This is a genomic window from Candidatus Rokuibacteriota bacterium (genome assembly GCA_016188005.1).
Taxonomy (GTDB): domain Bacteria; phylum Methylomirabilota; class Methylomirabilia; order Rokubacteriales; family CSP1-6; genus UBA12499.
In genome coordinates, this window is the sequence record JACPIQ010000007.1 from 1 (window position 1) to 57,257 (window position 57,257).

General features: G+C 71.1%; 55 protein-coding genes and 1 tRNA gene (1 of these 56 running past the window's edge). 8 read left to right on the forward strand and 48 right to left on the reverse strand.

Translation table 11 applies throughout. The annotated features are described in order from the left end of the window. A partial coding sequence (locus HYV93_01165) for a sugar ABC transporter permease (protein ID MBI2524567.1) occupies positions 1-147 on the forward strand: 147 nt, incomplete at its 5' end. After that, complete coding sequence (locus HYV93_01170) at positions 144-962, forward strand: carbohydrate ABC transporter permease (GenBank protein ID MBI2524568.1); 819 nt, start codon at positions 144-146, stop codon at positions 960-962. The genes HYV93_01165 and HYV93_01170, both read left to right, overlap by 4 nt. Before the next feature lie 57 nt (positions 963-1,019). On the opposite strand, the gene HYV93_01175 is transcribed toward HYV93_01170, so the two are convergent. From HYV93_01175 to HYV93_01195, 5 genes are read right to left on the reverse strand one after another with little or no spacing between them, the layout of a single operon-like run. Beyond that, positions 1,020-2,156 (reverse strand): response regulator, encoded by a 1,137-nt coding sequence (locus tag HYV93_01175; GenBank protein MBI2524569.1) that lies wholly within the window; start codon positions 2,154-2,156, stop codon positions 1,020-1,022. Next, entirely contained in the window at positions 2,153-2,518 is a 366-nt protein-coding gene (locus HYV93_01180; protein ID MBI2524570.1) for a response regulator, read from the reverse strand. Before HYV93_01180 ends, HYV93_01175 begins: the two co-directional genes overlap by 4 nt. Beyond that, positions 2,515-5,157, reverse strand: coding sequence for a PAS domain S-box protein (locus HYV93_01185; protein ID MBI2524571.1), 2,643 nt, complete (start codon positions 5,155-5,157; stop codon positions 2,515-2,517). The genes HYV93_01180 and HYV93_01185 overlap by 4 nt, the downstream gene beginning before the upstream one ends. Then, entirely contained in the window at positions 5,154-5,540 is a 387-nt protein-coding gene (locus HYV93_01190; protein MBI2524572.1) for a response regulator, read from the reverse strand. Before HYV93_01190 ends, HYV93_01185 begins: the two co-directional genes overlap by 4 nt. Next, positions 5,537-7,954: a GAF domain-containing protein gene (locus tag HYV93_01195; GenBank protein MBI2524573.1), complete on the reverse strand. Its 2,418-nt coding sequence runs from the start codon at positions 7,952-7,954 to the stop codon at positions 5,537-5,539. The genes HYV93_01190 and HYV93_01195 overlap by 4 nt, the downstream gene beginning before the upstream one ends. Before the next feature lie 299 nt (positions 7,955-8,253). Between HYV93_01195 and HYV93_01200 the strand changes: the two genes are divergently transcribed. From HYV93_01200 to HYV93_01220, 5 genes are all read left to right on the forward strand, one after another. After that, complete coding sequence (locus HYV93_01200) at positions 8,254-10,623, forward strand: hypothetical protein (protein MBI2524574.1); 2,370 nt, start codon at positions 8,254-8,256, stop codon at positions 10,621-10,623. Between the two features lie 230 nt (positions 10,624-10,853). Then, positions 10,854-12,509, forward strand: a complete 1,656-nt coding sequence (locus HYV93_01205) for an AMP-binding protein (GenBank protein ID MBI2524575.1) — start codon at positions 10,854-10,856, stop codon at positions 12,507-12,509. Between the two features lie 22 nt (positions 12,510-12,531). Beyond that, positions 12,532-13,968, forward strand: a complete 1,437-nt coding sequence (locus HYV93_01210) for a 4-hydroxybutyryl-CoA dehydratase (GenBank protein ID MBI2524576.1) — start codon at positions 12,532-12,534, stop codon at positions 13,966-13,968. A 42-nt stretch (positions 13,969-14,010) separates the two neighbouring features. Further along, positions 14,011-14,094, forward strand: coding sequence for a hypothetical protein (locus HYV93_01215; protein ID MBI2524577.1), 84 nt, complete (start codon positions 14,011-14,013; stop codon positions 14,092-14,094). A gap of 21 nt (positions 14,095-14,115) precedes the next feature. Continuing rightward, positions 14,116-14,379 (forward strand): HigA family addiction module antidote protein, encoded by a 264-nt coding sequence (locus HYV93_01220; protein ID MBI2524578.1) that lies wholly within the window; start codon positions 14,116-14,118, stop codon positions 14,377-14,379. A 352-nt stretch (positions 14,380-14,731) separates the two neighbouring features. Here the strand turns inward: HYV93_01220 and HYV93_01225 are convergent. Then, positions 14,732-14,808: transfer RNA gene (locus tag HYV93_01225), tRNA-Met, on the reverse strand. Between the two features lie 324 nt (positions 14,809-15,132). Between HYV93_01225 and HYV93_01230 the strand changes: the two genes are divergently transcribed. After that, positions 15,133-15,699: a UpxY family transcription antiterminator gene (locus HYV93_01230; protein MBI2524579.1), complete on the forward strand. Its 567-nt coding sequence runs from the start codon at positions 15,133-15,135 to the stop codon at positions 15,697-15,699. A 19-nt stretch (positions 15,700-15,718) separates the two neighbouring features. Here HYV93_01230 and HYV93_01235 read toward each other — a convergent pair whose 3' ends face one another. From HYV93_01235 to HYV93_01440, 42 genes are all read right to left on the reverse strand, one after another. Then, positions 15,719-16,516, reverse strand: coding sequence for a tetratricopeptide repeat protein (locus HYV93_01235; GenBank protein MBI2524580.1), 798 nt, complete (start codon positions 16,514-16,516; stop codon positions 15,719-15,721). A gap of 14 nt (positions 16,517-16,530) precedes the next feature. Continuing rightward, positions 16,531-17,049: a hypothetical protein gene (locus HYV93_01240; GenBank protein MBI2524581.1), complete on the reverse strand. Its 519-nt coding sequence runs from the start codon at positions 17,047-17,049 to the stop codon at positions 16,531-16,533. Beyond that, positions 17,050-17,955, reverse strand: a complete 906-nt coding sequence (locus HYV93_01245; protein ID MBI2524582.1) for a 4-deoxy-4-formamido-L-arabinose-phosphoundecaprenol deformylase — start codon at positions 17,953-17,955, stop codon at positions 17,050-17,052. After that, entirely contained in the window at positions 17,931-18,890 is a 960-nt protein-coding gene (locus HYV93_01250) for an NAD-dependent epimerase/dehydratase family protein (protein ID MBI2524583.1), read from the reverse strand. Before HYV93_01250 ends, HYV93_01245 begins: the two co-directional genes overlap by 25 nt. After that, a complete protein-coding gene (locus HYV93_01255) occupies positions 18,887-19,834 on the reverse strand; it encodes a formyltransferase (GenBank protein MBI2524584.1) in 948 nt (315 codons plus the stop codon). The genes HYV93_01250 and HYV93_01255 overlap by 4 nt, the downstream gene beginning before the upstream one ends. Continuing rightward, positions 19,831-20,769 carry a glycosyltransferase gene (locus tag HYV93_01260; GenBank protein ID MBI2524585.1) on the reverse strand — a complete coding sequence of 313 codons (939 nt, stop codon included), beginning with the start codon at positions 20,767-20,769 and terminating at the stop codon, positions 19,831-19,833. The genes HYV93_01255 and HYV93_01260 overlap by 4 nt, the downstream gene beginning before the upstream one ends. Further along, on the reverse strand, positions 20,759-22,018 hold the full coding sequence (locus tag HYV93_01265; protein ID MBI2524586.1) for a beta-ketoacyl-[acyl-carrier-protein] synthase family protein: 1,260 nt from the start codon (positions 22,016-22,018) through the stop codon (positions 20,759-20,761). Before HYV93_01265 ends, HYV93_01260 begins: the two co-directional genes overlap by 11 nt. 34 nt (positions 22,019-22,052) lie before the next feature. Continuing rightward, positions 22,053-22,808, reverse strand: coding sequence for an SDR family oxidoreductase (locus tag HYV93_01270; GenBank protein MBI2524587.1), 756 nt, complete (start codon positions 22,806-22,808; stop codon positions 22,053-22,055). Next, positions 22,805-23,290, reverse strand: coding sequence for a beta-hydroxyacyl-ACP dehydratase (locus HYV93_01275; protein MBI2524588.1), 486 nt, complete (start codon positions 23,288-23,290; stop codon positions 22,805-22,807). Before HYV93_01275 ends, HYV93_01270 begins: the two co-directional genes overlap by 4 nt. A 16-nt stretch (positions 23,291-23,306) precedes the next feature. After that, positions 23,307-23,915, reverse strand: a complete 609-nt coding sequence (locus HYV93_01280; GenBank protein MBI2524589.1) for a hypothetical protein — start codon at positions 23,913-23,915, stop codon at positions 23,307-23,309. 16 nt (positions 23,916-23,931) lie between these two features. Further along, on the reverse strand, positions 23,932-24,678 hold the full coding sequence (locus HYV93_01285; GenBank protein MBI2524590.1) for a 3-oxoacyl-ACP reductase FabG: 747 nt from the start codon (positions 24,676-24,678) through the stop codon (positions 23,932-23,934). Beyond that, on the reverse strand, positions 24,668-25,927 hold the full coding sequence (locus HYV93_01290; GenBank protein ID MBI2524591.1) for a hypothetical protein: 1,260 nt from the start codon (positions 25,925-25,927) through the stop codon (positions 24,668-24,670). Before HYV93_01290 ends, HYV93_01285 begins: the two co-directional genes overlap by 11 nt. Continuing rightward, a complete protein-coding gene (locus HYV93_01295; protein MBI2524592.1) occupies positions 25,924-26,361 on the reverse strand; it encodes a hypothetical protein in 438 nt (145 codons plus the stop codon). The genes HYV93_01290 and HYV93_01295 overlap by 4 nt, the downstream gene beginning before the upstream one ends. Next, complete coding sequence (locus HYV93_01300) at positions 26,361-26,726, reverse strand: 4'-phosphopantetheinyl transferase superfamily protein (protein ID MBI2524593.1); 366 nt, start codon at positions 26,724-26,726, stop codon at positions 26,361-26,363. Before HYV93_01300 ends, HYV93_01295 begins: the two co-directional genes overlap by 1 nt. A gap of 49 nt (positions 26,727-26,775) precedes the next feature. Further along, positions 26,776-29,220, reverse strand: a complete 2,445-nt coding sequence (locus HYV93_01305; GenBank protein MBI2524594.1) for an SLBB domain-containing protein — start codon at positions 29,218-29,220, stop codon at positions 26,776-26,778. A 104-nt stretch (positions 29,221-29,324) separates the two neighbouring features. After that, complete coding sequence (locus HYV93_01310; protein ID MBI2524595.1) at positions 29,325-30,068, reverse strand: DUF1571 domain-containing protein; 744 nt, start codon at positions 30,066-30,068, stop codon at positions 29,325-29,327. Next, positions 30,065-31,429: a phenylacetate--CoA ligase family protein gene (locus tag HYV93_01315; GenBank protein MBI2524596.1), complete on the reverse strand. Its 1,365-nt coding sequence runs from the start codon at positions 31,427-31,429 to the stop codon at positions 30,065-30,067. The genes HYV93_01310 and HYV93_01315 overlap by 4 nt, the downstream gene beginning before the upstream one ends. Continuing rightward, positions 31,426-32,628 (reverse strand): DegT/DnrJ/EryC1/StrS family aminotransferase, encoded by a 1,203-nt coding sequence (locus HYV93_01320; protein ID MBI2524597.1) that lies wholly within the window; start codon positions 32,626-32,628, stop codon positions 31,426-31,428. Before HYV93_01320 ends, HYV93_01315 begins: the two co-directional genes overlap by 4 nt. A gap of 157 nt (positions 32,629-32,785) precedes the next feature. Beyond that, complete coding sequence (locus HYV93_01325; protein MBI2524598.1) at positions 32,786-33,964, reverse strand: DegT/DnrJ/EryC1/StrS family aminotransferase; 1,179 nt, start codon at positions 33,962-33,964, stop codon at positions 32,786-32,788. Between the two features lie 4 nt (positions 33,965-33,968). Continuing rightward, complete coding sequence (locus HYV93_01330; GenBank protein MBI2524599.1) at positions 33,969-35,198, reverse strand: inositol-3-phosphate synthase; 1,230 nt, start codon at positions 35,196-35,198, stop codon at positions 33,969-33,971. A gap of 188 nt (positions 35,199-35,386) precedes the next feature. After that, on the reverse strand, positions 35,387-37,141 hold the full coding sequence (locus tag HYV93_01335) for a glycosyltransferase family 39 protein (GenBank protein MBI2524600.1): 1,755 nt from the start codon (positions 37,139-37,141) through the stop codon (positions 35,387-35,389). A 114-nt stretch (positions 37,142-37,255) separates the two neighbouring features. Continuing rightward, positions 37,256-38,425, reverse strand: a complete 1,170-nt coding sequence (locus tag HYV93_01340; GenBank protein MBI2524601.1) for an NAD(P)/FAD-dependent oxidoreductase — start codon at positions 38,423-38,425, stop codon at positions 37,256-37,258. An 18-nt stretch (positions 38,426-38,443) separates the two neighbouring features. Continuing rightward, a complete protein-coding gene (hisF, locus tag HYV93_01345) occupies positions 38,444-39,205 on the reverse strand; it encodes an imidazole glycerol phosphate synthase subunit HisF (GenBank protein ID MBI2524602.1) in 762 nt (253 codons plus the stop codon). An 18-nt stretch (positions 39,206-39,223) separates the two neighbouring features. Then, positions 39,224-39,817, reverse strand: a complete 594-nt coding sequence (gene hisH / locus HYV93_01350) for an imidazole glycerol phosphate synthase subunit HisH (protein MBI2524603.1) — start codon at positions 39,815-39,817, stop codon at positions 39,224-39,226. Positions 39,818-39,837: 20 nt separating this feature from the next. Continuing rightward, on the reverse strand, positions 39,838-41,010 hold the full coding sequence (locus tag HYV93_01355; GenBank protein ID MBI2524604.1) for an N-acetyl sugar amidotransferase: 1,173 nt from the start codon (positions 41,008-41,010) through the stop codon (positions 39,838-39,840). Further along, positions 41,007-41,588 carry a GNAT family N-acetyltransferase gene (locus HYV93_01360; GenBank protein MBI2524605.1) on the reverse strand — a complete coding sequence of 194 codons (582 nt, stop codon included), beginning with the start codon at positions 41,586-41,588 and terminating at the stop codon, positions 41,007-41,009. Before HYV93_01360 ends, HYV93_01355 begins: the two co-directional genes overlap by 4 nt. A gap of 23 nt (positions 41,589-41,611) precedes the next feature. Then, complete coding sequence (locus HYV93_01365) at positions 41,612-42,916, reverse strand: aminotransferase class III-fold pyridoxal phosphate-dependent enzyme (protein MBI2524606.1); 1,305 nt, start codon at positions 42,914-42,916, stop codon at positions 41,612-41,614. Beyond that, the gene (locus HYV93_01370) at positions 42,897-43,682 is read right to left on the reverse strand and encodes a glycosyltransferase family protein (protein MBI2524607.1); all 786 of its coding nucleotides are present in this window, start codon (positions 43,680-43,682) and stop codon (positions 42,897-42,899) included. Before HYV93_01370 ends, HYV93_01365 begins: the two co-directional genes overlap by 20 nt. Further along, positions 43,679-44,686, reverse strand: coding sequence for a Gfo/Idh/MocA family oxidoreductase (locus tag HYV93_01375; protein MBI2524608.1), 1,008 nt, complete (start codon positions 44,684-44,686; stop codon positions 43,679-43,681). The genes HYV93_01370 and HYV93_01375 overlap by 4 nt, the downstream gene beginning before the upstream one ends. Beyond that, entirely contained in the window at positions 44,683-45,747 is a 1,065-nt protein-coding gene (gene pseI, locus HYV93_01380) for a pseudaminic acid synthase (GenBank protein MBI2524609.1), read from the reverse strand. Before pseI ends, HYV93_01375 begins: the two co-directional genes overlap by 4 nt. A gap of 14 nt (positions 45,748-45,761) precedes the next feature. After that, positions 45,762-46,910, reverse strand: a complete 1,149-nt coding sequence (pseG, locus tag HYV93_01385) for a UDP-2,4-diacetamido-2,4,6-trideoxy-beta-L-altropyranose hydrolase (GenBank protein ID MBI2524610.1) — start codon at positions 46,908-46,910, stop codon at positions 45,762-45,764. 22 nt (positions 46,911-46,932) lie between these two features. Continuing rightward, complete coding sequence (locus HYV93_01390; GenBank protein ID MBI2524611.1) at positions 46,933-48,087, reverse strand: hypothetical protein; 1,155 nt, start codon at positions 48,085-48,087, stop codon at positions 46,933-46,935. 40 nt (positions 48,088-48,127) lie between these two features. Continuing rightward, positions 48,128-48,676, reverse strand: coding sequence for a YdcF family protein (locus HYV93_01395; GenBank protein ID MBI2524612.1), 549 nt, complete (start codon positions 48,674-48,676; stop codon positions 48,128-48,130). A gap of 124 nt (positions 48,677-48,800) precedes the next feature. Next, entirely contained in the window at positions 48,801-50,654 is a 1,854-nt protein-coding gene (locus tag HYV93_01400; GenBank protein MBI2524613.1) for a polysaccharide biosynthesis protein, read from the reverse strand. Further along, the gene (locus HYV93_01405) at positions 50,651-51,766 is read right to left on the reverse strand and encodes a DegT/DnrJ/EryC1/StrS family aminotransferase (GenBank protein ID MBI2524614.1); all 1,116 of its coding nucleotides are present in this window, start codon (positions 51,764-51,766) and stop codon (positions 50,651-50,653) included. The genes HYV93_01400 and HYV93_01405 overlap by 4 nt, the downstream gene beginning before the upstream one ends. Further along, positions 51,741-52,568 (reverse strand): class I SAM-dependent methyltransferase, encoded by an 828-nt coding sequence (locus HYV93_01410; GenBank protein MBI2524615.1) that lies wholly within the window; start codon positions 52,566-52,568, stop codon positions 51,741-51,743. The genes HYV93_01405 and HYV93_01410 overlap by 26 nt, the downstream gene beginning before the upstream one ends. A 9-nt stretch (positions 52,569-52,577) precedes the next feature. Continuing rightward, positions 52,578-53,603: an alpha-ketoacid dehydrogenase subunit beta gene (locus HYV93_01415; GenBank protein ID MBI2524616.1), complete on the reverse strand. Its 1,026-nt coding sequence runs from the start codon at positions 53,601-53,603 to the stop codon at positions 52,578-52,580. Continuing rightward, positions 53,600-54,595, reverse strand: coding sequence for a thiamine pyrophosphate-dependent dehydrogenase E1 component subunit alpha (locus tag HYV93_01420; GenBank protein MBI2524617.1), 996 nt, complete (start codon positions 54,593-54,595; stop codon positions 53,600-53,602). Before HYV93_01420 ends, HYV93_01415 begins: the two co-directional genes overlap by 4 nt. 25 nt (positions 54,596-54,620) lie before the next feature. Next, complete coding sequence (locus tag HYV93_01425; GenBank protein MBI2524618.1) at positions 54,621-55,229, reverse strand: sugar transferase; 609 nt, start codon at positions 55,227-55,229, stop codon at positions 54,621-54,623. 45 nt (positions 55,230-55,274) lie between these two features. Next, the gene (locus HYV93_01430) at positions 55,275-55,871 is read right to left on the reverse strand and encodes a sugar transferase (protein ID MBI2524619.1); all 597 of its coding nucleotides are present in this window, start codon (positions 55,869-55,871) and stop codon (positions 55,275-55,277) included. 6 nt (positions 55,872-55,877) lie between these two features. Further along, positions 55,878-57,038 (reverse strand): DegT/DnrJ/EryC1/StrS aminotransferase family protein, encoded by a 1,161-nt coding sequence (locus tag HYV93_01435; protein ID MBI2524620.1) that lies wholly within the window; start codon positions 57,036-57,038, stop codon positions 55,878-55,880. After that, positions 57,035-57,257, reverse strand: the 3' portion of a protein-coding gene (locus tag HYV93_01440) for a class I SAM-dependent methyltransferase (protein MBI2524621.1). It continues 479 nt past the right edge of the window; only the last 223 of its 702 coding nucleotides appear in the window; its start codon lies beyond the right edge, outside the window — the gene reads right to left on this strand; its stop codon occupies positions 57,035-57,037. Before HYV93_01440 ends, HYV93_01435 begins: the two co-directional genes overlap by 4 nt.

Here is a 57,257-nt window from a genome sequence, read left to right on the forward strand (position 1 = left end):
ACCCTCACGGTGTACGCGTACCGGATCCTGTTCCAGACGCTCCAGCTCGGCTTCGGCTCCGCCATCGGGGTGGTGGTCTTCGTGCTCGTCATGGCCGTGGCCTGCGTGTATCTCAGAACGCTGCGCAGAGAGCGCATGACCGCATGACCCCGCGCTCGCTCATCCGGGACGCGGCGATCTTGCTCCTGCTCGCCGCCTACGCGGTCCCGTTCTTCTGGCAGCTGCTCACCTCGTTCAAGCCCGACAGCGAGCTGCTCGTGCTGCCCCCGCTCCTCCCCTCCCGGTTGACGCTCGGCCACTATGCGGCCGTGCTGGAGCGGAGCGTGATGCCGCGCGCGGTGCTCAACAGCCTCGGCATCGCCGCGCTGACGTCGGGCCTCGCCCTGGGCCTGGGCCTCCCGGCCGCCTACGCGCTGGCGCGGCTCCCCGTCCGGGGGAAAGCCGCCCTGATGCTCGGCATCGTCGCCAGCACGGCCTTTCCCCAGATCGCCACGGTGAGCCCGCTCTATCTCCTCATGCGGGCGCTCGGGCTGCGCGATACCTGGGCCGCGCTCGTCCTCGCCGACACCTCCTTCGCCCTCCCGCTGGTGATCTGGCTCCTCACGGGGTTCATCCGGGACATCCCGGACGAGATCGAGGAAGCCGCCGCACTGGATGGCGCGAGCCGGCTGCAGATCCTCCGCCGGATGGTCCTTCCGCTGACCGCGCCCGCCATGGCCTCGGCGGCCCTGCTCACCTTTCTCTTCAGCTGGAACGAGTTCCTGTTCGCCTACACCCTCAGCGCCACCGAGGCGAGCCGCACGGTGCCGGTGGCCCTGGCGCTGTTCCCCGGTGTCTTCGAGGTGCCCTGGGGCGACATCGCCGCGGCGTCCATCCTCGCCAGCCTGCCCCCGATCCTGATCGTGGTGCTGCTGCAGCGCTATCTGGTGAGCGGCGTGCTCGCGGGGGCCCTCAGGGAGTGACCGAGGAACGCGGGGGGGCGCCGGCCGGGGAGGGCCCCCCGCCCCGGGCCACCGGCCTCAGCTCTTGATGCCGGTGACGCTGTAGGCGGCGATGGGGCGGAGGAAGCCCTTGAGCACCAGAGGCTCCACCGCCTGGGCCTCCGCGATCCCCTCGACGCCGGCGTAGACCCGCTGGTTGATCAGGATCTGCCCGCCCTGGGCCTCGCCGCAGAGCCGCGCGGCGAGGTTGGTGACGGTGCCGATGGCGCCGTAGTCCCACCGCCCCTCGAAGCCGATCGCCCCGAGGGTGGCGTACCCCTGGGCGATGCCGATGCCCAGGTGGAGATCGTAGCCCTGCTTGCGCCACTTGTCGGCCATCGCGCCGATTTCCTCGCGGATGGCCAGCGCCATGCGGAGGGCGCGCTCGCCCGGGTTGGGCACCGGCACGGGGTCGTTGAAGAAGATCATCATCCCGTCGCCCGTGAAGCGCTCCAGCGTCCCCTCGTGGGCCAGGATCAGGCGGCCGGCAGCGGCATGGTAGTCGCGCAGCACCACCATGACTTCCTCGGGCTCCGAGGACTCGGCGAACGCGGTGAACCCGCGGAGGTCGAGGAAGACCACCGTGATCTCGCGGCGGTGGCTCGTCAGCGGGTCCGCCGCGCCGCCGGCGACGATCATCTCGGCCAGCTGCGGCGAGAAGAAGCGCTTGAGCCGCCCGACCCGCTCGAGCTCGCCGAGCTGCTCGGCCACGCGCTGCTCCAGCGTCCGGTTGAACGCCGCCAGCTCCACCGCCTGGCTCTCGAGGCGGGCGCTCTGCTCCTGCACCGTGTCGTGCAGGCCCTTGATGCGCAGCATGGACTTCACCCGGGCCACCAGCGAGGCCTGGTCCACGGGCTTGGTCAGGTACTCCTCGGCGCCTGCCTCGAGCCCCGCCACGATGTCCTTCGTGTCGGCCTTCGCGGTCACCATGATGATCGGCATGAAGGGCAGAGAGGCGTCGGCCTTGAGCTGACGGCAGACCTCCACGCCATCCACCTTGGGCATCATGATGTCGAGCAGGATCAGGTCCGGGAGCTTGTCGCGGGCCGCGGCCAGCGCCTGCTCCCCATCCGCGGCCGTGATGATGTCGTAGCCCTGTCCCGTGAGGCGCGTCTGGAGGATGTCCACGTTCATGGGGTTGTCGTCGACCACCAGGATGAGCGGCGGAGTCCTCACGACAGGTACTCGCGGATCGTGGCCAGCAGCGCACGCGGGCTGAAGGGTTTGGTCACGTAGGCATCGCAGCCGGCTTCCCGGGCCTTGACGTCGTCGCCGCTGAGCGCATACGAGGTCACGGCGACGAGAGGGATCCGCCGGAGCGCCGGATTCGCCTTGATGCGCCGGGTGGCCTCGTAACCGTCCAGGCCCGGGAGCTGGATGTCCATCAAGATGAGGTCCGGCGCCTCCGTCTCGGCGAGCCGGACGCCCTCCTCTCCCGTGACGGCCTCGATCACCTGGAACCCGGCGCCCGAGAGGAGATCCCTGAGGATGAGCCGGTTGTCCTCCACGTCGTCCACCACGAGGATGCGCTGGCTCATGCCACCTGCCTGCGCCGCTCCGCCGCCACCCGGACGAGGCGCTTCCGGCGCTCGACGCGGACAGGCACGGTGAACGAGAAGGTGGAGCCGCTGCCGGGCGCGGACTCGACCCAGAGGCGCCCACCGTGCAGCGCGACGATCCGCCTGGCGATGGCGAGACCGAGGCCGGTGCCGCCCTTCTTCCGGGTCGCGGTGCCGTCCACCTGCTGGAACTCCTCGAAGATCTTCTCCTGGTCCTCGGGGGCGATGCCGGGACCGGTGTCCGTGACGGAGACACGGAACACGTCGTCGGTGACGACGACGCCGAGGGAGACCCGGCCAGTCTCGGTGAACTTGATGGCGTTGCCCACGAGGTTCAGGAGCACCTGGGTGAGGCGCCGCTCGTCGCCCGCCGCAGGCGGAAGATCGGGCGGCAGCGCCACCTCCAGCCCGAGGCTCTTCTCCTTGGCCAGCCCCTCGACCGCCTGCGCGACGCCGCGGACGAGATCCGCCATGGAGTAGTCCGCCACCGCCAGGTTGAGCTGCCCCGCCTCGATCTTGGAGAGGTCGAGCACGTCGTTGATGAGGCCCAGGAGGTGGTGCCCGCTCTTGTCCACACGCCCGAGCACGGCGCGGATCTTGTCGGGCACCGAGCCGTAGGTGTCGTCCAGGATCAGCTCCGTGTAGCCGAGGATGGCGTTCATCGGAGTGCGCAGCTCGTGGCTCATGTTGGCGAGGAACTGGGACTTGGCCCGGCTCGCCACCTCCGCCGCCTCGCGCGCCTCGCGCGCCGCCGTGAGCGCCTGCTCCAGCTCCTCGTTGGCGCGCGAGAGCTCGCCCGTTCGCCGCCTCACCAGCTCCTCGAGCCTGTCGGCAGCCAGCTTGCGCTCCGTGACGTCCACGGTCAGCCCGCGGAGCGCGGTCGGCCGGCCCGCGCTGTCGAGCACCACGTGGACGAGGTCGCGGAGCCACACCTCCCGACCGTCGGCAGTCAGGGAGCGATACTCGACCTCGTGGTCCTTGGTCGTCTCGAGCGCCCGGCGGGACACCTCGCTGACGGTGGCGCGGTCGTCGGGATGGATGCGCTTGACCCAGAACCCCCGGTCCGTGAGCCACTGGTCCACCGGGTAGCCGAGGATTCCCTCGGCCCGCTGGCTCACGAAGGTGAACGAGAGGGTGTCCGCCTCGGCCTCCCACACGATGGCGTCGAGCCCCTGGACCAGGTCGCGGAAGCGCTCCTCGGAGACCCGCCGGGCCGCTTGCAACCGCTCCTCCTCCGCCAGATCCTCGACGATCATCAGCAGCCGGGCCGCGTCGTCGGTGGCCAGCCGGATCCCCGTGAGCGTGATGCGCACCGGGCGCGTCTCCCCCCGGGACACGAGCTCGGCCGCGACGAGGGTGTCGTGGAGTGGGACCCCGGTGCGCATGACCTCGCGGGCGCGCTGCCTCAGGGCGTCCACGCGGAGGAGGTCGTCCAGCGGGCGGCCCACGACCCCGTCCAGGGTCATGCCGAGCAGGTCGAGGAGGGCGCGGTTGCCCGAGAGCACGCGCAGGTCGCCTGTCAGGAGGAGGAGCCCGGAGGGGACGGTGGCGAGGATCTTCTCGGCGTAGCCCTTCAGCGTGATGATGGCCCGCTCCTGCTGGATCTGCTCCCGCAGGAGAAGCGCTCGTTGCTGCTGGCGCCAGAGGCCGATCAGCAGGCCGCCGAGCGCGAGGAGGAGGAAGGCCGCCGCAAGCCCCGCCAGCCGGCCGGCCTGGTAGAACCCGGCGAGCGCCTCGTCCTGATCCATCTTGACCACGAGCGTCCACGGGGTGGCCGGCAGCCGCCGCGCGGCCGCGAAGGCGGAGGCCATGCGATAGTCCGTCACCTCGCCGAAGGCGGCGCTGCCCGCCGGGGCCGTGCCGGCCAGGACCGCCACCTCCTGGAGCGAGCGCTCCGTGCTCTGCCAGCCGGCCGATGCGTAGCCCAGCGGGGAGACGTACGCCGGCAGGCCGGCGCCGAACTGCGCGAGAAGCGTCTCGCCGGTGCGCGTGCCCGCCGTGGCGCTGGTCACGAGCGGGAAGAGGGAGGTGTCGGCCCGCATCCGGAACAGGACGACTCCGATGATGGCCCGCGCGGCGCTGCCGGTCCCCTGGGCATGGACCGGCACCGCGATGCCGAGGGAGGCGCGCCGGGAGCCGTCCCTCTCGATCGTGATGCGGAAGGTGTCCCCGCGCACCGCGCCCGCGGCGGCGGCGGCCTCGGAATCGGTGGTCGCGACCGACGAGTAGCGCGCGAGCGTGCGCCCCCTGGCGTCGAGCACCGCGATCGCCGAATAACCGTAAGTCTTCGCGGTCCGATCGAGCTGCGAGACCAGCTGGGCCCGCACGTCGCCACCCGTCTCCGGAGCCGCCAGGAACGCCCGGATCGCGGGGGAGCCAGCCAGGAGCTCGGCGTCTGCTCGCCGCGCGGCGAGCCAGTCCGACACGAGTCGGCCGCGGTCCTCGGCGAGCGTCGTCAGCCGCGTGCGGATCTGTGCCTCCGCGGCCCGACGCTCGGTCTCGATGTGGTACCACATGAAGCCGGCGACGGCGACCACGACCAGGAGGAAGGCCCCGGCGTAGACCCATCCGAGACGTTCCCGGTAGGACCCTCCCGCCGGCCGCGGGCGTGCCTTCATGGCGACGACACCTTCGGCTTGTCGAGGAATCCGCGGACCTTCGCCAGGAGGGCGCGCGGGCTGAAGGGCTTGGCGACGTAGTCGTCGCAGCCGGCCGCCAGCGCCTTGGCCTCGTCCCCGGCGAGGGCGTAGGACGTCACGGCGATGATCGGGATCCGGCGCAGGGCAGGGTTGGCCTTGATGCGGCGGGTGGCCTCGTGACCGTCGATGCCGGGGAGCTGGATGTCCATCAGGATGAGGTCCGGCACGTGCTGCTCGGCGAGCTGGACCGCCTCCTCGCCCGTCGCGGCCTCCAGCAGCTCGAACCCCGCGCCGTCGAGGAGGTCGTGGAGGATGCGCCGGTTCTCGTCGTGATCGTCCACCACCAGGATCCTGCCGCTCATGGCTCCGGCCTCCGACGATCTGCCGCCACCGGGACCGGCTGCTGTCGCCGCTCGAGGCGGATGGGCACGGTGAAGGAGAAGGTGGAACCGCGGCCCGGGGTGGACTCGACCGAGAGCCGCCCGCCGTGCATCTCCACGATGCGCTTGGCGATCGCGAGCCCCAGCCCGCTCCCGCCCTGCTTGCGCGTGCTCGAGCTGTCCACCTGCTGGAACTCCTCGAAGATCTTCTCCTGGTTCTCGAGAGCGATGCCGGGACCGGTGTCGGTGACGACCACGCGGAAGGCGTCGTCCTCGACGGTGACGCCGACGGCGACCCGGCCGGCCTCGGTGAACTTGATCGCGTTGCCCACCAGGTTCAGCAGCACCTGCGCGATCCGGCGCTCGTCGCCGCGGGCCGGCGGAAGATCCGGGGGGAGGGTGACGGTCAGCTCGAGGCTCTTCTCCGACGCCAGCGCCTCCGCCGCGAGGAACACCGTCTGGACCACCTCCTTGATCGAGTAGTCCGTGACGGACAGCGTGACCTGACCGGCCTCGATCTTGGAGAGGTCGAGCACGTCGTTGATGAGGCTCAGGAGGTGGCGCCCGCTCTTGTCCACCCGGTCGAGTACGCCTCGGATCTTCTCCGGTACCTCCCCGTAGGTGTTGTCCAGGATCAGCTCGGTGTAGCCGAGGATGGCGTTCATGGGGGTCCGCAGCTCGTGGCTCATGTTGGCGAGAAACTGCGACTTGGCCCGGCTGGCCGCCTCGACCTGCCGGGTCTTGTCCTCCAGCGCCCGGAAGATCTGCGCATTCGCGATGGCGACGGCCGCGTGCGACGCGAAGGTCTGGAGCAGCCCCACGACGCGCCGCGGGATGGGGCGGCCGCTCGGCTTGTTGTCGCCCGCCAGCACGCCCACGGTGACGCCGCGGGCGATCATGGGGACGGCCAGGAAGCTCCGTGTCCGGATGGCCCGCATTCCGGAATACGGGGGCCCGAGGCGGAGCTCCGGTGGGAGCGGGTTCTCCTCGTCGAAGAGCAGGGGCGCGCCCTCCTGGTACGCCTTGGACATGGCCCCGGCCTGCCCGAGAGGGATCTCGGCCCCCTCGAAGTCCTTCCACTCGTCCTCGGAGAAGCCGGCCCCGGCCAGGTTGACCAGCCGATTCGTCTCCTCGTTCACGGCCCAGACGTACACGCGGTCGATGATGCCCATCTGACTCGCCGCCTCGAGGACCCGGTGGAGCTGCTCCTTCAGGGAGAGCGGCTCCTGCATGGCGGTGGAGAGCCGATAGAGGCGCTCCATGTTCCCCGAGAGACGCTCCATCTCCATCCGCTGGCTGTGGATCTCCTGGAAGAGCCGGGCATTGTCGATGGCGATGGCGGCCTGGTGCGCGAAGGTCCCGAGCAACCCGATCTCCCTGTCGGTGAAGGGACGCACCTCCGTCCGCCGCAGCAGGATCGCCCCGACCGGCGTGCCCTCCCTCATCAACGGTGTTGCCAGCGCCGTCCGGAGCCCCAGCGCCTCGTCGAAGGCGCGCCCTTCCGGGTACTCCGAGGCCGGCGTCGCCGCCACGTCGTGGACGTGGACCGTCGCCCGGTCCGCCACGGCACGGCCGGGGACGGAGCCGCGGCCGATCCGGATCGTGGCCTCGCCGGCCTTGTGACGCGGCAGGTCGCCGTAAGCGGCCACCGCCCGGAGCGTCTCGTCGTGGACCTGGAAGACCACGGCGCCGCTGGCGCCGCAGAGGCGGGCGCCGTGGGCCGCCACGGCGTCGAGCACGGGCTGCGGGTGCGTCGGCGAGGCGCTCAGCACGTGCAGGATCTCGCTCGTGGCCGTCTGCTGTCTGAGGGCCTCGGCGAGCTCCCGGGCCTGCTGCTCGATGGTCCTGCTGGTCTGCGCGACGCGCCGCGCCTGCCGGTAGTTCACGATCCCGAACGCCGAGGTGTAGAGGAGGATCCCGGCGACGCTGAGGCCCAGCGTCAGCGGGCTCGAGGTCGGCTCGAAGCGGAACCCGATGAGCGAGCCCGTGCCGAGGGCGGCGACCACCATCACGCCGAGGGCCATGACGGAGAACCGGATGCCTGCGACGCTCAGGATGGCCACGTTGAGGGCGGTGACGAACATGGCCGTGGGCCACGGGCTGAAGGAAGCCTGCGCCGCCCAGCAGCCGATGATCAGGGCATCGCCCAGAAGGTTGGCGAACTCGCGGTTCTTGGAGCTGCCCGCGGACCGGGCGTTGAGGAAGGCGAGATGAGGCCAGAGGAGGCTCTGGGCGATGAGCAGGCCCCAGAGGAGAGGTCTGGCCCCCCGCTCGTAGAGGACCGAGGCGAGGACCATCCCGATCAGCGCGTGGCCGACGATGCGGACCCGGTAGTTGAGCGGGACGAGGGGATGGACACGGCGTGCAGACGCCGGAGTCGCGCCCGGCTCGCTCACTCCCCTCGCCCTTTACGCATCAGATCCTGCCGGAGTGTACGGGCGGGTCCTGGACGTGTCAAACAGTAGTGGGGGAGTCCACGGGCGCGGAGGCGGGGGGGGCATGCTCCGGCCCAACATGAATAAAACGCCCATCTCCCCCGTCTCGTTCGCCCGATGTTCCTGCAAGCAATCCGATGGATTCGGGAAACATCCGGAGGGCCCGCGCCGTCTTACCTACACGAGATCTCCCATCGGGGACTGGCGGCCCATGGCGCAGCGCTCCATCGGGGGCGGCCCGGGGGCGAGAGGAGTCGGTCATGAGCGCGAAACGGGTTCTCGCGACGCTGCTGGCGCTGGCGATGATGCTGCCCGCGGGGATGGCGCAATCACAGGCCCAGCCTCAAGCACCCGCTCCACCGGGCAATGAAGAGCAGCAGGGACAGGACGTCCAGACCACGCCGGCGCGCATCAGCTACATCAATGGGCAAGTCTCCTTCTGGCGGCCAGGGGCTGAGGACTGGGCGCCCGCGGCGATCAATACCCCGCTCGCCCCGGGCGATCTGCTCTACACCGGGCCCGACGGCAACGTGGAGGTGCAGATCGGGGCCCGTGCCTTCGTGCGCGCGGCCAGTGGAACCCAGCTCGGGCTCGACAACCAGGAGCCCGACTTCGTCCAGTTCAAGGTGACGGCCGGGCATGCCGCCGTCGATCTGCGCGAGCTCTCGCCCGGCCAGACCATCGAGCTCGACACCCCCAATGCCGCCCTGACGATCGAGCATACCGGCTACTACCGCGTCTCCGTGGCCGAAGACCGCAGCGCTTTCATCGCGCGGCGAGGCGGGCGGGCGAGCCTGACGCCGGCCAGCGGTGCCGCCGTGGGGCTGGAGTCCCAGCAGCAGCTGCTGGTAACAGGGACCGACGCGCCACGTGTCCAGGCGACGGCGGCCCCGGAGCTTGCCGCCTGGGACCGCTGGAACTACGAGCGCACCGGTCAGCTCGTGAGCTCGCCGAGCGCGAAGTACGTGCCCAGGGGCGTGTACGGAACGCAGGAGCTCGACCGGCACGGCAGCTGGCGCACGGTCGAGACGTACGGGACGGTGTGGGTCCCGAGAGCCGTTGCGGTCGGCTGGGCGCCTTATAGCACCGGGCGCTGGATCTGGGACCCGTTCTATGGCTGGACCTGGCTCGACGACGCCCCGTGGGGCTGGGCGCCGTATCACTATGGCCGCTGGGTCCACGTGAGCGGCTTCTGGGCGTGGACGCCAGGCCCCATCGTCGTGCGGCCGGTCTACGCGCCCGCTCTCGTCGTCTTCTTCGGCGGCCCCGTGATCCACCGGCCCGTCGCCTGGGTGGCGCTCGGCTGGGGCGAGCCCTCCATCCCGTGGTGGGGACGCCCGGGCTTCGTCGGCCGGCCCTGGTGGGGCGGCTGGGGCGGTCCCCGCGTGGTCAACAACGTGGTCATCAACCGGACGAGCGTGGTCAACGTGACCAACATCACGGTCTACCGGCACACGTCGGTGCGCAATGCCGTGGTCGGCGTGTCCGCCGAGCGCTTCGGCCGCGACCACGTCTCCCAGGCCCGCGTGGCGAGCGTCGACGTGCGCCAGCTCGAGCCCGTGCGCGGCCGGCTCTCGGTCAAGCCCGCCGCGGCGAGCCTGATGCCGGCCTCCGGCGCCGCGGTGAAGCCGCCGGAGCAGGTGGTGAAGCGGTCGGTCGTCGCCACGCGCGCCCCGCGCGATGTCTCGGCCCCGCTGCGCGCCGAGGGGCTTGCTCACCGTTCTGTGCCCGCGGCGTCAGGTCCCTCCCCCTCGGCTTCCTCCGCGACGCTCTCCGCCCAGCCGCCAGCGCCGAAGATCGTTCCCGCGCCGCCGCGCGGCCGGGCCGCTGCGAGGGGCGAGGACGGGCGTGGGCCGGCGGCGAGGGACGAGGGCTCCAGGCCGGACAAGGCAAGGAGGGAAGGGCAGGATGCCAAGCAGCCACCGGAAGCGACGCAGCCGAGAGACGGCAAGAGTACTGCCACCGAGCCGCCGCGTTCGGACCGGCAGCCCGGCGTGACAACCGCGCCCCGTACGGCGCCGCCTGCCGAGACGCGGCAACCGGAGGTCAAGCCCGGCCGGTCGACTCCGCCGCCGCTTCCCCGAGGCGAGCGCGCTGGTCCCAGGCGCGAGGAGCGGAGTGGTGAGCCGAGGGTGGAGCGTGGAAAGCCGGCGCCGCCCGCCCCGGCCCCGCCCGCGCCTGCCAAGGCACCGCCTGACCTCCGTCAGGGACGGCCCGTATCGCCGCCCGCTCAGGCACCGCCGCCGCCTCGAGGCGCGCCCCAGCAGAGCGCGCCTCAGCCCGACCGGGGTAACGACCGCAGCAAGCGTGAAGAGCCGCGGGTGGAGCGTGGAAGGCCGGCGCCGCCCGCCCCGGCCCCGCCCGCGCCCGCCCAGGCACCGCCTGACCCCCGTCAGGGACGGCCCGTACCGCCGCCCGCTCAGGCACCGCCGCCGCCTCGAGGCGCGCCGCAGCAGAGCGCGCCTCAGCCCGACCGGGGTAACGACCGCGGCAAGCGTGAAGAGCCGGGGGTGGAGCGTGGAAGGCCGGCGCCGCCCGCTCAGGCGCCGCAGCCGTCACAAGGCTCGCCTCAGTCCGACCGGGACAATGGCCGCGGAAAGCGGCAGGAGTCGAGGGCAGAGGCGCGCTAGGGCGCTCGTGAGGTCGCTCTCAGCGTCGGCCCGCATGCCTGGCAAGAAGCTCCCCGTGTGCTCGTAGCCGACCGCCGGGCTCCACAAGAAGCGTCTCCAACCCAGCGCAAGTAGTCCGTTGCGCTGACGGAGCGAGCGCCCCTTGACGGCGCGGCGCCCGACCGGGCACTATCGCTCGCGGTGGACATGGCTCCGGACGGGCGGGCGCGAGCCGAGCGTGGGGGGATGCGATGGCCGTGACGTTTGCCGAGGTGCGTCGCACCTTCCGCTGGGAGGACGCCGTGGGGCGGCTCGACTGGAATCCCGCGCGACGGCTCAACCTGGCGCACGAGGCGTGCGACCGGTGGGCACGCGAGCGGAGCCGCGTGGCCCTCGTCTGGGTCGGGGCGGGGGGCGAGTCGCGCACCTTCACCTACTTCGACCTCGCGCGGCTAGCCGGCCGCCTGGCGAATGTGCTGCGCCGGCTCGGCATCGGCCGGGGCGACCGGGTGGCCGCGCTGATGCCGCGTGTGCCCGAGGCCTACGTGGCCTCCCTCGCGGTGTGGAAGCTGGGCGCCGTCTTCGTGCCGCTCTTCACGGGGTTCGGGCCCGAGGCCCTGCGCCATCGCCTCGCCAGCAGCGGCACGCGCGCGGTGCTGACCGAGGCCCGGTACCGGGACGTGCTCGGGGCCGGACTCCACGACGATGTGCCGGTCGTCGTGGTCGCGGGCGAGCGGGGGCGAGGGCTCGTGCGCGGCGACCTGAGCTTCTGGGCGGAGGTGGACCGGGCCGACCCGGCTTGCGCCACGGTGGAGACACGGGCGGAGGAGCCGTGCACGCTGATGTTCACGTCCGGGACGACCGGGCTCCCCAAGGGGTGCGTGATCCCGCATGCCGGTCTCGTCGGCCTGATCCCCTTCGTCGACCACGTCCTGGGCCTCGGCCCCGAGGATTTGCTCTGGGCGACGGCCGATCCCGGCTGGGCCTTCGGGCTCTTCACGACCGGCGCGGTGCCCATGGCCCTCGGCCACCCGCGTCTCGTTTACGAGGGCGACTTCAACGCCCGGGCGTGGTGGCAGGTCGCCGAGCAGCATCAGGTGACTCATCTCACTGGGGCCCCGACTGCGTACCGCTCCCTCGTCGCGGCCGGCGAGGACGTCGTGGCCGGCCGCCGGCTCGCGATCCGGCGCGGGACCTCCGCGGGCGAGCCGCTCAACCCCGAGCCCATCCGCTGGCTGGCCGAGCACGGCGGCTTCGAGGTGTATGACGGCTACGGGCTGACCGAGGTGGGGATGGTGACGGGGAACCCGCGGACGGTGCCGCACACGCTCAAGCCCGGGTCGATGGGGTTCCCGCTGCCCGGGCACGAGGTCGCCCTCCTCGACGCCACGGGGCGCGAGGTCGGCGTCGAGGAGCCTGGAACTGTGGCGGTGCGACGGCACCCCTGGTTCCTGAGCTACACCTACTGGGGGATGCCGGAGGCCTGGGCCGCCCGGTGGCAGGGCGACTGGTTCGTCACCGGCGACACCGCCTGGGCGGATCGCGACGGCTACCTGTGGTTCGTGGGGCGGGAGGACGACGTCATCGTCACCTCCGGGATGAACGTCGGGCCCTTCGAGGTCGAGAGCGCGCTGGGGGCGCATCCTGCCGTGGCCGAGGCCGCGGTCGTCGGGGTGCCCGATGCCCGGCGCGGGCAGCACGTCAAGGCGTACGTGGTGCTGCGCGGGAGCGCGCGCGGGGGCCCCGAGCTGGCCGCGGATCTGCAGGTGTCCGTCCGCGAGCGCATCGGTCGGCACGCGGCCCCGCGCGAGATCGAGTTCGTCGCGTCACTGCCGCGGACGGAGAGCGGGAAGATCCAGCGCGCGCTCCTGAGGCGGCAGGCGGCGGCGTCCAGCGCCCAGGCGTAAGGGCTCGCCGAGGAGGGCGACCATGGCACTCAGGACTGCGAACGACTACCGGGCGGGGCTGCGAGACGGCCGGCGCGTGTGGGCCGCCGGCCGCCGCATCGAGGACGTGACGGCCGATCCGATGCTGCGGGTCACCGTCGACCACTCCGCCGAGGTCTTCAGTCTGGCCGAGCAGCCGGCGCTCCGGCCGCTCTTCGTGTACGACGACCCCGAGCTGGGCGAGCCGGCGAGCGCGTACTTCCGCATCCCGCGCACGGCGGCCGAGCTCAGGGCGCGGGGGGACCTGATCGAGGAGAACACGCGGCAGCAGCGCTCGACGTTCAACATCACCAAGGCGGTGGGCACGGACGTGCTCCTCGCCCTGCTCGTCGTGGCTCGTGAAGTGGACGGCGCGCTCGGCACGGGCTACCTCGACCGGGTGCGGCGCTACCGGAACGGTTGCGCGCGGCGCGACGTGACCATGGCGCTCGCCCAGACAGACGTCAAGGGCGACCGGAGCCTGCGGCCCTCGCAGCAGGCGGACCCCGACCTCTACGTCCGCGTCGTCCGACGCACGACGGACGGCATCGTCGTGCGCGGCGCCAAGGCCCACACCACGGCGGGCCCGGTGGCGGACGAGCTGATCGTCATCCCGACCCGCGCGTTCGCCGAGGAGGACCGGGACTGGGCGGTGGCGTTCTCGACGCCGCTCGCCGCGCCCGGCCTCACGATGATCTGCCGCCCCATCATCACCGAGGCGGCCTCCGCCTTCGACAACCCCGTGAGCCGGCGCAACATCGAGATCGAGTGTCTCACCGTCTTCGAGGACGTGTTCGTTCCCTGGGAGCGCGTCTTCCTGTGCGGCGAGTGGCAGTTCGCCGGCCGCCTCGCCACGGCGTTCGCCACCTTCCACCGCTACACCGCGGTGAGCTACAAGCCGCCGATCGGCGAGATGTTCTGTGGGGCCGCCGCCCTGGCCGCCGAGTACCACGGCCTCGAGCGGGCGGGCGCCATCCGCGGCAAGATGGCGCGGTTGGCCATGTACACGGCGCTCACGCGCGCGGCGCGGCTGGCCGCGGCCTCCGAGTGCCGCTTCGCCGACGGCATCGCCGTTCCCAACGGCGCCTACAGCAACGCCGGCAAGCACTACTTCGCCAGCGAGTTCCACGACGTCGTGGCGGTGCTGCAGGACGTCGCCGGCGGCCTCGTCATCACCGCGCCGACCGAGGCCGACCTGGCGAACGCCGAGACCGGCCCGCTGATCGAGAAGTACCTGGCCGGCGCCAAGGGCATCGGGGGACGGCGGCGGCTGGCCCTCATGCACCTGATCCGCGACCTGACCGCCTCCGACTTCGGCGGGTACAACATGCTGGTGACGCTGCACGGCGAAGGATCGCTCGAGGCCCAGCTCCTGGGCGCCTATCGCGACGCGGACATCGACGGCATGAAGGCTCTGGTGGCGCGCGCGCTCGCGCCGTGAGCGCGCGCCCCATCCCAGGGTGATCGCCAGGGGTTCCACGCTATCCGGATTAACGACCAGTGGAGGATCGTCTTCCGCTGGGAAGACGATGGCGTCACCAGGGTTGAGGTGACCGACTACCACTAGAAAGGTGGGCAGAGCACCCTAATGAAGCCGAGCAATCCCATCCATCCCGGCGAGATGCTCCTCGAGGAGTTCCTCCGTCCCTCGGGCGTGAGCCAGCGCCAGTTCGCGGCGAAGCTCGGATGGACGGCCGCCAAGCTCAACGAGCTCGTGAAGGGCAAGCGAGGCGTGACCGCCGATTCAGCGCTCGATCTGGCCAAGGCGCTTGGCACCTCTCCCGAGGTGTGGATGAACCTACAGATGATGTGGGACCTGCGCCGGGCCGAAGTCCGCCGCAAGGCGTCGTAGCGGGGCTTCTGCTCGGCGGACCACTATCTTCGTGCGGCGCGCCCGATAAGCTCCGCCCACTCTGGGACCTCTGCCGTGAGCCCGGCGGGCAGCGGCCAGGTGCGTCGGCCCTTCGTGCCGCGAAGGCGAGTGAGCGTGCCGACCGCTTCTCCAGCCGCTTCGGCGAGAAAGTCCTCCGCCCAGCCGAGCACCTTGTCGGTCGTTTGGCCCCGGCAACGATAGAAGGCGCCCCGCTCATGGCCCAACAGCTCGCTCGGGGCGCCGCAGACGTAACGCGGCGCAGTGGAGTCAGGATGGGGTCAAGAGACGACGAGGGGCTAGCGGCGACTGCCGCTAACCCCTCGTCGCTTCGTGGTTGCGGGGGTCGGATTTGAACCGACGACCTTTGGGTTATGAGCCCAACGAGCTACCGGGCTGCTCCACCCCGCGGTGACAGTTACGAAGTCTACTCCGTCTGGCGGTGGGCCGTCAACCCCGCATCGCGCGAGGCCCCTGAGGCCGCTGGAGCCCGAGCTGCCCCATCTCGGGAGCATTCAGGCGCCGGGGTGGAGTGGAGCGGCGGCGCCGGCGCGTGTCTCGCGCCTCACGAGCCCGCCCACTTGGCCTCACTTCACGGCTGGGCACCGGGGCCCGGATCAGCGCCTCTCCTCTCGCCATTGGGGGTTTCCCTGACAGAGTGCAGCTTGCCGGCCGAAAAAGGTCTTGGGGAAATCCTTCGCTGTGGTGCTGCCGGAACGCGGCGGGAATGCTATAGTGCAGGACGTGGTTCGAGAAACGCTCCGGAATCGAACTTCGATCACTGTCGAGAACGGAATCATCGAGTCCGATCAGGCCCCGCGCTGGTACGCTGTGCGCACGCGCTCGCGCCACGAGAAGAAGGTCCGGGATCAGCTGCTCGAGCGTCAGATCGAGACCTTCCTGCCGTTGTGGGAGCGCTGGAGCCCCTGGAAGGATCGCCTCAAGAAGATCGAGGCGCCGCTCTTCTCCGGCTACTGCTTCGCCCGCTTCGTCGTGTCCGAGCGCGTGAGGGTGCTCAGCACGCGTGGGGTCGCCGGGCTCGTTGGCACCGCGGGACACGCCGAGCCCCTTCCGGACGAGGAGGTCGAGGCCATCCGGCGTCTGGTGGCGAGCCGGTTCCGCTACGATCCGCACCCCATGCTCGAGGAAGGCATGGAGGTGGAGGTGGTCCGCGGCCCGCTGGCGGGGGTCCGCGGAACGCTCCTGCGCAAGGACCGCTCGACCCGCGTCGTGATCGCCGTGCGGCTGATCCAGCAGGCCGCGGCCGTCGAGGTGCACCCCGGAGACGTGGTCCGGGTCTGATCCGGTTCGCGCTCTCGTCTCAGCGGGCGCGGGCGCGGCGCAGCAGGACACGGGCCTCGCGCGCCTGGGCCGTGCTCGGATACTCCCGCGTCAGCCGCTCCCACGTCCGGCGCGCCCGCTCCTCCTTGCCGAGCTTCCGGTAGCAGAGCCCGATCTTGAGCAGGGTCTCCGCGGTCCGACGCCCCCTGGGGACGGCCGCCAGCAGCGTCTCGAACTCCGCCAGGGCGCCCTGGGGGTCGTTCTGGCGGTAGAGGATGTCGCCCGCCGCGAGTTGAGCGCTCTCACGGAGCGGATGGGTGGCATGGTTCGCGATCAGGTCCTGGAAGAGGAGCAGGGCCGCGTCGAGCTCTCCCGCCCGCATCCTGGATATCCCACTGTCGTACAGCTCCTGGGCGGGCTCGGTAGTGGGGGACGGGAGGGACGGGGGGGCGGGACTCACCTGGGACGGGGCAAAGCCACGCGGGACCGCGGCCTCGGCGGCGCCGGGCACGGTCATCTCGCCGACGCGGCGCTCGAGGGCCCGGAGCTGATCCTCGTGCCGCTGGGAGGCCTCCACCAGGCGGGCCAGGGCGTTCTGCAGCTCGGCGAACTCGGTGGTCATCCGGGCGATCTCTTCCGCCAGCCGGGGCGAGTCGGTGGAGCGGGAGGAGTCGGGAGAGGCCGGGGTCGCGGCTGGGGTCGGGCTGGGCTCGGACCGGGTGGGCTCGCTGCGCGGCGCGGCAGGAGGCTCGGCGCGCCCTGCGGTGGGGGCGGCGCCGCGACCGGCGAGGCCCGCGCAGCCGGAGAGGCCGGCCGTCACCAGCAGCGCAAGGGTCATGGCGGCCAGCCGCATCAGGGGGCGCCCCCGGACTCGATGGTCACGGCAGCCACGGGCCAGGCGGCCTGCTCCGCGCGGAGTTGGAGGACGAGCGGATGCTCCCGCGCCAGCGGGACGTCCAGCAACCAGGTCCAGGGACCCGGCCGCTCCACCGGCGAGTAGCCGCGCGCGATCTCTCCGCGGTCGAACACATAGCGGCGCTCCACGAAATCGAAGCGGTGCAGCTGGTGGCCCACGACGAGCACGCCCTCGCGCGTGACGCAGAGGACGTAGTCGATCAGCTCCGGGGGCTCGGCGCGCGTGAGCCTCATGGCTCTGGCCCGCGCGGGCAGCGCGCGCGCGACGGCATCGCTGAGCTGCTCCACCGTCGCGTACGGCACCGGCGCCCGTCTGAGCGCCAGGAGCTCGCTGCCGTCCCGCCGCAGGCGGAAGGACGGCGGCTCGTCCCGCGGTGGGCGCGGCGCCTGGCCGGCCGCCGTGCCGGGGATCGCCACGAGGCCGGCCAGCGCCAGCAGCCCGGCGCGCCGGGTCATTCACCCATACCCCGCGGGAAGCGCCTCAGCGGTCACCCAGCCACTGCGCCCCGGCACGGTCATGCGCACGACGGGGACGGGCGAGCGACTGTCCGCCTCGACTCGAGCCGCCTCGGCCACATCGCAGAGCCGCGCGAGCGCGACGCCCCGCCGGCCTGCCTGCGCCAGGAAGTCTCGCAGCACCCCGAGCCAGGGCCCGCCCTCGACCTCGGCGTGGAGCGTCAGGACGTTGAGCCCGGGCCGGAGGCTCCGCACGAGGGCTCCCGCCACGTCCTTCGTGCGCCCCAGCAGCTCGTCCACCGTCGCCATGGTCGTCGGGATCTGAATCGTGTCGAGCGCCCGCGGACCGACCAGGGGCCGGAAGGGAGCGAGGCCCCGCACATCGCTGCCGTAAGCGTACGCGAACTCGTCCTGGACCACCAGGGCTTCCGGCGTGGTCCGCCACCCCGGGGCGGCGCTGGCCTCGGGCGCCGCGCCGAACACGGACTGGAAGGCGCCTGCCGCGGCCTCGAGATCCGCGCGGATGCGCGCGGCAGACATCCGGTGCACGCGATCCTGCCACCCGACGTGGTCGAAGCCATGCGGGGCCACCTCGTGCCCCTCGCTGGCGATCTGTCGGAGCAGAGCCGGAGCCCCGGCGCCGACGGGGCGGGCGGGGAGCAGTGTTCCCGCCAGGACCGTGGACAGCCCGTAGAGGCGCAGCGCACGGGTGCGCCACATCTTGGCCAGGAAGCTCGGTCGCCAGGCCCGCCTGAGCGCCAGGCCCGACCGGTCCGGGCCCATGGTGACGAAGAAAGACGCGCCGAGGCGCTCCCGGCGGAACAGATCGAGCAGCCGCGGGACCCCCTCGTCGAGACCCCGGCGGGTATCGACGTCGATCCTCAGCGCGACTGTCGCTTGAACCACTCGATGGTCCGCGCGAGACCCTCCTCCAGGGGAATCTCGGCCCGCTCGCCGAGGAGCTCGCGCATCCGCCGCACCGCGGGCACCCGCCGCGGGATGTCCTCGTACCCGCGGTCGTACACGGCCTCTTTCGGGACGAAGGTCACGCAAGAGGACGAGCCGGCGAGCCGCACCATCATGGAGGCCAGGGTGGCGATGGAGACCTCCTCCTCGGAACCGATGTTGATGGCCTCGCCGACGGCCGCGGGCGCCAGCCCGGCCGCGACGGTGGCGCGCACCGCGTCGTCGACATAGGTGAACGAGCGCGTCTGGCTGCCGTCCCCGATGACGGTCAGGGGCTCCCCGCGCAGGAGCTGACCCATGAAGATCGTCACGACGCGCCCGCGGTCCATCTGGTCGAGGCGCGGGCCGTAGACGTTGAAGTAGCGCAGCACCACGACGGGGAGCCCCATGCGCCCGAACGCGAACCCCAGGTGCTCGGCCGCCGCCTTGGAGGTCGCGTAGCACCAGCGGTCGACCCGGGTGGAGCCGAGCAGCCGGTCGCCCTCCTCGTCGAAGGGCACGGCCAGGCTGCGTCCGTAGACCTCCGACGTGGAGGCGAGCACCACCTTGCGGCCGTGCCGGAACGCCGCCGCCAGCACCTCCTGGGTGCCGTTGATGTTCACCGTCAGGACCTGGTAGGGATCGCCGACGTAGTGCTCCACGCCGACCACGGCCGCCAGATGGTAGACCAGGTCGGCCCAGGCCACGAGCCCTTCGAGGATGTCGCGGTTCAGCACCGACTCGCGAATCATCCGGAAGCCGGCTTGCGTGCGGAGATGGCGCACCTTCGCGTCGGAGGCCAGGTCGAGCACCGTGACCTCGCTGCCGCGGGCCAGCCAGGCTTCGGAGAGATGCGAGCCGAGGAAGCCGGCCCCGCCGGTGATGAGCACTTTCATGGTCGCCTCTCCAGCGACTGGCCGGGGACGAGCCCCCGCCGGCCGACCCACTTCTCCGCCGGCTCCTCCGGTCCTCCGGCCTCCTGGACCCGCCGGACGAGCAAGCCGCCCCCGCCGGTGGCCACCACGATGCCCTGACCCGGCCGCACCTCCAGCAGGGTCCCCGCCGCCGCGCTCGCCGTCGCCTCGGCCAGCGCTCGGCCTTCCCACAGCAAGAGCCTGGCCGGCCCCTCGCCGGCGAAGGCGCCCGGGTAGGGATGCGTCACGGCCCTGATCATGTTGGCGATGCGCTCGGCCGGCCACTGCCACTGGACCCGGCCGTCCGCGGGGCGCCGCCGCGGCCAGAGGCTCGCCCGCGCGGCGTCCTGCGGCTGCCGCGGCGCCGTGCCGGCCAGCACCTGCGGGTACCACTCGAGGAGGAGATCGACCCCTTCTTTCACCACGCGGTCGTAGAGGCTCGGGGCCGTGTCGTCGGGCTCGATCTCGATGGGGACCTGCGCGACGATGTCCCCCGCGTCGGCCTCGGCGGTCATGTGATGCAGGGTGACGCCGGTCCGCGGCTCCCCGTTGACGAGGACCCAGTTGATCGGCGCGCGGCCGCGATAGGCGGGCAGCAGCGAGCCGTGCAGGTTGAGCGCCGCCACGCGCGGCACGCGCAGGAGGTCGGCGCCCAGCAGGCGGCGATACCAGACGCTCAGGAAGACGTCGGCCCCGAGCGCGCCCAGCGCACCGACGACCTCGGGCACGTTGGGCGAGGGCGGGGCGAGGACGGGGATCCCGGCGGCCCGGGCCACCTCGGCCACCGACTCGAACCAGTCACCCTCGGTGGGGTCGTCGGCATGCGTCACCACGGTGACCACGCGCTCACCGCGGGCGAGCAGGGCCCCGAGCGCACGCGCGCCGAAGGTGTGATAGGCGAAGAGCACCCAGCGCGCACCGCTCATTCGAGAATCTCGCTGATCACGTAGGGTGGCCTCCGGCGGACCTCCTGGTAGATGCGGCCCACGTACTCGCCGATGAGGCCGAGCGCGAGGATCTGCAGTCCCACGAAGAAGAACAGGATCGCGAAGAGCGTGAACACGCCCTCCACCTCGGGCCCGACCAGGAGGCGCCGGATGCCGAGGAAGACGGCGAAGCCGAGCCCCAGCGCCGCCACGAGCACCCCGGACAGGCTCACCGCCTGGATCGGCAGCAGCGAGAAGCCCGTGAGGAGGTCGAAGGTCAGCCGGAGGAGCCGGAAGAGGCCGTACCGGGAGCGCCGGTCCGTGCGCGGGGCGTGCGCGACGGGGATCTCCGCCACCGAGGCCGCGAGCGTGTTGGCGAGGGCCGGGATGAAGCGGGAGATCTCCTGGCACGCGAGCATGCGGTCCACGACCGGGCGCCGGTAGGCTCGCAGCATGCAGCCGTAGTCGCGCATGGGCACGCCCACGGCGGCCGACGTCAGGCGGTTGACGGCCCACGACGCGGCGCGGCGCGGCCACGGGTCCTGCCGGCTCTGCCGCCAGCCGCCCACCACCTCCGTGCCATCGGCCATGCGCGCCAGGAGCCGCGGGATCTCCTCGGGCGGATTCTGCAGGTCGGCATCGAGCGTCACCACCACGTCACCGCGCGCGCGCTTCATGCCGGCGAAGACGGCCGCGTGCTGACCGTAGTTCCGGGCGAAGCGGACCATGCGGACGGCCCGGTCCTGCTCGTGGAGCGCCCGGAGGATATCCGTCGAGCCGTCCGTGCTCCCATCATCCACGAAGACGATCTCCCAGGGCTGCCCCACCTCCTTCAGGGTCCGCACCAGGCGCTCGTGGAGATCCACGAGGGTCCGCGCCTCGTTGAAGACCGGGATCACCACCGAGACGACGGGGAGCGAGAGCTCACGGCTCATGGGCGCGTACCAGGAGGCAGTCGTTGTGGCCCCCGAACCCGAAGGAGTTGGAGATGGCCGCCCGGAGCGGGGCGGCCACGGGGGCGTTCGGGACGTAGTTGAGGGCGCAGTCGGGGTCGGGGACCTGGTAGTTGATCGTGGGCGGGGCCACCTGGTCCCGGAGCGCCAGCACCGTGGTGATCAGCTCGATGGCCCCCGCCGCCGAGATCGTGTGGCCGATCATGGACTTCGTCGAGCTGACCAGCAGCCGGTCGGCATGGGGCCCGAAGACCTGGCGGATCGCCGCGGTCTCGACGCGATCGTTCATCGGCGTGGAGGTCCCGTGGGCATTGACATAGCCCACCTCCGTCGTCTCGATCCTCGCGTCCGCGAGTGCCGCGCGCATGGCACGGACGGCTCCCTGCCCGTCCGGGGCCTCATCGGTGATCCGGTAGGCATCGCAGGTGGGGCCCCAGCCGGCCAGCTCCGCCAGCGGCTCGGCGCCCCTCGACCGGGCGTGCCCGGCCTCCTCCAGGACGAGGAAGCCGGCGCCCTCGCCCATGACGAAGCCGTCGCGGCGGGCGTCGAAAGGGCGGCTGGCCGTCTCGGGCGCCTCGTTCCGCCGCGACATCACGCCGAGGAGGCAGAAGAGCTGGACCTCGATGGGCGAGACGATGCACTCGGCGCCCCCGGCCAGCGCGACATCGATGGCGCCCCGGCGGATGGCTCGAAGGGCCTCGCCGACGGCCTGGGCCGAGGAGGTGCACGCGGTCTGGAGCGTGGCCCCCTCGCCCTCGATGCCGAACATGCCGGCCAGGCGCGCCCCAAGGTACTGCGGAAGGGTGCGGTACAGGCGGCCGCTCGCGAAGCGGCGGGCGAGCTCGCCGGCGAAGCCGCGCGGGGTCACGGGCTCGCACGGGCCGCGGCCGGCATAGGCCATGGCGCCCATCTCCCGGAGGTCCTGGCGCTCGCCGGAGGTGCCGACATAGACCCCGGCGCGTCGGCCGCGCACCGCCCCCATCGCCCCCGCCTGCTCGAGGGCTCCGCGGGCCGCCCAGACGCCCACCACTGCGCTCCTGGGTTCGAGGGGGTCGAGGCCCGCGGCCGCGCGGAGCTCCGCCAGCAGGATCGGGTCGGACAGCGAGGCGGCAATCTGGGTGGGCAGCCCCGTGGGATCGAAGTGCGTGATGCGCCGGACCCCCGAGGTGCCGGCCTGGGCCGCCTTCCAGAAGCGCTCGAGCCCCACGCCGATCGGGGTGACCACATCCATTCCGGTCACGACCACGCGCCGCACCCGTGAGCCCTCAGGCGAGAAGCGAGTAGCCACCGTCCACCACCAGGACCTGGCCCTGGATGGCCCGGGCCGCGGGGCTGGCGAGGAAGCACACCACCTCGGCGACAGCCTCGGCGGAGGTGAGGGATCCGCCCGGCGTCCGGGCGCGCACCGCCTCCAGGAGCGCTTCCCCTTCCGGGAACGCGCGCCACACGTCGGTGGCCACCGCGCCGGCGGACACGGCGTTGACCGTGATCCCGCGGGGAGCCAGCTCGACGGCCAGGTAGCGCGTGAGTGCCTCGAGAGCCGCCTTCGAGACACCGACGGCGGCGTAGCCGGGGATGACGCGCCCTGAGCCCAGGCTCGTGAGCGCCACGATCCGCCCCCCGGCGCCCATGAGGCGCGCAGCCTCCTGGGCGCAGAGCAGGAGGGGCCGCGCATTGGTGTTCATGACCCAGTCCCACTGCTTGGCCGAGAGGTCGACCGGAGCCCTCAGCACCCCCGAGGCGGCATTGCTGACGAGTACGTCGAGCCGACCGGCCACGCGGCCGATCTCCGCCCCCATGCGGCTGATCTCGTCGGGCTCCTTGAGGTCGGCCTGGATGAGGTGCGCAGCGCCGCCGCGCGCCTGCACGTCCCGCGCGGTCTTCTCGGCGGCCTCCCGGTCGACGAAGAAGTTGATGAAGACGCGCGCGCCCTCCTCGGCGAAGCGGAGGGCGATGGCGCGGCCGATGCCTCGGGCGCCGCCCGTGACCAGCACCTCGCGGCGCGCGTCCGGCGGGCTCACGGCGCCGCTCCGGCCGCCGCGGCGCCGGGCGGGGTCGCCGTCAGGACCCGGTACAGCTCTCGCAGTCGCTCGGCGCGGGACCGCGCCTCGGGATCCCCGCCGACCTCCTCGACGGCCAGCTCGAGGGTCGCCGTCGCCGCCGCCCGATCGGCCACGCGGGCGATGGCGCCGATGGTCCACCGGTCCTCGCCGGCCTCGCGCCGGGCGCAGCGCAGGCGGAGCTGGTCGCCTGGCGTCACGGCACGCCGGAAGGAGGCCGCGGACACGCGCTCGAGACGCCCGACCCGCTCGAAGCCGTGAGTCAGGGCCACGAGCAGCTGGGCGCTCTGCTCGAAGGCCTCGAGGATGAGGGCGCCGGGAAAGATGGGGCAGCCGGGAAAATGGTCGTCGAAGATGTCCTCGGAGGCGCTCACGTTCTTGAGGGTCTCGATGGCGCACCCTGGCTCCACCGCGAGGATCCGGTCGACCAGGACGAACCGCATGCCGCGGATAGCCGGCTCAGGTGCCGGTCGCGAGACGCGAAGCGGCCCTCAATTGCCCCGCCAGGTACTGGACCAGGGCCCGGACGGTGAAGCGATTCAGCACCTCGTCCACCACCACAGGAGAGTGGAGGCTCTCGAGGAGGTGAGGCATCAGCCGATCGACGGAAAGATCGCCGAACTCGAGGCCCATCCCGCCCAGCTCCGCGAGCAGCCGCTCCGCCAGCGCCGCCGCCAGACCGCGGTCGTCGCCGGGCGCCCCCGGCACGCCGTGGCGGATCGCGAGGTGATCGAGCATGGCCGGGATCGTGGCCGGCGCCACGGTCTTCAGCTCCTCGGCCTCGACCGGCGCCCCGTAGCGCTCCCGCAGCACGCGGGCCAGGATCTCGAAGCCGCGCCACTCCAGGAGCCGGGCCTGGATGAGCCGGGCCGGGACATCGACGCCGAAGGTCTGCTGGCACTTGAAGCTGATGTCGAGGAAGTCGATGGACTCGGCCCCGAGATCGCGCACCAGCGAGGCGTCGTCGATGACACCCGCCTCGTCCACGCCCAGCGACTCGACGAGGATCTTCCCGACGCTGGCCCGGATCTCCGCCGGCGTCCAGAGCTTGTTCGTATCCGGCTCCATACTCTCCCTTCCTCGCCTACCCGAGGCCGCCGTCCACCGCGATGACTTGCCCCGTCACGTAGCTCGCCTCCTCCGAGGCGAGAAAGGCCGCCACGGCTGCGACCTCGGCCGGGCTGCCCACGCGCCGCATCGGAATCAGGTCGCGGAGCCTGCCCGCGGCCATGCCGAGGAAGGGCCGGCTCATGTCGGTCTCGATCAGCCCCGGAGCGACGGCGTTGACCGTCACCCCCCGCGGCGCCAGCTCCGTCGCCAGCGCGCGGGTGAGCGCATTGACGCCTCCCTTGGAGGCGATGTAGTTGGCCTGGCCGCGGGCGCCCCGCGACACCGTGACGGTACTCACGTTGATGATCCGTCCCCAGCGCCGCTCCAGCATGGGCCGGGCAGCGGCGCGGCAGCAGTGGTACACGGCGTCCAGGTTCGTGTCGAGCACGGCCCGCCAGTCCTCGTCGGCCATCTCCACCAGGAGCCCGTCGCGGATGATCGCCGCGTTGTTGACCAGGACGTCGAGTCGCCCGCAACGGGCGAGCGCCGCCTCGATCAGCCCGCCCGCCTGGACCCGGTCGCTCACATCGGCCTGGTGGAGGAAGGCCTGGCCTCCCGCCCCCTCGATGGCGCTGAGCGTCTCCTTGGCGCGCTCGTGCTGCACCCGGTAGTTGATGCACACGGTGGCTCCGGCCCGGGCCAGGCGCTCGGCGATGGCACGCCCGATCCCGCGGGAGGCGCCGGTGACGACGGCAACCCGGCCGCTCAGGTCAGCCCGCACGCTCGGCCTCGGCAGGCGCCGACGCCTTGCCCAGCATCAGCGCCGAGCATTCGCCGAAGAAGCCCAGGGACAGAACCAGCGCGCGCTCCGGCGAGGCCGGGCGGGCGCCGTCCCCGTTCGCGACACCGGGGGGGAGCATACCGTACTCGATCGCGAGCGAACAACCCAGTAATTCCGCCGGGCTCGAGGCGGCCCCCAGATCCCCGTGAGCCCGCTTGAGCCTGACCCGTCGAGGCCCGTCAGCTCCAGTGCCGAATACCGCGGCCAGCGCGCGTTCCTCGGCCTCGTCGTGGGCCGGCGCGCCGTCGGCATGGAGCGCGATCAGGTCGGGCATGCCGCCGGCCTCCGTGAGCACCTCTTCGATCACCCCCGCCAGCCGGCGCCCGAGCGCCGCCGGATCGGCCGCCGGCGTCAGCCGTCCGTCCCCGGCCGCCGCGGCGGAGCCCAGGATCTCGCCGTGGATGGCCGCGCCGCGGTCGCGGGCCCGCTCCGCGGCCTCGAGGACGAGGAGGCCGCTCCCCTCCCCCGCCACGAACCCGGGCTGGTCGCCGGCATCGGAGGCGAGCAGGCCCGAGCCCCAGTAGCTGGCGAAGATGAGCCCCTCCAGGGGCGCGTCGGTGCCGCCACAGAGCACGACATCCAGGGCTCCTTCCGCGATCATCCGGGCGGCCTGGCCGACGGCCCGGGCCCCACCTACCGGTCCCTCGAGCAGCGCTCGGCAGGCCCCGCGGGCGTCGTGGGCGATGGCGAGGTGGCCGGCCGCGAGGTTCGGAAGCGTCTTGAGCGAGTAGTCGAGCGGATTGATCTGGTGCATGCAGAAGGCATTCGCCGCCGCCATGTCGAGGCTGCCGGCCGCCTCCGGCGACTCGGCAGCGGCCAGGTACTGCGCCATCGAGGCCAGGTCCCAGGACAGCACGTTGACGCCGAGCACCACTCCCAGGCGTTCCGGGTTCCCCGCTCCCGCCGCCAGCCCCGCCTCCTCCATCGCCAGAGCCCCGGCAAGCATGGCGAGCAGCGTGGCCCGGTTGTAGAGCTTCTGCTGCTTGCGGGGCAGCCGACCCAGATGCGGCGCCAGGAGCTCGGCCGCGATCTCGGCGCCCCGGGAAACAGGCAGGCCCAGCGCGGCCAGCCCGGCCGTCTGGCCCACGACGGCGCGGCCGGCGCAGAGCCCCTCCCAGTACTGCCCGGTGCCGACACCGAGGGGCGAGACGATGCCCCGTCCGGTGAGCACCACGGCCCGGGGCCTCACGCCTCCCTCGCGCCGGGCCAGACGGCGGTCGCGGGAGCGCTCACGCAGAGGTAGAGTAGCTGCGCGGTGGCGATCTGCTCCGTCCCCGCGTACACGGTCCCGCTGACCTCCGCCAGGGCCGTGCCATCGGCGGCGCACGAGCTGGCCACGAGCTCGGCCACGGCCCGCAGCGGCACTCCGGGCCGCGCGCAGCCGTGGAACCGCGCCTCGCGCGCCTTGAGCAGGAGCGGGAGCCGGCGCTCGCCGAGCCGGCGGAAGATCAGGTGACCGCCCGCCATCGCCAGGAGCTCCAGCACGAGGCTGTTCGGCACGCGGTCGGGACCGGCCGGACCCGACAGCGCATCGTCGCCCGGCGGGAAGGTCTTGACGATCTCTATGCGGGCCCGGGGCTCGAGCTCCAGTGCCACGATCTCGTCCGCGAAGCGGTAGCGCATCAGGACGGCACCAGGAGAACCATGGCGATGGCGTGGGACTCGGTGTGGGAGAGCGACACGGCGCCGGCAGCGAGCCCCTGGCCTACGAGTGCCTGAGCCGTCGCTCCGTGGAAGGCCAGACCCGGCGCCCCGACGGCATCACGGGTGACCTCGACGTCACGCCAGGTCATCGCCCCCGCCAGGCCTGAGCCCAGCGCCTTGAGGGCGGCCTCCTTCGCGGCCAGCCGCGCGGCAAGCCGCGGCCAGGACTTCGGGCGGGAGCGGCAGTAGTCCAGCTCGGCCTCGGTGAAGACGCCTCTCAGGACGTCCTCGCGATCCTCGAAGCGCGCGCGGAAGTCGGCCACATCCACGAGATCGACCCCCACCCGCGCTCCGACCACCGCGGCCCCGCGTCCGCCACGCCGCGCCCGACGATCAGAACAGGACGGCCAGCGCCGCGAAGGAGAGGAGCGCAGCGCCCACCGTCTGCACCACGTCGCGCACCGTCGGGAGGACGCGGATCTTCTCCTCCTGCTTCGGCGGCACGACGATGGTGTCGCCCGGCTCGATGTCGCGCAGCTTGGTGAAGCTCGACATGGCCGACCCGTCCGCCTTGACGATGTGCAGCTCTTTCTTGTCGGCCTCCTTCGTGAGGCCCCCCACGCGGTTGAGGTAGTACTCGGGGCTGGCCCCCTGGACCCAGAGCACCGAGGTGGATGTCCGCACCGCCCCCAGGACGTAGACCGAGGCCGGCGGTTCAGTGACTTCGAGGCTGTCGCCGCCCACGAGCACGATGTCGTCCGGCCCTCCCCGGAGCTTCTCGGGCGCGTCGAGCCGCACGACCATGCGCCCCACCGCCACCTTGGCCGCCAGCGCCCGGAGCGCCTCCCGCTGGGCCTCGAGCGCCTTCTGCTGCGAGGCGTTCTCGTCCTTGTCGGCGCCCACGACGGTCGTGGAGGCCGCCGCCAGGATGCGCTGCTCCTGTACGCGGACGAACTCGTCCAGGCGCTCCTTCTCGACCCTCTGGAGCGCCTCGCGGGTGAAGACCGCGCTCCTGAGATAGGCGCGGTCGGTGAAGCCCCCGGCGCGATCGAGGACCGAGCTGAGCCGCTCGCCCTCGGCGATGACGTACCGGCCGGGCCGTACCACCTGGCCGCTGAGCGTCACGTGACTCGCCGCCTTCAGCTCCGTGCGCACGGCCACCTCGTCCAGCGCCTTGAGCAGAACGTCCTGGTCCTGGTCCCCGCTCCACGCCTTCCTGAGGTTCACCGGGATGATCTCGACCGCCAGATCCGGCCGCCGGCGCGCGATCTCCACGCGCTCGGGCTGCGCCTCGGGCAGGAGCTTGTCGGCGGGCAGGAGCTGGGTGATGCGCATCATCGGCTTCAGCTCGTAGGTGCCCGGATACTTGACCGCGCCCTCGACCTTGATGGTGTTGTAGATGCGCGGGTCGCTGCGGTAGATCAGCACCAGGTCGCCGCCGTTGACCGGCGGATTGCTGGCCCGGTCCCCCTTGAGGTAGTACTGGCTCAGGTCCACGTCGACCGTCACGCGCTCGGCATTGGGCTGGGCGCGGACGAGCTGGACGCGCTTGAGGTAGCTGGAGGGCGTGATGCCGCCTGCCAGCGTGACGAGATCGGACACCCGCGCCTGGCCCCGGAGCTCGTAGATGGCCGGGCGCTTGACCTCGCCGGCGATGGCCGCCACCCCGCCCACGGTGGGGACGAACACCGTGTCGCCGGACTCGAGACGGAAGTCGCGCGTCCGGTCTCCGCGCTGGAGAAAGTCGTAGAGGTCCAGCGTCCCGACCTGATGGCCGTTCCTGAGCAGCCGCACTTCCCGGAGCGAGCCGAGCTTCGTGGGTCCCCCCGCGCTGAACAGCGCGTTGGTCAGGGTCGCCAGCGAGCTCAGCGTGTACACGCCGGGCTGGCAGACCTCGCCGACCACGTGCACCCGGAGGGTGCGGAGCCTGCCCATGGTCACGCTGGTCTGGAAGCCGCGGAAGTACCGCGAGAGCTGCTCCCGGATGAGGCGATCGGCCTGGGAGAAGGTGAGCCCCCAGACGCGCAGGTCGCCCACCTTGGGGAGCACGATGCGGCCGTTGCGGTCCACCGTGCGCACCACGGTGGCGTCCACGGGGCCCCAGACGTGGATCGTCAGGTCATCCCCGGGGCCGAGCACGTAGTCGGGGCCCACGGGGATGTCGTCCACGGGGGCGAACGTGGAGACGTCGGCGGCGAAGGTCGTGTAGCCGTACTGGCGGAGCGGCTCGACTGAGGACCCTTGCGGCCCGGCGCCCTGCAACGCGTTCTGGGGACGCCTGAGCCCCGCCAGCGACTGGTACGAGTCCTGGTAGAAGCCGGCCTCGATGCGCGACAGATCCTCTGACTCCCTCCCCTGTGCTGGCTGAGGGGACTGCGCGGGCTGCTGCGGCTGTGCGGGAGGCGTCGTGCCGCCCGCGCGGCGTGGATCGGTCGGCGTCGTGCCGGGCGCCTGGAGCGCTCCCCGGCTTCCGGGGGTCGCAGAGACCTGACTCACCGGGACACCGGCCCCGCCTCCCGGCTGGCCGTCGCGCGGAGCGGGCACCGACACGACCTGCTGCTGGGGGGCGACCCGCTGATGGCACGGGGACACTCCCGTCGGGCCGAGCTGCCGCGGAGGGCTCGGGGGCTGCATCCACTGGCCCAGCGGCGCCCCTCCCCCCGGAACGCTCGGAGTCCCGCCGAAGGAGGGCGCTCCCGGGTAGCTCCCGTTCGTCACGCCCGGGCCCGAGGCCGCACCAGGGAGCGGCGATTGCTGCGCCGAGAGCGGGGCGGCAACAAACGCCACCAGCGTGGTGGCGACGATGACGGCACGGGATCCAGATCCAGATGTCTTCATGGCACAGGCCCCCCTCGTCCCCGGGCAGCTCCGCACGGGCCGACCCCCCCAAGGCAACGAAAGTATAGCCGCTCTGCAGACTTGGGCTTCACAAAAATTCCGCGTCACAGTGACAGCCGCCAGCGGGGGAACCCATAGGCCGGGTTCGCCGGATCGAAGTCGAGCGGGCTCAGGGGCGGATTCAGCCGCAGGTCGGTGTAGGCGTACTCGGCGACAGGCCGGCCGGCCTCATCGGACAGGATGGCAGCCACCGGGAGCCCGGAGGCGCCGTCGATCGTGATCACGGCACCGCGCACGTCCTCTCCAGGGCCGGCGCCCCTCGGCACGCGCATCTCGATCCGCCGGCCGCGCCTCCCGCCTTCCTCGACGAGGCCGGCATCCCGGAGGACCAGCTCTCCGCGCTCCTGCGCCCGACGCATGGAGCCCAGGATCAGGTCGATCAGACGCCCCAGCCCCACGTCCGTGATCGGGTGCCGGCTCTCGCTGAGCACGCGCGGGCTGTCGGGCGCCAGCAGGACGGTGAACAGCCCTGCCAGGATCCCCGGCCCATGGATGAGGGCCCGGTCGCCGTGTCGCCCGCGGACGAAGAGCAGCTCACGCCCCTTGGGCGGCCCCTCGATCCACCGCAGGTACATCCGGTCCGGCCGCTGGAACTTGACCAGCGCCTCCTCGCGAGGCCGGCGGTCGCCGGCCACCACCTCCTGCCGGGCGAAGCGAGCCGTGTAGCGTTCGACCGTCGCGTACGCGGCCTCCATGCCGAGGAGCACCCGCGCCGGTTCGGCGCCGTCGGCGCCCCAGGCCGGCGCGGCCAGCGCGACCCCGAGCAGGCCGACGGCAACCGCGATCACCGCCGGCCGCCAGCCGCGGCCCCCGCCTCGACCCAGCCCGGTGGACCGCTGTCGCGCTCGTCGACGAGCCGCAAGAGCTTGCGCGAGCGGCGCAGCGTCCCGGGCGCGAAGAAGCGGAACTCGATGTCCACGAGCTGCTGGCGGTAGGCGAGCCACGCCTCGGGCGCCGACCGCTCGAGCGCCGCGAGCACCGTGCGCGCCGCCGCGTCGCGCTCCGCCGCCACGGCCGCCCGCTCCAGCCGGAACTGGAAGACCGGCCTCAGCCCCCGCTCCCCGAGCGCCACCTGCCAGTCGCTCCCCGGCTCCTCGACGCCAGCCAGGAGCGGCTCGAAGAACTCCGGGTGGACATTGCCCCAGACACAGGCGATCTGCTCGTCCAGCCGCCCGCGCAGCGGCGAGATCCGCCGAAAGGGCAGCCCGCAGCGACAGCGGCCGGGGAGCCAGCGCGCCACGTCCCCCGTCCGGTAGCGGATGAGCGGCATGACGCGCCGGTGGACGGTCGTCAGGACGAGCTCGCCGTAGCCGCCGGCGTCGGGGGCGTCGATCTCGATGTGGAAGTCGAACTCGTTCAGATGATAGCCCTCACGCTCCAGGCACTCGAAGCCGAGAATGGTGGCCGCCTCGGTGGAGGCATAGGTCATGAGCACCGGCGCCCCCCAGAAACGTTCGAGCGCCGCGCGGGTTTTCGCCGTGATCCCCTCGCCGCCGCCCACCAGGAGCTTCATCGGGCCGGGACGGCCGTGGGCTTCCGCGATCTCGGTGAGTCGCCCCAGCCAGAAGGGGTCGCTGACCACCACGTTGAAGCGATACTCGGCGATGCGTCGATAGGCCTCCATCGGGTCCACCCGGCCGGGCACCATGGCGAACAGCCGCGTGTGGCGCACACCGCGTTCCACCAGGAGCGCGCCGAGGCCCCAGGCCAGGTCGAGCGTGCAGAGCAGCCGGTCCCCGCCCCCCAGGCCCCAGAGCGCGTACAGCAGGCCGCCCTGGGCCGCGCTGTACTCGAGCTCGTCGCGGCTCAGGTACACGCGCGCGACGTGACCGCTGGTCCCCGAGCTCTCGATGGCCAGGTCCGGCGCCCCACACAGGAGGCGCTCCGGCTGCCGCTTCAGCACCTCCGGCGTGAGGAAGAAGTCGCCGAGGTCCCCGAGCCGCCGGACCGCGTCGGGGTCCAGACCCGCGCTCCGGAAGCCCTCCCGGTAGTACGGTGCCCGCGACGCGCGGCGGAGCGTGGCCCGGAGCCCCGGTTCGCGCAGCGCGTGGAGGAGCGGCAGCGGCAGGGTGCGCAGGGCGGCGAGCGGGAATCGCGGCACGCGCCGGCCGACGCCGAAGAGGAGGCGGGAGACGGCGGTGACGTTCATGAAGCCGCCCGCGCGAAGTGCGCGAAGACCTTGTCGAGAGCCCGGAGCGCATCGTCCTGATCGGCCTCGGTCATGGACGGGAACAGGGGCAGTGTGACGAGCTGGCGCCCGGCGGACTCGGCGATGGGGCAGAGGCCGGGGCCGGAACCGAAGCGGCGCCGGTAGAAGGGATGGAGATGCACCAGCGGGTAGTGCAGCGTGGCGCCGATGTTCTCCGCGCGCAGCGCGGTGAGGACCGTGTCCCGGTCGGCGGCCAGCCGCTCGGGCCGGAGGAGAACGACGAAGAGGTGCCAGCCGTGCCGGCGGCCGGGCGGCAGGGCGGGCAGCTCGAGGAACGGCGAGCCGGCAAGCCGCTCGCGGTACCGCCGGGCCAGCCGGTCGCGCGCCGCCCAGAAGCGGTCGAGCTTGGCGAGCTGGCTGAGACCCAGGGCGCACTGGAAGTCCGTCAACCGGTAGTTGTTCCCCGGCAGGTCGATCTCGTACTGCCAGGGCCGCCCGGCATCCTGGTAGCGGATGCCGTGGTGCCGCATGACTCGGAGGCGCTCGGCCAGGTCGTCCCGGTCCGTGACGACCGCCCCACCCTCCCCCGAGGTGATGAGCTTGGCCGGGTGGAAGGAGAACGTCGTGAGATCCGCGAGCGTTCCCACCGGACGATCCCCGAGGGCGCCGCCGAGCGAGTGGGCGGCATCGGCGATGAGCAGCCAGCCATGCTCGCGAGCGAGCGTGCGGAGCGCATCCCAGTCGCACGGCAGACCCGCGAAGTCCACAGCGAGCACCGCGCGCGTCCGCGGCGTCGCCAGTCGCTTGACCGCCTCCGGATCGAGGTTGAGCGTGGCGCGATCGATGTCCGCGAACACCGGGCGCGCCCCTTGATAGACGACGGCGTTGGCCGTGGCGGCGAAGGTGAGCGGCGTCGTGATCACCTCGTCCTCGGGCCCGAGCCCGGCCGCCCAGCAGGCGGCGTGAAGCGCCGCGGTCCCGTTGGCGACGACGACGGCATGTCGTGTGCCCGCGACGGCCGCCAGCGCCTTCTCGAACCGTGCCACGCCGGGCCCCTGGGTGATCCAGTCTCCAGCGAGCGCTCGACTCACGGCGGCGATATCCTCCACGTCGATGGCCTGGCGCGCGTAGGGGAGGAGGGTCGGCCGGATCGGGGTGCCGCCGAAGAGCGCCAGCGTCGGGCCACTCAGCTTCGCCATGCGTCGTTCTCCGTCACCGCCGGTCCTCGACGTCCCGCCTCGTGCGGCGCCGGCCGGCGGCAGCTCTGCCGCCACTCCCGCCTCGTGCGCTCAGCCCGCCTTCGGCTGCGCCGCGCCAGCCTTCGAGCCTCGTCTGACCGGGTGCACGCGCCCCTCGTCACCGGGTGACCGTTCTCCACGCCCTGGCGAACCCCTCGGCCCAGGCGTCCACCACCTCCGGGGGCTGGGCGAACAGCGGACAGGACTGGGAGCCGACGATCAGCGACGCGTCGAGGGCGGCGACGGCGTGCGGATACGGGTCCGCCCGGGCGAAGAGCGGGTGCGCCGGCAGCGGCGCGGTCTGCCAGAGCACGGCCTCCACTCCCTGGACCCGCAGCGCGGCGAGCATACGATCCCGGAGCTCGCGGGGGGGCAGGCCGACCCCCGCTCGGTCCGGGTGCAGGCGGACGCGGTACTTGTGGAAGACGTGGGTACGGTCCGGCGGCACCGCCGGCGGCTCGACTCCCGGGAGCGCCGCGAGCCGCTCCGTGAGCCGCCGGGCGTTCAGCTGGCTCCTCTCGGTGGTCGCGGCGAGCCCCTGCAGCTGGGCGCGAGCCAGCGCGCACGTCACCTCCCCGGGCAGATACATCCAGCCGGCAGTGGTCGCCAGGCCCTCGATCTCGTCGTCGAGCGGGCGCTCCGGGTCCCACTTGGCTGGTGCCTCGAGCCCGTCGAAGCGGGCGCGCGCCGCGCGAGCCCAGAGGGCTTCGGAGTCGGTCACGAACAGCCCTCCCTCTCCCGCTGGAAGGTTCTTCGTCGAGTTGAGGCTGAACGCGGCCATGGCGCCCAGCGTTCCGACCGGGCGGTCGCGATGCCGGGCGCCGTGAGCCTGGGCCGCATCCTCGATGACCGTGAGGCCGCATCGCCGTGCCAGCCTCTCGACGGCGTCCATGTCGGCCGGCAGCCCGTGGAGATGCACCGGGATGATGGCGCGCGTCCGCGGTGTCACGCGGGCGGCGGCGGCGTCGCAGGCGATCGTGTAGGTGGTGGCATCGATGTCGGCGAAGACCGGCACGGCTCCGACGTGGAGCACGGCCTGGGCCGTGGCGATGAACGACAGGGCGGGGACGATCACCTCGTCCCCGGGACCCACGCCCGCGGCCGTCAGCGCGATGCCGAGAGCAGCCGTGCCGCTGTTCGTGGCGAGGCAGAACCGCGCGCCCACGACGGCGGCGAACTCCGACTCGAGGGCCCGCATCTCGGGCGCCCCGGCCCCCGAGAGCACACCCCGGTCGAGGACGCGCAGGACGGCATCGCGGTCGGCGGCCGTCAGGATGGGCCAGCGCTGGGGCTGCACCCCGCTACCCCCCTCGCCGCGCCCGCTTCAGGCCGTCTGCCGCGTGCCGCTCCACGTAGTCCATGAGGAGCTGGACCTGGTCCTGGAACGCACTGATTCGCACACCCAGGGGGTCCTTGAAGAAGCACGCCAAGTGCGTCATGGGCCCGACCTCTCCCGCACGCTCGGCGAACTCGGCCAGCCGGACGAGGTCGAGGACGAGAGGAGCCGCGAGGATCGAGTCGCATCCCTGCCAGATGAACTGCACGCTCATCCGGGTGTCGAGGAATCCGCGGAAGTGGATGAAGTCCCACGCGGTCTTCCAGTTCCCGAGGGAGGGCACGTACTCGATGGCGACGGAGGCGTGCGGCGCGTACCCGAGGCTCGGCGCGAGCACGCCGCCCTTGCTCCGCAGCTTCGACGCCTTGTGACGCGGGTTGGCCAGGACCTGGCCGTCGCCGCCGCCGAGGAGGTTCACGCCTTCCCAGGACAGGACCTCGAGGTTCCGATAGCGGAAGAGCGGGGCGAGGACCGTCTTCATCAGCGTTTCGCCCGTCTTGCCGTCCGAGCCGAAGAAGGACACCCGGCGCGTCTCGCCGAGCTCCTGCAGCGCGGGTGGGGTGACACCGAGGGACGGCGTGAAGTTGATATAGGGGCAGCCCCGGTCGAGGGCCGCGTAGGCATAGAGCATGCTGGGCGTGACCATCGCCCGCCGGTCCTGCTGCAGGACCCGGCGGAAGCTTCCGAGGCGGGCGTGCTCCGGGCCCAGGCTGATAGGAGGCTCGGTGGAGGCCACGTTGACCACGATGACGGTATCCAGGTGCTCGTCCTCCCGGAAGCGCTGGAGGTCATCCCCCAGCCGCGCCGCGGCGTGCTCGAGCGGTTCCCGGCGTGGGCCTCGCCCGCCCCCGCCGCGCGAGGGCCGGGCCGGACCGCCGCCCGCCGCAAAGCCCGGCTGGACCCTGCGCTCCACCGCGAGAAGATCGTCCTCGACGGCGGCCACGAGCCCCGCGTTCAGCGCCCGGTGGTCGCTCGCCAGCGCCCGGGCCTGGTGCAGGATGCCGGCCGAGTTGACCTCCCAGCCGGCGAACACCAGCCGGTGGAGGCCGGCGAGCGGGAGCGCCCGCACCTCCGGCAGCTCCGTGACGAGCCCCGTGGGTCCCGCGAGCCCGTGCGCGATGGCACGGGCGCCAGTGACCACGGTCGAGGCAAGCGACCCGGCAGCACCGATCAACCACACCCCCACCTTGCGCATACACTCCGTCCTTTCTGTCGAGACCGCTGCCTCAGACCGCCACCACCACGTCGCTCGGCCGCCACGCTCGGCGGGGCCGAGCGGCAGCGAGCTGGCCGAGCGCATCGAGGAGCGCATGCGTCCGACGCCTCTCGCGAGACGGCAAACCTGCCTGCAGACTGCCGGCGTCCCGGGAGGCCTCGAGCCTCTCAGCCACCGGGACTCGTTCGACCCCGGAGCACCGCCCGGCATGCCCCGCCCGTCGGACCGCACTCGCCCGCCCAGGTGTGGGCGGGAGTGCTCGCGTAGAGCCAGCGGGACCCGAAGCGCCCCACGACGCGAACGGATTCGCGTGGCAGCGTGGCGGCCACGCCCCGGCCGCGTCCCTGCTGGGTCACGAGGAACACCCGGTCGGGCCCACGCCACAGCGCGGCCAGGGCGGCGGCGTCGAGGAAATACTCCCGGGCTTCCGGCCGGCGGGAGGCGAACTCGAGGTCGCCACGCGCTCCGTTCACGACCCTGATCCGGCGCCCGGTGTAGAAGGGCAGGGCGGCGCTGTACTCGAGGCTCCCTTCGTGGACCACCAGGTCGCGCGGCGCGGCCATGCCGCTGATGACCTCGGCAACCGCCCGTGTCGAGTGGTGCGGCTCGATCAGGATGAGCAGCTCAACGATGAGAGCGGCGATCCCGGCGCCCACCCCGACCAGCGCGAGCAGCGCGCCGCGGCGCCAGCCCCGCATCCAGCAGACCCCGGCGATGACCCACCCGGCCAGCAGTGTCACGCCGAGCCCCTGGAGCAGGAGCCCGAATGGGCGCACGGACTCGAAGGGCAGGACGGCGCCCTGCTCGCGCAGGATGCGGTAGTACACGTTGAGGTGCGCGAGGCCGCCGAGGATCTGCTCCGGCGTCATCCGCGGTCCCAGCCAGATGGCCGCCGTTCCGACGGTCGCACACCCTGCGAGCCCGACCCCGAGCCACCGGCCCACATCGCGACCGGCCGTCCATCCGCCGGCCACGAGCACGGCGAACGCGGGCAGGGCGGGAAGCGCGTAGTACTCGAGCTTGGAGCCCGACAGCGCAAAGAACCCGACCACGACCGCCGCCCAGACCGCTGTCACCCGCCACGCGGGCACGAGAGCGGTCGGCGCCGGCCGGGCCAGCAGGAATACGCTCCACGGGAAGAACCACAGGAACGTGGCCACCAGGTATCCCGGAGTCGAGATCGCGACGTCGTCTTCCAGGAACTCGCGCAGGTTGAGGAACCGCAGGATCTGGTTGTCCACGAGGTAGAAGCGGAACAGGCTCGGGTCGCGCCACGCGACCAGCGCATGCCAGGGCACAGTGAGGGCGGCCACCAGGGTGAGGCCGCGAGTCAGGTTCAGGTCGCGCCACCGCAGCCCGGGATACCAGCGGAGGCTCACCCCGACGATGAGGGCCGGGAACAGCGCACCGATGAGCCCCTTGCTCAGCAGGGCGAGGGCCGACCCGGCGTAGAGGAGGAAGAAGCGGCGCCGGCCCCGGTCCGGACGCTCGGCGTCGACGATGAACCCGTAGACTGCCAGCGCCAGGGAGAACGCGAACACGAAGTCCGTCGACGCCTTCCGCAGGTAGAGCGCATATCCCGCGCTGGTCAGCAGCATCACGCCGGCCACCACCCCGCCGCGGGGTCCATAGAGCCGGCGCCCCAGCCGCCACGCGACGGCGCTCGTGCCCAGGGCGGCCAGCACCGACCAGCCGCGGAGGACCCACTCGGAAAAGCCAGTCACCAGAAACGCCAGCGCGGTCAGCCAGAAGTACAACGGCGGCTTTTCGAGGTATGGCAGCCCGTTGAACCGGGGAACGACCCAGTCGCCCGCGGCGACCATCTCACGCGCGACGTCGGCGTACAATCCCTCGTCCGGATCGAGGAGGGACATGCTCAGCCCGGGAACGGCGAACGCCAGCCCGACCGCCAGCAGGAGCATGCTCTCCGCGACGGAGGCGCGTGGGATCAAGACGCGCCAGGCCGTCCAGGGAGTCGTCGCCCGTCCAGACGTCTCGGGTGTCAACCTCGCTCACCCGGCCCACGACAACGGCAGCTACCGGAACAGCACGCGTAACAGAATGGACTTGATGCCCCGTTGTCTGACGAGCGCCATGATGACCGGCCGGTGCCAGTTGAACCGCGCCGTGGCCGTCACGACCGCCTGCACGGCGTCCGACGCCGCGGCCTCGACGAACTGGTCCAGCTCGCCATCCGACAGGTTCGCGACGACCCGGCGAAACCAGCTGGCCGCCCGCATCTCCGGCACGAGGCGCTGTCGCCACCGGGTCTCGTACCGGGACAGACGCGCCGCGCTCAGGTCGTCGTCGCGAAGCGCCTCCACGAGGGTCTCGGCCGCCACCGCGGACGAATACAGGCTGTAGAAGATCCCACCCCCGGTGACGGGCTTGGTGAGGCCGGCGGCGTCGCCGACGGCGACGACGCGCCCCCCGAAGCTCCGCCGCGCCCACCCGACGGGCACCAGGCGGCGAATCGGCTCTCCGGGAACGCCCTTGAGGCGAGCCGCGATGGACGGTTGGGCCAGCAATCGCCGGAGATGCGCGCGCGCGTCGCCGCGGAGCAGGACTCCCGCCTTCAGGTAGCTCCGCTCGCCACGCTGGATGGGGACGAGCCACCCGAACCCCCCCGGAGCCACCCGCTTGCCGAGGTAGATCTCCAGGGCCGTGGCCGGCTCGGCCTCCAGCTCGAGCTGGGCCGAGTGCAAGAGCGGGGCGGGCACCCCTGCATCCATCAGGCCGTGGAACCGGTAAGTCACGCCGCAGGCCAGGACCAGAACCCGCCCGCGCAGGGGCGACGCCGCAGCCGTCCGCACCTCGACATGCTCGGACCCGATCGTGACCGTGTCCACCCGGTGCCCGGTGATCACGGTGGCCCCCGCCGCCTGGGCGCTCACCGCCAACGCCTGGTCGAATGCTCCCCGGTCGATCGCCGCGAGCTCCTCGCCGGGATTCGTGAAATCAGCCGTGACTCCACCCGGTGAGATGACGAGGCACCTCAGCGGACGGTGCAACACGATCGAAGGCGGAATCTTGAAGTACTCGTCGACCTCGGCGGAGACCAGTCCCGTGCAGTGGGTGGGCACCCCGACGACAGGATGCTCTTCCACCACGGTGACCTCGAGGCCCTCCTGGGCGAGCCGCCATGCGGCGTAGAGACCAGCCGGCCCGGCCCCCACCACGATGACGTCGCGCAGGTCGGACATCATTGCCGGGACGGCGCGCGCTCAGGCGATCCGGACATCGACGCCGGCCTGCCGCATGTACGCACGCGCCTTGATCACGCTCTGGTCCGTGAAGTGGAAGAGGCTCGCCGCGGACACGGCCGACGCTCGCCCGAGGGTGATCGCATCCACCAGATCTCTCAGGCTTCCGGCACCGCCCGCCGCGATCACGGGGATCGGAACCGCGTCGGCGACGGCGCGAATGAGCGCCAGATCGTATCCCTGCATCGTGCCGTCCCTGTCGATGGAGTTCAGGAAGATCTCCCCGGCTCCCAGCTCGGCCACCCGTTCTGCCCAGACGACGGGGTCCAGCCCGGTGGGCCGCTGCCCCCGTTGCACGAAGACCTCGTACCGGCCGTCCGCCAGCCGCCGGCAGTCGATCGAGGCGACGATGCACTGGGCGCCGAACCGTTCCGCCCCGTCGCGGATGACCTCGGGCCGCCGCACCGCCTCCGTGTTGATCGCCACCTTGTCCGCCCCCGACCGCAGCAGATCGCGGATGTCCTCGAGGGTGCGCACACCCCCGCCCACCGTGAGGGGCATGAGACAGGCGTCGGCCGTGCGTTCCACGATGTGGTAGAGCGTCGTGCGGTTCTCAGTCGTCGCACTGATGTCGAGAAAGATGAGCTCGTCCGCCTCCTGCGCGTCGTACACGCGCGCGGCGGTGACGGGGTTCCCGACATCGCGGAGGGCGTCGAACCCGATGGTCTTCACGCACCGCCCGTTCAGGAGCAAGAGCGACGGGATGAGGCGGCTCTTGAGCATCGCGGTCCGGGTGCGCCCTCAGGACCTCCAGCGGATGAAGTTCCTCAGCAACCGCTGGCCATTGGTCTGGCTCTTCTCGGGATGGAACTGGGTGCCCAGGATGTTCCCTTTCAGCACGAGCGCCGTGAACGGGCCTCCGTAGTCGCATGTGCCCGCGACAGTGTCGTCTCCGTCGCACACCATGTGATAGCTGTGCACGAAGTAGAACGACGGCGCCCCCCCCAGTCCCGCGAACAGGGGCGAGTCCATGACGATCTCGATCTCGTTCCAGCCCACGTGCGGCACCTTGAGGCCCTTGCCCTCCACGCGGAGCCGCTCCACGATCCCCCCCAGCCAGCCCAGCCCCGCCCGGCTGCCGTTCTCCCGGCCTTCGCGCGCAAGCAACTGGAGGCCCAGGCAGATCCCGAGAAAGGGCTTGCCACGATCGAGCACCTCGGTCCGGAGAGCCTCCACCAGCCCGGACGCCTCGAGGTTTCGCATCCCCTGGGCGAAGGCGCCGACCCCGGGCAGCACGATCCGTTCCGCTCGCTGCAGATCCTCGCTGCGACTCGTGACACAGACCTCGGCGCCGGCGGCTTCAAGCGCATTGCGGACAGAGCGCAGGTTCCCCATGCCGTAGTCGACCACCGCCGTCACTTCGAGACGTCCCACCGCGCCTGGTCCCAGAGCGGTTCACCCTTGGTGACCTGCCGCGAGTCGTGGACATGGGGGGCGACGACGTGCTTCAGGGCGATCGCCATGAAGTCGTCCTCCGTGAGGTTCACGTACTCGAGGAAGACGTCGAGGCTTGCCGGCCGCTTCCCGTCGTGCTTCTCGATGAGCGCCGCCGCGTCCTCCGGCGTGATCCGTCCATTTCTCAAGTCGATGGCCGCGAGATGGTTCGTCCGGCCGTATCCGCGCTTGATGAACCGCAGGTAGTCCCGCACCCCCTGCATGGCGCACTCGATCTTCTCGTACCCGTACGCGGGGGGCACCCCCTCCACGTCGTTCTCCTGCCAGCCCAGCTCCCGCTTGATGACCTGGACTTGTGTCTTGACATCCCAGGGCATGTAACTCCCCAGGCAGATCGAGCGGCAGTTGATGGCGCGCAGGTCCGAAGGCCTCGGGTACGTGAACGGCTCCAGGTCCCGCTCCGTCACCGTGCCGTCGAGCATGCCCACCATGTCCTCAGCCGTGATGCCGAGGTTCACGAACCGGTTGAACCGCCGCTCATCCACCTCTTCCTCCTGCTGCTCGCCATAACCGTAGTAGCTGGTGTACTCGGCGCTCGGCTCGCCCCAGATCACCAGCGGGATCTTGAACTTCACCGCGATGTGCATGGGATACGAGAAGATCCCCGTGTGACAGTGCCAGCAGAAATCGCCCTTCCGCTTGAGACTTTCCAGCATCAGCTTCTGCACGACCTTCCAGTTGGGCCGGAACTTCAGATAGTCGACCCCCAGCTTCTTGAGGGTGCGGTCGTTGTTCTCCAGTGTTCGCGGCCGCATGAAGCCATGGTCGAACGTCACCACGAGCGGCTTGAGCTTGTGGTGGGTCACCAGGTGGTAGAGGGTGAAGGTGCTGTCCTTTCCGCCACTGAAGGGGACGATGCAGTCGTACGAGTGGCCGCCCCGGTACGCATCGAGGAGCTGGACGAACTCTCGCTCCTTGGCCGCCCAGTCGACCTTCGCCTTCTTGTCCTCGATCTGCCTGCAGACGTTGCAGACCCCCTCGCGGTCGAAGAGGATGGTCTCGTGCGTTTCCGGCAGGAGGCACCGCACGCACCTCCGCAAGTCGTTCAGAATCTTCCCGGGCGCCTTGCTCATCGTGCTTCGTTCCTCCGGTTCGGTCCCGTTTCCGTCTCGCACTCCGCTCTCTCTCGCTCGTTCATCGCCGCCAGGTACACGAGGTCCACGTATGCCCCCTCGGAGTAGTAGTGCCGCGGCCTCCGCGCCTCCTCGTGGAACCCGGCCTTCTCGAATGCGCGGATCGACCCCAGGTTGGTGCTGTAGCACCCCGCGGTGAGCTTGTGAAGGTTCAACCGCCGGAACGCGTAGTCGCTCACCAGGCGGATGGCCTCGGTGGCGTACCCGCGTCCCCACACGGACTTGTCGCCGATCAGAAGTCCGATGTCTCCGAGACGGTGAATCCAGTCGATGGGTCCCAGCTTGATATTTCCCACGTGCTGCTGCGTTCGCCTGTCCACGATGGCGAGAAAGATGCTGTCCCGACTCCCCTCCAGCGCCCTGACGTACTCGCGCAGCTTGTCCGCCGTGGTCGGGAAGAACCGGCTCTCCGTGTACCGCGTGACCTCCGGATCGTTCAGCCATCCGCCGTAGGTCTCGCCCGCGTCCGACTGCTGCACGGCCCGAAGGTAGACGCGCTCTCCGACCAGGAAGGCCATCGCCTCTCGGCTCACGGGTCCCCTCACGCTCGACGGAACACTGGTTGGACCGGTGCGCCCTCCAGCATGTCCCTGACCGCGTCGGCCGACACGGCGCGCGCGACGACCTGCAACGTCTCGCGACATGCCTCGAGGGTGTGGGATACATCGCCGTCGCTGTGGGCGAACGTCAGGTTGAACCCGGCGAGGAACAGCACTCCCCGCTTCACCATCTCCTGCTGGAACAGGCTCCGCAGCTCCAGCGAGTCCTCCCCCCGCGCGTCCTTGAACTGCACGACGGTCCGGGGGGGCAGCCCGAGGCACTGGGTGAAGCCGGACAGTCCCAGCTCGGCCGCAAGCCCGTTGTACCCATCCTGCAGGATCTTGCCTTGCCGCCACAGGTGCGGGATCACCGCCTGCGATCGCATCTTCTCGAGTGTCGCCAGGGTGGCGGCCAGCGCGAGGGCATCCCCGCCGAAGGTGAACGAGAAGAACACCTCCTCGAAGACCTCCATGAGATCGCGTCGACCGACGACGGCGGCGACCGGGTAACCGTTCCCCATCGCCTTCCCGAAACAGGCCAGATCGGGGGTCACGCCGAAATACGTCTGGGCGCCGCCCAGCGCGATCCGAAACCCGGTGACGATCTCATCGAAGATCAGCACCGCACCCGCCCGGTGGGTGAGCTCGCGGACACGGGCGAGAAACCCCGGTTTGGGATCGACCACTCCGATAGGCTCCATCACGACACACGCGATCCCGTCTCTCTCTTCTGCGAGGATCCGCTCGAGCGCCTCGGCGTCGTTGTAGGGGAACGTGAGCGTCAGACGGCGGACCGCCTCGGGAACTCCCTTGTTGCGGGTGGTGGTGCCGATGTACCAGTCCTGCCAGCCGTGATACCCGCAGCAGACCACCAGCTCCCGGCCGGTGTAGGCCCGTGCCGCCCTGACGGCCCCCGCGGTCGCGTCCGACCCGTTCTTGCCGAATCGCACCATCTCGGCACAGGGCACCAGCTCGGTCAGGAGCGCCGCGACCTCCACCTCGAGGGGATGAGGAAGGGAGAAGAGTGTCCCCTCCGCGATCTGACGGCCGACGCTGGCGCTGACATCCGGATCGTTGTGTCCGAGGATGATGGCCCCCAACGACGACACGTAGTCGACGTACTCGTTCCCGTCGACGTCCCAGACGTGGCTCCCGCTCCCGCGTTGCAGGAACGCCGGCGATACCCCCTGGACGAACTGCGAGGGCGCTTTGCTGAACGTCTGGCTGCAGCCGGGAATCAGCTGCCGGGCCCGTTCCAGGTAGGCCTGGGATCGTGCGAGGGACACCTTACCGGATCTGAGTGTCATCGTGACCTCGCGCGGGCGCGCCGGCGCGCGCCGCAGTGTTCGTGCATGGCCCGCAGGCGTCGCGCCGGTCCTTGTGACGGGCCAGCGAGGGCTCGCGCTCGAGCAAGTCGAGGACTTCCTCCATCCCGAACCTCTCGCATCCGATCAGGCGGTACACCCCCCGGACGAACTCGAGATCCTCGGGTTCGTCGACCGTCCACCGGTGCGAGGACAGATCCTCGGAGTGCTCGACGTTCGAGATCCGGAACGTCCCCGGAGTCCCCCAGATGTACGGCGTCACGTGCTCCCGCTCGGCCGGCTCCCGCGCGTGCGTCCACGCCTGCTCGAGCGCTCCGAACGAGAAGACCTCGGTGTCGAGGCCGTCCGGGTAGGTGGGGGGATGGACGTTGGACACGTAATCGGTCTGCCCCTCTCGGAACCGTGCGAGGACCAGGCCGCTCACGGCCGGATCGAGCAGCGGGCAGTCGGCGGTCAGACGCACCACGACGGCCGCCCTGGCGTCGCGAGCCGCTCGGTAGTACCGATCGAGCACGTCCGCTTCGCTCCCTGCGAACCAGCCGACTCCGTTGGCGCGCGCCACGTCGATCACCGCCTGATCTCGAGCGTGCACGCTGGTCGCCACCACCACCGCATCGACCCCCGGGATCCGGGTCGCCCGGGCGATCACGCGGGCCAGCAGTGGCAGACCGCCGACGTCGGCCAGGACCTTCGCGGGCAGACGCGTGGAGCCGATCCGCGCCTGCAGGATCGCCACCACCCGGCTCACACCTTGATCTCCACACCCAGCCGCGCCGAGTCCCTCGCGGCCACGAGGATCTCGACCGCGCGTCGGCCTTCCTCGCCAGGGACCCGCGGCGGCTCGCGCCGCGCCACGCACGCGAGGAAATGACGCATCTCCTCCACGAACGCCTCGTTGGGATCGCTTCCTTCCGCGAGCACGAGGCAGCGGCCGTCCTCTTGCCACCACCGGAGGGCCCCGCGGAACTCCAGGTGCAGAGTGCCGCGGGTTCCGATGACTCGGAGTTCGTGAACGTACGTCCGCTGCAGGCAGTCCGCGTGGAGGGTGGCGAGGGCACCGCTCTGGAGCCGCAACGTCAGGATCGCGGTGTCCTCGGCTTCGATCGCGAGGTCCCCGAGGCGGCCCGTCACGGCGTACACCGACTGGATCTCGCCGGCCAGCCAGCGGACATAGTCGATCTGGTGAGACGTCATGTCGAGCAGGACCCCGCCGCCCTGATCCGCCCGCGACGTGTACACCAGGCGGTAATCCCGCCCGGGACGCCAGTCGGGCAGGTACTGTCCGACCTGGCCCCGGACCGCCACGACGCGGCCGATCGCACCCTCTTCGATCACGCGCCTCATCTGCTGGAGCGGCGCGCTGTACCGGTAGTTGTAGCCAACCAGGAGTGTCCGGCCCCGGCGCCTGGCGGCGTCGAGGAGCTCCTCCACCCCGGTCAGCTCGCACGCCAGCGGCTTCTCGATGAAGACGTCGGCCCCCGCTTCCACGCACTCGAACGCGGTGGACACGTGCAGGCTCGGCGGTGTACAGACGAGCGCCGCGTCGGGCCGGCTGGTCAGGGCCTGGTCGATGGACCGATACGTCACCACACCGAACTCCTCGGCCGCCGCCCGCGCCCGCTCCGGGTCCGGATCACACACCGCGACCTCGCCGCTGTCGAGGGCCACGAGGTTGCCCGTGTGCCGGCGCCCGATCGATCCAAATCCGATCACCAGCGCGCGCATGCCGGCCGCGGGGGTGGCGCCGCTCATCCGCTCACCAGCTCCCACCTCAGGGGTGTGCCACAGGGGATGTCTCGCGCCGCCCGGCGTCCCAGCACCTCCTCGAGGTGCTTCGGGGCCAGGCCGTCGCCCGGCCGGATCGAGCGGACGTTCTCCCGCGTGAAGGGCTCGCCCGCCTTCGTGTCCGCGACGACGAAGAGGGAGCGTCGGAAGATCCGGTTCTCCTTCTCGTGGAGGGTTGGACCGTAGACCACGCTCCCCAGCGCCCGCTCCACGCGCCGCGCGCTCCGGACCAGCTCGGCCATCTCCGCCGGCTCCATGGAGAATCCCGCGTCCGGACCGGGCGTGCTCCGGGAGAGGACGAGGTGCTTCTCGATGAGTGAGGCGCCCAGGGACACTGCGGCGATCGCGACGTCGTGACCGAGGGTGTGGTCAGATAGCCCGAACGGGACGCCGAACGTCTCCCCCAGGTGCCCCATGGTGAGGAGGTTCATCTCCTCGGGCGGCGCAGGGTAGGCGCTGGTGCACTTCAGCAACGCCAGCTCGGAGACACCGACCGACCGCAGGACACGGACCGCCTCGTCGATCTCGGCCAGCGTGGCCATCCCCGTCGACATGATCACCGGCTTGCCCGTCTGTCCGATCCTCCGGACCAGCTCGAGATCCACCACCTCGAACGAGGCGATCTTGTACGCCGGCACCTCCAGCGACTCGAGGAATTCGACCGCGGACGCATCGAACGGCGTGGAGAAGAGGTCCAGGCCGAGGCCATCGGCGATCCGCTTCAGCTTCGGCTGCCACTCCCACGGCGTGTAGGCCTCCTCATACAGCCGGTACAGTGTCCGGCCGGCCCACATGCTGCTGGCGGGGATCTGGAAGGGAGGCGCATCACAGTCGATGGTCAGGGTGTCGGCGGTGTACGTCTGCAGCTTCACCGCGTCCACGCCCGCGGCCTTCGCCTCGTGAAGGATCCGGACCGCCGCGTCGAAGTCGTGATTGTGGTTGCCCGACATCTCAGCCACGATATAGGCAGGCCGGCCGCGGCCGATCAGGCGGTCCTTGATCTTGATGCACGGCCCAACGGATGCCATGACGCTCCCCTGGCTCAGCTTCCCCGCCGTTGGGCCACGCGTGCCGGCGGCCCGGCGCCGAGCGCCGCCAGGACGCGATCGGTGCCGCGGCCATCGACGACCGCTCGGCCGCGCGCGCTCATCTCGGCCCTCCTGGGACCGTTCCGGAGGAGCGCACCCAGCTGGGTCGCGATGGTCCCGACCTCGAGAGCTCGAAACCACCCCAGGTCGACTGCCACGCCGAGCCGCTCGAGCCCGGCCGCGATGCGGCGCTGGTTCTCTGCAACGGTGACGGCGGCGATCGGAACCCCCAGATACGCAAGCTCCCAGCAGGTGCTCCCGCCCGCGGTGATCGCGACGTCGGCGGTGGCCATCAGGGGACGCGGATCGACCACGTCGTGCAGGACCGTGAAGCCGCGCCGCCCGGCCCTCCGGCTCGCCTCGGCGGCCAGGCGCACGGTCTCCACGTGGCGGCTCACCGGGCCCATGAGAATCGTCGCCTCGAGGTTCGGGAGATCCACCAGGTCAAGCGCTCGCACCACCGTCAGCGTGACCTGCTCGGGGTCTGCCCCCCCCAGCGTCACCAGGATGCGGCGCCCGACGGACGCGACGTCTCTCGCCGGAGGTGGGTCGGCTCGAAACTCGCGGCGCAGCAAGGCGTGCCGCGGACCGAGCAGGCGGACGGTGTCGGGCGCGCAGCGGTACTCGAGCTGTTCCGCGAACACGTTCTGATTCAGGAGCACGTCGGCGTCGTAGGAGGGGTGGTGGGCGTAGTCGTCGATGACGAGCAGCCGCGCCGGCGTCGAGCGCCGGAGACCGCGCTGATACGCCGGGCCGAAGTCGTACCCATCGAGAACCACCCAGCCATGGCGCCCGCCTCGTACGGACTCCGCCGTCCGCGCGAGCCCTCCGTCTCGCAGGTCCGCCTCCGTCAGGCTCACGACGTCCGCCCCGCGCGCCCGGATCCGCTCCAGGAGCGTCGCGGAGCGGCAGGCCGTGATGATCGTGGCACAGCTCCCGCGCTCGACACACGCCTCCGCCAGCGCCAGGCTCCGCATGAGATGCCCCACGCCGATCCGCGAGTCGGCATCGACGCGGAAGGCGATGCCGTTCCGGGTCAGGCCCGCGGCCTCGGCCTCCGCGGCCACCCGCCGCGACTGTTCCAGCAGCCTGTCGCCCGTCATGAGCGCACCCCGGTCGCCCCCCTCAGGCGGCCCGGGCCCGGGAGGATGCCCTCCGCACGTAGTCGATGAACAGGGCCAGCACGCTCGAGACCAGCAACCCGGCCACCCCGGCGATCGCGACGTTGACCAGCGTCTTCGGGCGCGAGTGCTTCACGGCGGGCATCGCCTCGTCCAGCACCTGCACAACCGGGAGGTCCTTCGCCTCGGTGATCTTCACCTGCTCGTACTGCCCCGTGAGCAGCGTCACCACGGTCTCGAGCATCTTCACGTCCCGCGTCAAGCGGGCCAGCTGCAGTCCCAGCTGGGGCACCCGCGCGAACGGCAGCGACATGTCGGCCGACCGGCCGGGCCGCGCCTCGCCGTGCTCGATTCGCTGGAGCTGTCGCCGCTGCTCCTCGATCCGCCGGCGAAGCGTCATCACCTCCGGATTGCTCTCCGTGGCGAAGCTCCGGATCACCTGCAGCTGGACCTCCGCGGCCATGATCTCGCCCCGCAGGCGCGCGCCCGCCTCGATCGTTCCCCGGGCCTGATCGGGCAAGACGATGGCGCTGTTCTTCTCCTGGAAGCGGCGCAGCTGCTCCTCCCCGTCCGCGAGCTCCTTCTTGGAGCTGGCGAGCTGGTGCTCGATGAACGTCCGCTGGCGGCTGGCGTCGCCGCTTCCGAACTGCAGCAGCAGACGATCCAGCTCGGCCGCGTACTCGTTGGCGAGGCGCGCCGCCATCTGGGCATCGGTGTCCTCCACGGTGATGGCGAGCACACCCTCCCGCGTGGTCTCGATCCGCGTGGCGCCACGGAGGGCTTGCACCGCCAGGCTCGACTCCGGGACCCCGTAATGCCGCTGCAGCTCGAGACGGTCGACGAGCAGCCGAGCCAGCTTCCGGCTCTTCAGCACGCTGATCATCATGTCACGACCCGGCGTGAGCGACGGCAGCGACAGCCCGGTCACGGATTGAGCGAGGGTGGACACGGCAAGGTTCGAGAGCGCTCCGCCGCTCGTGCTCTCCCGCGGCCCCAGAAGGGTCGCCGTCGACTCGTAGACTTTCGGCGTTCTCAGCGAGACGACACCGGTGACAACGACCGCCAGCACGCACAGGCCCACGATCATCCAGCCGTACCGCCAGAGGACCGCCACGTAGCCGAGCAGGTCCAGCTCATCGTCGGCGTGGCCGGTCTTCACCGCGTCACCTCACCGTCAGGGCTCCGCATGCCTCCTCCGCTCAATACCCGACCAGCCACCAGTTCAGGAGCTTCTGGTACTCGAACACCACCCTGCGGACATCGTCCCGCCGGCGCCACCAGTCCTGCGGATCGAAGCTGTCATACGGCGTCCCGTACACGATCCCGCGGGCTTTCCCCTCCGAATGCGCGTCGAACATCAGCCGGATCCGCCGCGTGTGGAACTTCGAGCTCACCAGGATGATGGTCCGGAGGTTGCGCTGCTCGGCCAGCGTCAGCAGCTGGCGAACCCCGTCCTCGGTGTTCCGGCTCGCCCGCGGAAGGACCTCGACGCTCCCGCCGGGAACACCGAGCTGCACGGCGACGTGTCGCTCCATCTCCGACGGCGTCGAGATCTCGACGCCGAGGGCCCGCAGCCGCTCGAATCCCGGAGGCACGGTATCCCGATCGACCACCAGCACCCTCCCGTAGCCGTTGCGAAAGAGCTCGGCCGCCGCCAGCACTCGCGCCGGAAACCCGCCTGCGAACACGAAGATCGCGTCGGCCCGCTCGAGGCGATCCTCCACGCTGAGGTACGCTGCCAGCCGCACGGCAAGCGGCCGGGAGATCCCGCTCGCCCAGGCAGCGCCCACGAGCAGGAGCAGAGCCGCACCGATCCCCAGTACGGAGCGCCAGGACCGGTGGCGCCTGCCGACGCCGCTGCCCCTCCCTGCGCTAGTACCGCTCGCCCATCCGGCGTAGCTGGGCCACACAGCGCTCGTGGTTCCTCGTCGACACGCACTCCCTCAGCACGTCCAGGTCCATGAGGAAAGCCTCCCGGTTGAACCCGCTGCCTCGCACGACCAGCACCTTCGGGTGCTGTGCGGGCTCCAGGTCTTCCATGTCGGCCACCAGCGCCTCCCGGAGGCGCTCGCCGGGGCGCAACCCGTCGATGCGTACCTGAACATCCTTGCCGAGCTCGAGCCCGGCGATCGACACCAGGTTCCGCGCGATGTCCATCACCCGAACCGGCTCGCCCATGTCCAGGAAGAAGACCTCGCCGCCCTTGCCCAGCGCACCCGCCTGGAGCACCAGCTGCGCCGCCTCGGAGATGAGCATGAAGTACCGGTACGCGTCGGGATCCGTGATCGTGAGCGGCCGTCCCAGCGCGATCTGTCGCTGGAACGTGGGCAACACGCTCCCGGCGCTTCCCAGCACATTCCCGAACCGCACCGAGACGAAGCTCGTCGAGCCGACGTTGAACGACAGGAGCAGGCACTCGGCCAGCCGCTTGGTCAGGCCCATGATGCCCACGGGACGGACAGCCTTGTCGGTCGAGATCAGCACGAACTTCGCGACGCCGGTCTTCATCGCCGCTTCCGCGACGTTCGCCGTTCCGAAGACGTTGTTCGCCACGGCCGCCAGCGGCTGTTCCTCCATCAGGTGGACGTGCTTGTACGCCGCCGCGTGATACACGAGATGGGGCTCGTGCCGGGCCACGACTTCCTCCACGTGGGCCCGGTCGCACACGTCGCCCACGATCGGCACGATGTTGAGCGCCGGATATCGGTCGCGGATCTCCAGCGAGACGTCGTGGAGGTTGCTCTCGGCCCGGTCGAGGAGGACCAGGAGCTCTGGCTCGAAGACCGCAACCTGCCGCACGATCTCGCTGCCGATCGAGCCTGCCCCGCCCGTGACCAGCACTCGCTTCCCGCGCAGCTCGCGGCCCAGCAGGTCACGATCGAGGCTCACGCGGTCGCGGCCCAGCACGTCTTCCGGCGTCACCTCGTGCATCTGGTCGATCCGCGCGCGCCCGAGCAGCAGGTCTTGCAGCGGCGGCATGCTCTTGAACGGGAGCGCCGTTGCCCGGCACTTCTCGACGATGCGCCGCCGCTGGGCCGGCGTCGCGGACGGGATCGCGATCAGGATCTCCTCGGCGCCCTGGCGGCGCACGATCTCGGGGAGGGCGTCGATCGAGCCGAAGACCTGCACGCTGTGCAGACGACGGCCGATCTTCAGCGGGTCGTCGTCGGCGAACCCGACCACGCGGTACGCCAGCGCCGGGCTCCGCTCGACCTCCCGGATCACGGCTTCGCCGGCATTTCCCGCACCGACCACGATCACGGGGCGCGCACGGGGTCGACCGCGCCGGGCGTCGGCTTCACGCATCCACCGGATCGCCAGCCGGATTCCCCCCACGAGGACGAGGCACAGGGGCCAGTCGATGGCCACGACGGACAGCGGGACATCCCCGGCCACGGACAGGACCACCGCTCCCGCGAAGAGGACCGATCCAGCGCTGACGCCCTTGACGATGTCCAGGACGTCCCGCATCGCCACGTAGCGCCACATGCCCCCGTTGAGACGAAACCAGAAGAACACGGCCACGCGGATGGCGAGGAGGAGCGGAAGGGTCTCGAACACGAGACGCCATGGAACCCGGTCGACGGCGAGGTCGAACCGCAAGAGGAACGCCAGCACGTAGGCGGTGGCGGACAGGCCGATGTTGATGCCGGTCGTCAGGGTGCGGCGCAGCGGCCGCCGCCACCGGATCGTCGGGCGCGGAGTGTCGGATCCCGAGCGGCTCATCGCGGTCGGCGCGAGAAGAAGGCTCGCACCGTCCTTGCAACGCACCGGACGTCGGCGTCACGGATCTCGGCGTTCATCGGTAAGGAGATCACCTCCCGGCAGATACGTGCCGTCTCCGGCAGGTCATGCGCTCCGAGGCCCAACCCGGGGTGCTCCCAGACCGGCTTGCGCCAGTGGATCAGGGTCTCGATCCCCTGATCCTTCAGGTGGGCGGCGAGCTCGTCACGACGAGGGGTCCGCACCACGTAGTTCTGGTAGATGTCAGCATACTCCGCACCGTCGAAATGCGGCAGTTGCAGGCCCGGCAGGCCCGAGAGCCCCTCGCGGTACATCTCGGCGACGTGCCGTCGCCGTTCGAGCCAGGTCGACAGGTGGCGAAGCTTCACGTCGAGAATCGCGGCCTGCATGTTGTCGAGCAGGCACGTGAACCCATGGTAGTGGTACTCGCCGGTCTCCCGATCCTCCCCGTTGTACCGAAGCAGGCGCACCGTGCGGGCCACCTCCGGGTCGTTGGTGGTGATGGCGCCCGCATCGCCCGCTGCGCCCAGCACCTTGAACGGGTAGAAGCTGAAGCAGCCCGCCAGGCCGAAGGAACCCGCCCGGGTGCCCTTGAAGGTCGCGCCGATGGCCTGGGCCGCGTCTTCGATCACCACCAGGCCGTGCTGCTCCGCGACGGCCATCAGCCGGGCCATGTCACAGACGCGGCCGTTCAGGTGCACCGGGATCACCGCCTTGGTTCGCTTCGTGATGGCCCGCTCGAGACCGTCCATGTCCATGTTGTAGTCGGGCCCCACGTCGATCAGCACCGGCGTTGCCCCCACCAGCACGATCGCCGAGATCGTCGCCACGAACGTGTGCGCCACCGTCACGACCTCGTCGCCGGGTCCGACGCCCGCCGCGAGGAGCGACAGGTGCAACGCGTGGAAACCACTGTTCAGGCCCACCGCGTAGCGCGTCCCCACGAACGCCGCGAGCTGCTCCTCGAAGTCACGCAACTGGCTGCGGAGCACCAGGTCCCCTTTGGCCAGGACGCTCCCCATCGCCGCGTCGACCTCCTTCTTCAGCCTGCGGTAGTGCCGATCGGGCTCAACGAAGCGCACTCGGTACGCCATGATCCTCCCTTGGGGTCGCGTGACGCTCCCGGGGGGCGCGCGCGACGGCGTAGATCACCTCGTACCCGTCACCGGCGGCATTCCCAGGCAGTGGAACGGGCTCGTGCACCGCGGCCATCCCTTCGGTGACCTCCGCCGGGAACGGCTTGAGCTTCCCGTAGACCAGGCGCTTCAGCACCGCCTTGCCCTTCATGGTCTTCGGGATCAGGTGGAGGGCGACGGCACCACGGCGGAGCAGCACAATGAGCCCAGCGCGACGCGAGGACTCCCGCACGGGAAACGCGCTGAGCATCTCAACGTCGAACCCGTGCCTGCCGAGCACGTCACGCAGCTCGGCCGCCGAGTAGTACCGGACGCTGAACGGGCTCGGGTTGAAGTCCGGTCGCTCCGGGTTGGCCTCGCAGATCAACAGCACTCCTCCGCGTCGAAGCAACCTGCGGCACTCGCCGAGGAACCGATCGAACGCCCGCAGGTAGTAGACGGCCTCGAACAGGATCACCACATCGAAGGACTGATCGCTGAAGGGCAAGTCGTGGGCGTCCAATCGGAGGACGGGGAGGCGCCCGGCGTAGTGCTGCCGCGCCAACCGTGCCAGGCTTTCCGTGTAGTCACCCCCGACGACGCGGCGGGCCTTCCGTGCGAGATAGCCGAGGCCGGGGCCCGGACCACACGCCACCTCCAGCACGTCCCTCCCTTCGCAGTAGCCCGCGGCGAAGGCATACCGGGCGTAGAGCATGTCCAGATTCCGCTGCGTCGCGCCCCCGCCAGGGGTCTCCGTCACGGTCGAGTAGTCAGCGCTCACCGGCGCCTCTCAGTGCCGCCCACGCGCAACCGCGACGCCATCCCGGGACTTCCCGCCCCCGGTCAGCCGTCGCACCTCGGTGACGATCTGGCCCGCCCTCGGGTAGTAGGCGTCTTCCAGCGCGCGACTCGTCGGCGCGGGCGCGTCAGGCAGGCCAACTCGGCCGATGGGCGCCCTGAGGGCTTCGAAGGCGCCTCCGGCCACCCGTGCCGCCACCTCCGCGCCGACGCCGCAGCTCAGCCAGGCCGCGTCGGCCACGACGAGCCGCCCCGTCTTCTTCACGGACGCGAAGATCGTCGCCTCGTCCAGCGGCCTGACCGACCGCAGGTCGATGACCTCGGCGTCGATTCCGACCTCCTCGAGCGCGCTGGCCGCCTTCATGGCCTCCACCACCATGTACGACGTGGCGACCACCGTCACGTCACGGCCCCGGCGCCGCACCGCGGCCTGCCCGATCGGCACGGAGTACGGGTCTTCCGGGACCTCGCCCATCTCGCCGTACAGCCACCGGTCGTCGATGTAGACCACCGGATTGCCGTCATGCACCGCGGCGATCAACAGGCCCTTCGCGTCGTAGGGCGTGGCGGGCATGACGACCTTGAGCCCCGGCACGTGCGCGAACCACGCGTGCAGCGCCTGGGAGTGCTGGGCTCCCTGCTCGCCGCCACGGTTGATCACGGGCCGGATCACGACCGGCACGTTGACTCGTCCGTTGAACATGTAGTGCCAGTTCGCCGCTTCGTTCACGATCTGATCCACCGCCAGCAGCATGAAGTCCATCCGGGGGTGCACCACGATCGGGCGCATTCCAGCCAGCGCGGCTCCGATCGCCGCTCCCGTCGTCGCGTTCTCGGATACCGGCGAGTCGATGATCCGCTCTCGTCCGAACTCCGTGTCGATGTCTTGCATGCTCGTGCCGACGTACCAGGGGCTCCAGAGCCCCTGCCCGATCACGAACACGCGCGAATCCTGCGCCAGGAGTTGCGCGAACGCCTCCCGGATCGCCTGCGCGTAGCTGATCGACCGTGCCGTCACCCCTGCCTCTCCGAGGCGGACCGATAGACGTGCTCCGTGAGGCTCTCGACCTCCGGGGGCGCGGACTCCCGGGCGAAGGTCACGGCCTTGTGCACTTCCGCGTCCACGTCGCGGCGGACCCCGTCCAGGTCCTCCCGCGTCATGCCACATGCCAGCAGGTGCTCCGCCAGCCGGGTGACCGGGTCCTTCCCCCGCCATTCGCAGAGCTCATCCTTCCGCCGCACGCCGACGTCGAAGTCCAGCGCGGGGCCGACATGGCCCCGCCAGCGATAGGTTCGGCACTCGAGCAGCGTGGGCCCTGCGCCGCTCCGCGCGTCCCGGACCGCCTCGGTCGCCGCCGAGAGCACCGCGAGGACGTCATTCCCGTCGAGCACGCGTCCAGGCATCCCGTGGGCCTCGGCACTCGCGACGATGTTGTCCCGGGCGCGCCGTTCCAGCAGGTGCATGTGACTCGCGTAGGAGTTGTTCTCACATGCGAATATCACCGGGAGCTTGCGGTGAGCCGCAAGATTCATCGACTCGTGGAACACTCCTTCCTCCGCTGCCCCGTCCCCGAAGAACGCCACCGTCACCCGGCCATCGCCACGGAGCGCCGACGCGAGGGCCGCTCCCACCGCGATCGGGATCGTGCCGGCGACCAGCGGGGCGGTGCCCAGGACCCCGACCTCTGGAGCGACGAGATGCATCGAACCGCCGCGACCGCCGGAGCACCCCGTCTTCTTCCCATACAGCTCCGCCATCAGGGCGTTGAGGTCCCCGCCCTTCGCCAGGTAGTGGCCGTGCGAGCGATGCCCCCCGAAGACGTAGTCGTCGGCGCGCAGCGCGGCGCACACGCCCGCGGCGACCGCCTCCTGACCCGTGTAGAGGTGCGTCGGGCACCCGATCTCCTTCGCCTCCAGCAGGTCCGCGATCGTCTCCTCGACGCCCCGCATCCGGACCATGGTCACGTACAGGGCCCGCAGCAGGACGACGCGATCCTCCGTTCGGAGCATGTCCCGATCCCTCTCTCCGCTCCGGCTAGCTGGCGAAGCGGTCAATGAGATGGGTCCTGAGCGTCGTGAGCATGATCGCAAGGTCGACGGCAAGGGACCGCTTCCTCACGTACTCGAGCTGCAACCGGAGCTTCTCGGGTCTGATCTTCTCCATGTACGCGCGCTCCGGGTCGGGGCTGCCCGCGAGGATCTGGCCCTCGTCGCGAATCCACACGGTGGCCCAGTCGGTGATTCCCGGCGGGACCGACAGGATCGCCTTCTCCTCTTCCGTGAACATGTCCACGTAGTGCTGCACCTCCGGTCGGGGCCCGACGATGCTCATATCCCCCTTCAGCACGTTGATGAACTGCGCCAGCTCGTCCAGGTTGTACTTCCGGACGATCCGCCCCATGCGCGTGATGCGCGGATCGTCCGCCGGGGTCGAGGGACCGCCCATCCGGTCCGCACCCACGACCATGCTGCGGTACTTGTAGATGCGGAACGGCTTGCCGTGCCGGCCCACGCGCCAGCCGCGAAAGAACACCGGGCCGGGCGAATCCAGCTTGATCGCCACCGCCACGACGGCGAACAGGGGCAGGAGGAGCAGGAGGACGACGGCCGAGATCGCGATATCCACGATGCGCTTGACGACCATTCCCCTCATGCTCCTTCCCGTCCGCACGGGCTCCGCGGCCCCGCCTCAGGCCCGGAGCAGCGACACCGCCGCGCGGGCGAGGATCGCTGCATCGTAGGCGAGCGACTGCCGCCTGACGTACTCCAGATCCAGCCGCAGCTTCTGCGGAAGGATGGTCTCGGTATAGAACCGCTCCCGGTCGCCGACGACCTCTTCGAGGAGGCGTTCCTCGTGCCGATAGGCGATGAACGACAGGCTCGCCAGCCCGGGGCGCACGTCAAGCACCCGTCGTTCATCCTCGCTATAGCGCGCGACGTATCGGGGATCCTCCGGTCGGGGCCCCACGATGCTCATCGTACCCGTCAGCACGTTGATGAGCTGAGGCATCTCGTCGAGCTTCAGATCACGGAGCGTCCGGCCGATGCGGGTGACGCGAGAGTCATCGCGCGCGGTGATCGCGGGCCCACGGCGCTCCGCGTCGGCCACCATGGTGCGGAACTTGTAGACGACGAACTCCTGTCCCCTCAAGCCGACCCGACGCCCGCGGTAGAGAACCGGCCCCGGGGAGTCCAGCTTGATCAGGAGGGCGATCACGGCCCACACCGGCCAGAGGGCGACGAGGGCGACCGCGCTCACCACCACGTCGACGAGCCGCTTCACCATGTGGCGCTAGCGCCGGAACCGCCTCGAGAGGTCAGCGACGGCCTCGATGACAGACAGCACATCGTCCTGCGTCATCCCCGGGTAGATCGGCAACGAGATACAGCGCTCGTAGAACCATTCGGCGTTCGGGAAGTCCCCCGGCGCGTACCCGAAGGCCTTCCGGTAATAGGGCTGAAGGTGCAGCGGGATGAAATGCACGCTCGCCCCGATGTTCCGCGCTCTCAGCTGCCTGACGAATTGGCCGCGGTCGATGGTCAGCATTTCGGGCCGGATCAGGATCACGTAGAGGTGCCACGCATTCTGACGGCCGGCCGCCTCGCGGGGGGGGATGATCGCCTCCATCCGGGAAAACGCCGCGGTGTAGGCCGAGGCGCAGCGACACCGCGCGGCGTGGAAGGCGTCACACTTCTTCAGCTGTTCGATCCCGATCGCGGCCAGCAAGTCCATCATGTTGCACTTGTATCCCGGCTCGTGGACCTCGTATTGCCAGCTCTCGTCCGCGTCGTGCCGCGTCCACGCATCCCTGCTGAGACCGTGCAGGCGCAAGGCGCGGATGCGCTCGGCGTACTCCTCCTTCGCCGTGGTCACCATGCCGCCTTCCCCGGTGGTGATGGTCTTCGTCGCGTAGAAGCTGAAGGCGGTGAGGTCCCCGAGCGTTCCGACCATCCGGCCGCCCACGCGGGCGGGCAGCGCATGGGCCGCATCGTCAACGAGGACGAGGCGCGACGCGGCGGCCACTGCGCCGAGGCGCTCCACGTCGCAGGGCTGGCCGGCGTAGTGGACCGGGAGAATCGCCTTCGTTCGCGGCGTCAGCGACGCTTCGACTCGGGCCGGATCCATGAGCGCATCCTCGGGGCGCACGTCCACGAAGACCGGGCGCGCGCCGCAGTGCACGATCACCTCGGCCGTCGCCGTGAACGTGAACGGCGTCGTGATCACCTCGTCCCCGGCGCTCACGCCGGCCGTGACGAGGGCGAGCTGCAGCGCGGCCGTGCCCGAACTGACCGCGATCGCATGCCGAGCCCCCACGTATCGCGCGAAGTCGCGCTCGAACTCCTCCGCCCGCGGCCCGGTCGTCAGCCAGCGCGAGCGGAGAGTCTCCACCGCCGCCCGGATCTCCTCCTCCTCGATCTGCGGGCGATTGAACGGAATGAATCGGCCCGTCACGGTTCCGGCGCGGCCTTTGTCAGGAGGGCGAGATAGTGGCTGCGTAACCACGGGATGCGCTCGAGAAGGCCGCAGAGCCCCCTCGACCAGGGCGCCAGGGCTCGCGCCACGGGCGCCCCCAGGGTGACCCGACGGAAGGTCGCCTCGAACGACGGGAACAGCGCCCGGATCTCGGCCGGTCCGGTGCCGCGGACATCCGGATTCGCGGGGTTGTTGTAG

Bases quoted from the DNA above. Each gene is read 5' to 3' on its own strand.
- HYV93_01170 (MBI2524568.1), top strand. From the start codon at position 144: ATGACCCCGCGCTCGCTCATCCGGGACGCGGCGATCTTGCTCCTGCTC.
- HYV93_01180 (MBI2524570.1), bottom strand. From the start codon at position 2,518: ATGAGCCAGCGCATCCTCGTGGTGGACGACGTGGAGGACAACCGGCTC.
- HYV93_01185 (MBI2524571.1), bottom strand. From the start codon at position 5,157: ATGAAGGCACGCCCGCGGCCGGCGGGAGGGTCCTACCGGGAACGTCTC.
- HYV93_01190 (MBI2524572.1), bottom strand. From the start codon at position 5,540: ATGAGCGGCAGGATCCTGGTGGTGGACGATCACGACGAGAACCGGCGC.
- HYV93_01200 (MBI2524574.1), top strand. From the start codon at position 8,254: ATGAGCGCGAAACGGGTTCTCGCGACGCTGCTGGCGCTGGCGATGATG.
- HYV93_01205 (MBI2524575.1), top strand. From the start codon at position 10,854: ATGGCCGTGACGTTTGCCGAGGTGCGTCGCACCTTCCGCTGGGAGGAC.
- HYV93_01210 (MBI2524576.1), top strand. From the start codon at position 12,532: ATGGCACTCAGGACTGCGAACGACTACCGGGCGGGGCTGCGAGACGGC.
- HYV93_01220 (MBI2524578.1), top strand. From the start codon at position 14,116: ATGAAGCCGAGCAATCCCATCCATCCCGGCGAGATGCTCCTCGAGGAG.
- HYV93_01235 (MBI2524580.1), bottom strand. From the start codon at position 16,516: ATGACCCTTGCGCTGCTGGTGACGGCCGGCCTCTCCGGCTGCGCGGGC.
- HYV93_01240 (MBI2524581.1), bottom strand. From the start codon at position 17,049: ATGACCCGGCGCGCCGGGCTGCTGGCGCTGGCCGGCCTCGTGGCGATC.
- HYV93_01250 (MBI2524583.1), bottom strand. From the start codon at position 18,890: ATGAAAGTGCTCATCACCGGCGGGGCCGGCTTCCTCGGCTCGCATCTC.
- HYV93_01255 (MBI2524584.1), bottom strand. From the start codon at position 19,834: ATGAGCGGTGCGCGCTGGGTGCTCTTCGCCTATCACACCTTCGGCGCG.
- HYV93_01260 (MBI2524585.1), bottom strand. From the start codon at position 20,769: ATGAGCCGTGAGCTCTCGCTCCCCGTCGTCTCGGTGGTGATCCCGGTC.
- HYV93_01265 (MBI2524586.1), bottom strand. From the start codon at position 22,018: ATGGATGTGGTCACCCCGATCGGCGTGGGGCTCGAGCGCTTCTGGAAG.
- HYV93_01275 (MBI2524588.1), bottom strand. From the start codon at position 23,290: ATGCGGTTCGTCCTGGTCGACCGGATCCTCGCGGTGGAGCCAGGGTGC.
- HYV93_01280 (MBI2524589.1), bottom strand. From the start codon at position 23,915: ATGGAGCCGGATACGAACAAGCTCTGGACGCCGGCGGAGATCCGGGCC.
- HYV93_01295 (MBI2524592.1), bottom strand. From the start codon at position 26,361: ATGCGCTACCGCTTCGCGGACGAGATCGTGGCACTGGAGCTCGAGCCC.
- HYV93_01305 (MBI2524594.1), bottom strand. From the start codon at position 29,220: ATGAAGACATCTGGATCTGGATCCCGTGCCGTCATCGTCGCCACCACG.
- HYV93_01315 (MBI2524596.1), bottom strand. From the start codon at position 31,429: ATGAACGTCACCGCCGTCTCCCGCCTCCTCTTCGGCGTCGGCCGGCGC.
- HYV93_01320 (MBI2524597.1), bottom strand. From the start codon at position 32,628: ATGGCGAAGCTGAGTGGCCCGACGCTGGCGCTCTTCGGCGGCACCCCG.
- HYV93_01330 (MBI2524599.1), bottom strand. From the start codon at position 35,198: ATGCGCAAGGTGGGGGTGTGGTTGATCGGTGCTGCCGGGTCGCTTGCC.
- HYV93_01335 (MBI2524600.1), bottom strand. From the start codon at position 37,141: ATGCTCCTGCTGGCGGTCGGGCTGGCGTTCGCCGTTCCCGGGCTGAGC.
- HYV93_01340 (MBI2524601.1), bottom strand. From the start codon at position 38,425: ATGATGTCCGACCTGCGCGACGTCATCGTGGTGGGGGCCGGGCCGGCT.
- hisF (MBI2524602.1), bottom strand. From the start codon at position 39,205: ATGCTCAAGAGCCGCCTCATCCCGTCGCTCTTGCTCCTGAACGGGCGG.
- hisH (MBI2524603.1), bottom strand. From the start codon at position 39,817: ATGGGGAACCTGCGCTCTGTCCGCAATGCGCTTGAAGCCGCCGGCGCC.
- HYV93_01355 (MBI2524604.1), bottom strand. From the start codon at position 41,010: ATGAGCAAGGCGCCCGGGAAGATTCTGAACGACTTGCGGAGGTGCGTG.
- HYV93_01360 (MBI2524605.1), bottom strand. From the start codon at position 41,588: ATGGCCTTCCTGGTCGGAGAGCGCGTCTACCTTCGGGCCGTGCAGCAG.
- HYV93_01365 (MBI2524606.1), bottom strand. From the start codon at position 42,916: ATGACACTCAGATCCGGTAAGGTGTCCCTCGCACGATCCCAGGCCTAC.
- HYV93_01375 (MBI2524608.1), bottom strand. From the start codon at position 44,686: ATGAGCGGCGCCACCCCCGCGGCCGGCATGCGCGCGCTGGTGATCGGA.
- pseI (MBI2524609.1), bottom strand. From the start codon at position 45,747: ATGGCATCCGTTGGGCCGTGCATCAAGATCAAGGACCGCCTGATCGGC.
- pseG (MBI2524610.1), bottom strand. From the start codon at position 46,910: ATGACGGGCGACAGGCTGCTGGAACAGTCGCGGCGGGTGGCCGCGGAG.
- HYV93_01400 (MBI2524613.1), bottom strand. From the start codon at position 50,654: ATGAGCCGCTCGGGATCCGACACTCCGCGCCCGACGATCCGGTGGCGG.
- HYV93_01405 (MBI2524614.1), bottom strand. From the start codon at position 51,766: ATGGCGTACCGAGTGCGCTTCGTTGAGCCCGATCGGCACTACCGCAGG.
- HYV93_01420 (MBI2524617.1), bottom strand. From the start codon at position 54,595: ATGCTCCGAACGGAGGATCGCGTCGTCCTGCTGCGGGCCCTGTACGTG.
- HYV93_01425 (MBI2524618.1), bottom strand. From the start codon at position 55,229: ATGGTCGTCAAGCGCATCGTGGATATCGCGATCTCGGCCGTCGTCCTC.
- HYV93_01430 (MBI2524619.1), bottom strand. From the start codon at position 55,871: ATGGTGAAGCGGCTCGTCGACGTGGTGGTGAGCGCGGTCGCCCTCGTC.